We start from the raw sequence: 57487 nt of genomic DNA, 5'->3' as shown, positions 1-57487 counted from the left end.
GGCAAAGCGCTCTACACGGGCGCCGTCGACCTGCAGGAAGCGCTCGCGGCCTGCCGGCAGGCTGCGCCGGAGCCGTAGCCCCGGGCGGCCCGGCAGCAGGCCGGCAGGCCGCCGTAGACCGTGGTGGCGTCGCATCGGACCGCCCGGTGGCCGCAGCGCGCGGCAGCCCGAGGGGTCTGAGGCGGCTAAGGACGTGCTCCAGCAAGAGCGAGGAGGAGGCGAAGGCAGCGTGCCCCTGGCGAAGCGCATCATCCCCTGCCTGGACATCAGGGACGGGCGGGTGGTCAAGAACGTCCAGTTCCACCTGAACACCTGGGACGCCGGCGACCCGGTGGCGCTCGCCGCCGCGTACGACCGGCAGGGGGCGGACGAGATCGTCTTCCTCGACATCAACGCCTCCTACGAGGGGCGGGCGGCCACCCTCGACCTCCTGAGCCGCGCGGCGGAGCAGGTCTTCATCCCGCTCACCATCGGCGGGGGTGTCAGCACGGTGGAGCACGTGAAGGCCTACCTGCGGGCCGGGGCGGACAAGGTCTCGGTCAACACCGCGGCCGTCCTCCGGCCTGACCTCATCAACGAGATCGCCGACCAGTTCGGCTCCTCCACCCTGGTGGTGGCCATCGACTGCAAGCGGCGGCCCGAGGGGGGCTGGGAGGTCTGGCTGCACGGCGGCCGGACCCCCACGGGCATCGACGCGGTGGCCTGGGCCGCGGAGGCCGCCCGGCGCGGCGCGGGCGAGCTGCTGGTCACGTCCATGGACGCCGACGGCACCCGCGAGGGCTACGACATCCCGCTCCACCAGGCCCTGGCCGACGCGGTGGGGGTCCCCGTGATCGCATCCGGCGGGGCAGGGAGCCTGGCGGACATCGCCGAAGTTCTCACCGCTGGCCGGGCCGACGCCGCCCTGGCCGCCTCGATCTTCCACAGCGGCGAGCACACGGTGGGGGAGGTGAAGGCCTTCCTCCGGGAGAGAGGGGTGCTGGTGCGATCATGATGGAGACGGTCAAGCTGAAGTGGGGGCCGGACGGGCTGATTCCGGCCATCGCGCAGGACGTGCGGACCGGCCAGGTGCTGATGCAGGCATACATGAACGAGGAAGCGCTGCACCTCACGCTCGAGACCGGCACCGCCTGGTACTGGTCCCGGAGCCGGCAGTGCCTGTGGCAGAAGGGAGGCACGTCGGGCCACTACCAGCGGGTCCGGGAGGTGCGCACCGACTGCGACGGCGACTCGCTCCTGCTCCTCGTGGAACAGGAGGGGGTGGCATGTCACGAGGGCACCTACTCCTGCTTCACCCGGCGGGTGGACGGCTCTCCCCGCGCCATGATCGGCACCGCCTTCTGGCCCATCCAGCCCGACGAGACGGTGCCATACGACATCGGCACGATCCTGCGGGAGGTGACCGCCGTCCTGCTGGACCGGCGGGCCCGCCCGGATCCCGCCAGCTACACCAGCAAGCTCTTCAGCAAGGGGCCCGACGCCTACTGCAAGAAGATCGGCGAGGAGGCCACCGAGGTGGTCCTCGCCGTGAAGAACCGCGACAGGGAGAACCTGGCCTTCGAGGTGGCAGACGTCTGGTTCCACACCCTCGTCGCCCTGGTGGACAACGGCCTGGGCCCGCAGGACGTGGCGGAGCAGCTGGCCAGCCGGCGGGGGAAGCGGCGGGAGAAGAAGGAGGAGTGAGGGCCGTGGCGGGTGTGCGCGCCGCCGTGCAGGCGATGAGGCCCTACGTTCCCGGCAAGCCCGTGGAGGACGTGCAGCGGGAGCTGGGGCTCACCGACCTGGTGAAGCTGAATCAGAACGAGAACCCGCTGGGGCCGTCTCCCCGGGCGGTGGAGGCGGTCCGGGCGGCGCTGGCGAGGGCGCACACCTACCCCGAGGGGAGCGCCCGGGCGCTCCGGGAGCGGCTGGGCCGCCTGTGGGACCTGCCGGCGGACTGGTTCCTGGTGGGCAACGGATCCGACGAGGTCTTCCGGCTGCTGGCCGAGGTCTTCCTGGAGCCCGGCGACCCGATCGTGGTGCCCGGGACCTCCTTCTCGGCGTACCGCTTTGTCGGCGAGCTGATGGGCGCGGAGGTCGTCGAGGTGCCGCTGGCGGGCTGGACCATGGACCTGCCGGCGATGGCGGAGGCCGCGGCCCGGCATGGGGCACGGCTGCTCTTCCTCTGCCGGCCCAACAACCCCACCGGGGCGGTCTTTCCCGAGGCGGACCTGCGGCGGGCGATGGCGCGAATTCCGGCGTCGACCCTGGTGGTGCTGGACGAGGCCTACCGGGAGTTCGACACGACGCCGTTTGACAGCCGCTCGCTGCTGCTGGACCACCCCAACCTGGTGGTCACCCGGACGTTCAGCAAGATCTACGGCATGGCCGGCCTCCGGCTCGGGTACGGGATCATGCGGCCGGAGGTCCTGGCGCCGCTCTATACCGCCCGGGATCCCTTCAGCGTCAACGGGCTCGCGGTGGCGGCGGGGCTGGCGGCCCTGGACGACGTGGAGCACCTGCAGCGCACCCAGGCCCTCACCCGGGAGGGCAGGGCGTATCTCTACGCCGCCTTCGAGCGGCTGGGGCTGCCGTACGTGGCCAGCGAGGCCAACTTCGTCCTGTTCGACGCGGGGCGGCCGGCGGCCGAGGTGTTCGACCGGCTCCTGCGGCGCGGCGTGCTGGTGCGCCCCTGCGGCTCCTTCGGCCTGCCGACCCACCTGCGGGTGACGGTGGGGACGCCGGAGGAGAACGCCCGCTTCGTGGCGGCCCTGGAGGCGGTGCTGCGAGGCGGTTGATGCGGGCGGAACTGCGGCCGGCGACGTACCCGCACGGGGAAGGGCCAGGCTGGTGAACCCCTGAGGCGCCGGGCCGGTTGACAGGCCAGGCAGGGAAGGGTCCGATGGATCCGCCCGAGGCGGCATAGGCTGCGATGCGGGGGCGGGAGGTGCCGGCAGGCGCCTCCCGCCCCCGACGCGCGCAGCGAACCGAATGCCACAGCCGCTGGGCCCGTGCCCGCCTGTTCCCCCCCTGTTGCCCACGGCGAAACTTCGCATCCGGCAGAATCGTCGAACGCGTGAGTTAGCGGAATCCTGATGCCGGGAGTGATGCCGCATGCGCACCAGACGCACCGCGATCGCGCTGGTGGCCGCGCTTGCGCTGATTCTGACCGCGGTCATGGTCATCCGCCCCTGGGGCAGGCAAACCGCTTCACCGCCTCCGCCCCCGCCGCCCGAGGCCGGGGCGGCCGTCGAGGCCGACGTGTCGCTGGAACCGGCCGTGTTCGATCCGGCGGGGCTCGACCCCGCGGGCGAGCTGATCCTCTCCAGCAGGCGCCCGCTCGCGCTGGCCACGGTGCGGGCCGCCCTCTCGGTGGAGCCGGCAGTGGAACTGCGGGTTGAGCAGACCGACGCGGAGGGGACGCGCTTTACCATTGCCCCCGCCGCCGCCCTGCAGCCCGACCGGATCTACCGCTTCCGCCTCGCGCAGGCGGCCGGGGTCGACCGGGACTACCAGTGGTCCTTCCAGACGCGCGCCGAGTTCCGGCTGCTGGGCACCCTGCCGGCGCACCAGTCGACGGGCGTGCCCGTGAACACCGGCATCGAGTTCACCTTCACCCACGACGACTACGCCGACCCGTCCGAGTTCTTCAGCATCAGCCCGCCGGTGAAGGGCCGGTGGGAGCGGCACAGGAAGACGGCGGTCTTCGTGCCCACCGAGCCGCTGGAGCCGGGCACCATCTACACCGTCACCCTCAGGGAGGGGCTGGGCCGCACCCGGGGCGAGGGGCGGCTGGGAGCCCACACCTTCGCCTTCGAGACGGCCGATCCCTCGGCCGAGACGTCGCCGCGGTCGTTCGTCCTCCACGACGCGGCCGCGGAGTTTGCCCCGGACACGACCCCGTACTTCAGCATGTGGGGCCCCGGCGCAGGTGACACCTACTCGGTCGCGGTCTACCGGTACCCAGACGCCGCGCGCTACGCAGCTGCGCTGCAGGAGGCCGCCGCGCTTCCCGGGTGGAGCAGCCTGGCGCGCCAGCGCCACCGGGAGCCCACCGACGGGCTGTCCCCCGTCACCACGCTCGACCTGAAGCCGGTGGAGCTGGACGGCTGGCGCTACCTCGTGCTGCCCGAGCCCGTGCCGCCGGGGTACTACCTCGCGGAGGTCCGGCTGGGTGACGCGGTCCGCCAGGTGCGCTTCCAGGTGACCGACCTCTCCTACTACGTGGCCGAGAGCACGACGGGCAGCCTGGTCTGGCTGAACGACCTGGCGACGGGCCGCCCGGCCGCGGGCGCGGCGCTCTACCGGACCGACGGGGAGCAGGCGGCCACCGCCGACGCCGACGGGGTGGCCTGGGTGGAGGCCCGAAACGCCGGCGGCGAGGTGCCGCATCAGTTCTGGATCGCCCGTTCCGGGTCGAAGGAGGCCGTGGTGCACACCGCGCCGCACGACTACTGGTACCGGTACGGAAGCGGCCGGGACGAGTCGCAGGCGGAGCTCTACTGGCGCTACCTCTACCTCGACCGCACCATCTACAAGCCCGCGGACACGGTCCACGTCTGGGGCATCCTCCACCCCCGCGAGCCGGAGGCCCGGCCGGTGGAGACGGTACGGGTGGAGATCACCCGGAACGACTACTGGCGGGGGGACGGCCGGCCGGCCACCCTGGTGAGCGCCACGCTCCCGGTGGAGCGCTCCAGCTTCATCGGCAGCTTGCCGCTGCCCAACCTGACCCCCGGACACTACCAGGTGAGCCTCCTGGTGGGCGAGGAGCACTTCGCCAGCCGGTGGTTTGAGGTGGCCACCTACGCCAAGCCGGCCTATCAGATCGAGGTGACCCCGGACCGGGAGGCCCTCTTCTCCGGTGAGACGGTCAATTTCCGGGTGCGGGCCACCTTCTTTGAGGGGACGCCGGTGCCCGGCATGAAGCTGAACTACCGCATCGGCTGGGATGGACTCCAGGGCAGTGTGACCACCGACGCCAACGGCGAGGCCGTCATCTCCTACACGCCGCCCCACTCAGGCGAGACCTGGGGGTGGCGGGACACGCTCTACCTCTACGTCACCGGCGGCGAACCCGAGGTGGGCGAGGTGGTCGAAGAGCAGGCGGTCCAGCTGTTCCAGCGCGACGTGATGGCGCAGCCCGAGACGACCCGGACCGGCGACCGGGCCACCGTGACGGTGCAGCTGAACCAGGTGGTGCTGGGTCAGGCAGGCGCAGGCACCGGGCGGGACGAGCAGGGTCCCCCGGTAGCGGGCAGGCCGGTGGAGTTCACGCTGGTCGAGCAGAACTGGAACCGCATTGAGGTCGGGGAGACCTACGACTTCATTGAGAAGGTCGTGCGCAAGCAGTACCGGTACGAGCCCGCCCACCGGCAGGTCGGGAAGGCTACCGTGGAGAGCGATGCCGACGGGCGCGCGGTGTTCCAGTTCCCAATCGACCGCGAGAAGCAGTACGAGGTGCGCTACCGGGTGCAGGACTCCCGCGGCCTGTGGCTCACCGGCAGCGCCTGGGTCGCCGGCGAGTGGTTCTCGTACCCCGATTACGGGGGCTGGCCGCAGTTGGTCGCCGCAGACCCCGAGAAGTACCGGGTGTCGATTGGGGAGCCGGTGGAGTACGTGTTTCAGAAGGGTTACATCAGGCTGGATGACCGGCCCGACGGCTTCCTCTTCTTCACCGCCCGGAGGGGAATCCGGGGGTACACCGTGAAGGACTCGCCCGCGCATACCGTGGCGCTGGAGGCCGCCGACCTCCCCAACCTCACCCTTTACGGCGTCGCCTTTTACGGCAGGGGTTACCTGTCCGCGGAGCGGACCATCTGGGTCGACCCGGAGGAGCGGCGCCTCCGGGTGACCGTGACGCCCGACCAGGCCGAGTACCGCCCCGGCGACGAGGTGCGGGTGCAGGTGGCGGTGCAGGATGCGCAGGGACGGCCCGCCGCCGGGGCGGTGGTCAACCTGAACCTGGTGGACGAGGCGCTCTTCGCGCTGCGGGAGCAGTATGTCGACATCCTGGGCGACCTGTACGGCGATTGGGTCCGCTCGGGCGTTCTGCGGACCTACGGCTCACACGAGCCGCCCCCCGGCGCGGGTGCGGCGGAGAAGGGCGGCGAGGGCGGCGGTGTGCGCCGTGACTTCAAGGACGCCGTCCTCTTCACCAGCGTGACCACCGACGCCGCGGGCCGGGCCGCCGCCTCCTTCCGCGTGCCCGACAACCTCACCAGCTGGCGGCTGACCTACCAGGCCTTCCGCCCCGAGACCGTCGAGGCGGGGAACGGCGCGATCGCCATCCCCGTCAGGCTGCCCTTCTTCGCCGACCTGGTGATGGGCGAGACCTTCCTGGTGGGCGAGCGGCCCATCTTCCAGGTGCGCGCCTACGGCACCGCGCTGACAGCCGGTGAACGGGTGAGCTACCGGATCGAGGTGGAGGGGCCCTCGGGCTACCGGCAGCGCCTGGAACTGGCCGGCCGTCCCTTCGATCCCGTCTCCGTGCCGTTGGAGCCGCTGCCGGCCGCCGGCACCTACTCCGTGCGGGTCACCGCCGCGGCGGGCGGCCTGTCGGACGCACTGGAGCGCACCTTTGCGGCGCGCGAGACCCATCTCGTCGTGAACCGGGTCGACTTCCGGCTGCTGGAGCCCGGGGTCAGGTTGGCCGGAGCCGACGAGGGGCTGACCCACGTGACCTTCCTCGACTGGGAGCGGGGCCGCTACCTGGACCTGCTGCACCGCAACCGCTGGCTCTGGAGCAACCGCTTCGAGGCGAAGCTGGCGCGCACGGTCGCCGCAGAGCTGCTCAAGGAGCACTTCGGCTGGGAGGACCCCTGGCCCGAGCCTGAACTGGAGACGTTCCGCTACCAGACGTCCGACGGGTCCATCGCCATCCTGCCGTACAGCGACGGCGACCTGAAGCTCTCGGCCCTGGCGGCCGACCTGGCGCCGGAGCGGTTCGACCGGGTCGCGCTCTCCCTGTACTTCCGGCGGGTGCTGGAGGACAGCGGGGAGAGCCGCGAGCGGAAGGCCATGGCACTCTACGGCCTGGCCGGCCTGGGCGAGCCGGTGCTCCTGGCCGCCCACGAGTTGCTGGCCGAGCCGGAGCTGACCCCGTGGGAGCAGCTCTACGGCATGCTGGCCGCCGCCGAGCTGGGCGACCTGGAGGCGGTGCGGCCGGTCCACCGGCGCTTCGTGGCGGTGCACGGCGAGGAGATCGGCCGGGACCTGCGGCTGACCGCGGGTGCGAACCGGGACGAGCAGCTGGAGATGACCGCGTTGGCCGCGGTCCTCGCCGCCAAGCTGGGCGAGGCGGATGCTGCCCGGATGATCAGCTACCTCGCGGAGCACCAGCCCGAGGAGAGCCTGGTGCACCTGGAGCTGCTGCTGGCGGCGAAGAGCGGGCTGGATGCCCTGAAGGGAGAGCCGGTGGGCATCGCCTACCGCCTGAACGGCGCGGCGCATGAGAAGGAGCTCAGGCCGGGCGAGCGGCTGGCGCTGGCCCTGCGGCCGGATGAACTGGCTTCGCTGGAGATCACGAAGGTGCAGGGCAGCGTGGCCGCGGTGGTCACGTACACGACGGCGGGGCGGCCCACCGTGACGGCGGCCGGTGGCAGGGTGGTGCGCAGCTACTCCCCGGCGCCCGAGAAATGGAAGCCGGGCGACATCGTCACCGTCACGATCTCCTACACCCTGCCGGCCAATGCGCCGGAGGGGGGCTACGAGCTGACCGATACGCTGCCCTCCGGGCTCCGCTATCTGGAGCGGCCCTGGGCCTACGGTCAGCGGGTCGACTGGTCGACGTACAACAGCTGGGCCCTGCAGGTGGATGGGCAGCGGGTGACGTTCTGGGCCCAGAAAAACGGCTGGCCCATCAGGTACCGCGCCCGGGTGGTCTCGGCCGGCGAGTACCGGGCCGAGGAGGCCGTGCTGCAGCACCAGAAGAGCGGCCTGGTCTACGCCCTGAGCCCGGCGGAGGCGGTGAGCATCAAGTGGTAGGGCGGCGGCAGCTGGCGGCGGCGCTGGTCCTGGTGATTGCGACCGGCCTGCTGGGGCTCGCAGGGGGGCCGCCCGGGTCTGCCCGGGGCCCGCTCGGGCTGGCAGGGGCCGGGGACGACGGGCCTTCGCCGGTCGCGCCCGAGCCGGACGAACGGTTGCCGGCGGCGCCCGAACCGGCTCAGCCCAACGTGTTCTTCAATCCGAAGCTGTTCTACGGCGGCCTCGAGGCGGCCAGGGGGGCGGCGGCCACGGTCGCCGGCCCCCTGGCCGGGGGACTCGTGCCGCACCACGACCTGGCGGCGGAGCTCCTCTCGGGCTTCTTCCTGCAGCTGGAGGCCGAGCCGCCTGAGGTCATCTTCCTGGTGGGGCCGAACCACGACGCGGCCGGGCAACCGGTCATCACCGGCCGGCGGTCCTGGCAGACCGACTTCGGGCTCGTGGAGGCCGACCGCGCGGCGGTGGACGCCCTGGTGGCCGCCGGCCTGGCCGCCGTGGACGAGGCGGTGCTCGCGCGGGAGCACTCGATGGGCACCCTGATGCCCTACATCAAGTACCACGCGCCCGGGGCGCGCGTCGTGCCGCTGGTCCTCCACCGGAACCTCACGCTGCCGGAGCTCAAGCGGCTCGCGGACGGCCTCGCGGAGCAACTGGGTCCCGGACGGATCCTGGTGGCCTCCGTAGACTTCTCCCACTACCTCACGCGCGCCGAGGCCGAGGCCCGGGACGAGGAGACGCTGGCGGCAGTCATGGCGGGCGACCTGGACCGGCTGCTGGGCATGGGCAACGACCACCTGGACTCGCCCGGGGCGGTGGCCGTGCTCCTGATGGCCATGGAGGCCTCGGGCGCGGAGGGGCCGGCGGTGCTGGGACACACCAACTCCGGCCGGATTCTGCGCGACGACCTGGTCGAGACGACCAGCTACTTCACGTTTGTGTTCGTGAACGGCGACGGTGCCAAGGAAGTGTCAGGACCAAGCCTTCCAAGAGACGACCTTGCGGCGTCGCCGTCCTCTGCGGCTGCTCTCAGGCCCGACAAGGCCGTCAAGCCACAGGTGTCTCAATTCGTCGTGGTGACCGGCACCGACACGTAGGATGCATCCGGTACACCCCGTCGTGGTGTAGGTCCTCGCCGGCTGACGTCCGACCGTCGCGTCACTCTCCGAGCAACGGTTCAGGACGCTGACGAGGTTCGCTTTGTGGCCCGATTGCTTGGTGACAATCGATCTCCGCTCGTTCAGATCGGGACGGTGATCCCGGACACGGACCGCACTGCCGAAGTCACGTGGGACATTCCTCGACCGGGGGTGGCCTACATCGTCTGGGCGCAGGCTGTGAAACATCCGACCGTGCCCCTGCAGCAGGGAGATGAGGTTGATTCTGAAGGCAATTGGGTGAGTGCGAGCGGGGCCGTCCATCTGGTGTACTTGCCCGCCCCCGATGATTGACTGTCAGCGTGGAGAAGAACGCAACCAGTGTAGTGCTAAGGTGCGAGATGCCCTGTTACTCGAGTCAAGGAGGATCCCAAAGCAGCATCTGCGCGCAACTTGTGCAAGCAATTCCTGTTGCGTCGAGAACGTGGACATGGTATAGTAACTCATGCGCCGCGCAAAGGCGGCGGAACTGCAGCCGTGGAGAGATACCCAAGTGGCTGAAGGGGCGGCTTTGCTAAAGCTGTAGGGGGCGCAAGTCCCGCGAGGGTTCAAATCCCTCTCTCTCCGCCAGAGGCCGTGCTCGGAAGAGCACGGCTTTTTTCGTTGCGGAGGCGTGAGGCCGGATGGCGAGAGCTGCAGGCACCCGCCTTCGCGTGAGCGGCGGTCGGGCCTGCGGGCGCCCGGTGGCTGAAGCAGGCAGAAACCGGGCGGCGAGCCCGGACGGAATCGCCGCGTGCCATCCGGTTGCGCAGCGCGGGCGGAGATGCTATAGTATCAGATGCGCCGCCGAGAAGGCGGCGGAAGCGCAGCCGTGGAGAGATACCCAAGTGGCTGAAGGGGCGGCTTTGCTAAAGCTGTAGGGGGCGCAAGTCCCGCGAGGGTTCAAATCCCTCTCTCTCCGCCAGACAGGCCGACGGCGAGAGGTGCACACGCACTTCCCGCCGTCGGTTTTTCTCTGGTCATTTCGCGCACCTGACGCCGCCACCCTAAGGTGATCCGACCCGCATCCTGGCCGAGGCGGCCGTGCGGGCAGCGCGCGCCTGACTGCCGTCACTCCGCATCATTGTCCCTCTGGCGGTGAACCCTAGAGGCAAACGTATGCGATGGGCAGTTGGAGGGGGATTTGGCACGGTGCGTGTGCGGTGGGCAGCCATTCTGCTCTGCGCCCTGCTGCTTCAGGGCTGCATGGCGGCGCAGCAGCAGCCACAGCAGTCTCCGGAGCCCAGTGCGGATCAGGTGAAGAAGGCCGTCAGGGAGAGCCTGAGCGAGCCGGACATGAAGGACTTCATCCGCACGCAGGTGCGTGACCAGGCTGGCGTGGAGATGCTCGAGATGGCCCTCGACACCCAGGAGGGGAAGGACGCGCTCAGCGAGGCGGTCAAGAGCGTGCTCAGCTCGCCGCTGGGAGAGCAGGCCATCCAGAAGAAGCTGGTCGAGATGATGCAGGAGCCGATCGTGCAGCATGAGATCCAGCAGGCGATCCGCCAGACGCTGCAGGACATCCTCGCCAAGGGCATCCAGTCCGGTGGACAGGGCGGCAAAGGCGGCCAGGGCGGCCACGGCGGCCAGGGCGGCGGCCAGGGCGGCTCTGAAGGCGGCGGCGGTGGCGGCGGCGGCGGTGGCGGAAGCTAGCGCAGGAGGAGAATCCCCCGGTCCTCACGAACCCTGGCGGTGAGCCTTTCCGGTTCGAGGAGGGGATTCGCAGTGCACGCAACAGAGGCGTCCAGCCTGGTCGCCCAGGCCCTGGAAGGCCTTCTTTCTGCGGTCATCGTCACGGATGACGCGGGGGTTGTGCGCCTGGTGAACAGCCGGGCCCGGGAGTTCTTCGGCCCGGCGGCGGCCGAGGGGCGGCCGCTGGAGGAGGCGGTCTCCGACCTGCTGCAGGTTCGCGGCGCCCTCGCCGGACGGAGGATGGAGGGCGAGCAGGAGGTCGTCTGGCAGGGGCGGTGCCTGGCCGTGTGGAGCGGCCCGATCCTGGAGGAGGGCGGCCGCATCGGGGGAGCCGTCTGCCAGGCCCGGGAAGCCGGGGTATCCGCCGGCCTGGTGGCGGGCGCCGCCCACGAGATCCGCAATCCCCTGGCCGCCATCCGCGGCGGCATCCAGCTGATGCAGGCCCGCGGGGCGTCCGAGCACGCCCGCCACCTCGCGCTCGTCCTGCGCGAGATCGACCGCATGGACCGGATTCTGCGCGACCTCCTGCTGGCGGCCCGCCCTCCGCAGTTCCACCCGGAGCCGCTGGACGCGGCCGGCCTGGTGCGGGAAGTCCTGCAGCTGCAGCGTCCGGCCATGGTGCACCAGGGGGTGGTGCTGGCGGAGGAACTGGCGCCGGAGGAGCTGGCCGTCGGCGACCCCGCGCTCCTCCACATCCTGGTGCTGAACCTCGTGGTCAACGGGCTCGAGGCCATGCCCGACGGCGGGCGGCTCCGGGTCGCCCTCTTCCGCCCCGACGCCGAGCACCTGGTGCTCGAGGTGGCCGACACGGGTCAAGGGATCCCGGAGAACCTGCTGCCCCGGCTCTTTGAACCCTACTTCACGACGAAGCCCCGGGGTACCGGGTTGGGGCTGGCGATCTGCCGGCGGATCGTCCAGCTCCACGGGGGCGATATCGCGGTGGAGAGCAGCCCCGGAAGGGGCACGCGCATCACCGCCACACTGCGCGCTCCGCTGCCGCCCGACGGAACGGGTATGTAGACAGGGAGACGCCCCCGGCCGGCGCTGGCCGGCCGGGGGCGCCTTACGCGCGCGGAGCGGGCGTCACCACGCCCGCTCCACCACCGCAACCCCCTGATACGCCGTGAGCACCCGCCGGCGGTAGGCGTTGCCCTGCCAGCCCTCGGCGGCGCGCGGACCGCCGTTGTACACCGCCAGCGCCACGTCCGCCGAGCCGTACTCCCTGATGAGGGCGGCCAGGTAGAAGGTGCCCATTTCCACCGAGGTCGCCGGGTCGCTCAGCCGGTACTCGGTCAGCCCCATGACCCCGGCGAGCCACTCGCCCGTGGAGGGGAGGATCTGCATCAGGCCCTGCTCGCCGTGCGCGCCCACCGCATCCGGGTCCCAGCGGCTCTCCACCGTGATGATGGCGGCCACGAGACGCGGGTCCACGCCGTACCGCTCTGCGGTGGTGATCACCAGCAGGCGGTACTTCTCGGGGGCGAGGTCGGCGATCAGTTCGGCCTGCGACTGGAGGCGGGCGCGCTCCAGCTCGGCCGGGTCTGGCGGCGGCGCGGCCATCGGATCGAGTTCCGGCTCGGCCAGGTTCGGATCCGAGCCCTCGGCGGGGGCGGCCGCCGTGCCGGCGAACATGGTCGGGACGGCCGCCAGGCCCAGCGCCAGGGCAGCCCAGATGGAACGTCGCCGGCGGAGTAGTCGGAGCAACATGGGGGACCTCCTTTAGGGTCGAAGTGAACAGGTGTTGCTGTTAATATGTGTGAATAATGGGAAGTGACGGATGGCCGTCTATCGCAACGGAACCCACTTTACCAGGAGTGGCAGTGAGATGTCAACACTTACTGTCAACTGCTGGCAGGCGCGGTCCAATGTCGAAGATGCGCAACATGGCAGCGGGAGGAGGTAGGGAGGACCGGCGAGAAATCCACAGGACGCAAGGAAGGTGACCCGCGCTTATGCTGGATGCTGAGTCGGTACGCGAGTATCAGCGGCTGCGCGATGCGGTGCGCAGCTCGCTGCTCCAGGGTCTGAACGAGCAGCAGCGGGCCGCGGTGCTGCACGGGGAGGGACCGCTGCTCATCCTCGCCGGGGCGGGCAGCGGCAAGACCCGGGTGATCGCCCACCGCATCGCCCACCTGATCCTGTTCGGGCCCCATTATGATCCCGAAGCGCTGCCGCCCGAGGAGATGACCGAGGGCGACCTGGCGCGCCTGCGCGCCGCGGTGGAGTGCGGCGGCCGCATCGACACGGGCAGCATCGCGCACCTGCTGGGCGGGGGGGTGGATCCCTGGCGCATCCTCGCCATCACCTTCACCAACAAGGCGGCGGCGGAGATGCGCGAGCGGGTGGAGCAACTGGTGGGTACCCGGGCCCGGGAGGTGTGGGCGGCCACCTTCCACTCCACGTGCGTCCGCATGCTGCGGCGCGACATCGAGCGGCTGGGCTACGGGCGCAACTTCGTCATCCTGGACGCCGACGACCAGCAGGCGGTCATCAAGGACTGCCTGAAGCGGCTCGGCCTCTCCGACCGGCAGTTCCAGCCCGGCGCCGTGCTGGGCACCATCTCCGGCGCCAAGAACGCCATGCTGGACCCGGAGCGGTTCGCCGCGCAGGCCGCCGACTGGTGGCGCGGCCAGGTGGCCAGGGTCTACGCCCTCTACCAGGAGCGGCTGAAGGCCAGCAACGCCCTCGACTTTGACGACCTGCAGTTGAAGTCGGTGGAGCTGCTGGAGCGGTTCGAGGACGTGCGGGATTTCTACCAGCGCAAGTTCCAGTTCATCCTGGTCGACGAGTACCAGGACACGAACCACGTGCAGAACCGCTGGGTCTTCCTGCTGGCCGGCCGGCGGCAGAACCTGGCCGTGGTCGGCGACGACGACCAGGGCATCTACTCGTGGCGCGGGGCCGACATCAGCAACATCCTGGAGTTCGAGGCCCAGTTCCCGAACTGCCGTGTCATCAAGCTGGAGCAGAACTACCGGTCCACGCAGAACATCCTCTCCGCTGCATACGAGGTCGTGCGGCACAACGCCGGCCGCAAGGAGAAGCGGCTCTGGACGGCCGCCGGCGCCGGCGACCCGGTCTTCTCCTTCACCGCCGTCGACGAGCGGGACGAGGCCGCCTTCGTGGCCCGGGAGGTGGAGCGTCTGGTGGCCGAGGGGCTGCCGGACGGCACCCGCCTCACCTTCCAGGACTTCGCCGTCCTCTACCGCACCCACGCCCAGTCCCGGGCGCTCGAGGAGGCGATGGTGCGCCGTTCCATCCCCTACGGCATCTACGGCGGCCTCCGCTTCTTCGAGCGGAAGGAGATCAAGGATGTGCTGGCCTATCTGCGGCTCATCGCCAACCCGGCCGACGTCGTCTCCTTCCGCCGGGCGGTGGGCGTGCCGAAGCGGGGCATCGGGCCCGCCACGGTGGACAAGCTCGTCGACTACGCCGAGCAGTGGCAGGTGCCCGTGGCCACGGCGGCGCTCGACTGCTCCATGGTGCCCGGCCTCTCCGGCACCTACCAGCGGCGCATGGAGGAATTCGGCGCCCTGCTGGAGGAGCTGACCAACCTGAGCGCTCAGTGCACGGTGGGCGAGCTCATTGAGGCCGTCCTGGAGCGGACGGGCTACCTGGACGAGCTGCGGGCCGACACCTCGCTGGACGCGGCGGCCCGGGTGGAGAACGTGCAGGAGCTGCTCTCCATGGCGGCGGAGTTCGAGCCGCCCGAGGGCGAGGAGTTCGACGGCCTCAAGGAGCTGGACTCCTTCCTCGCCACCGTTGCCCTGCTGACGGACGCCGACCAGGTGGGCGAGGGGCAGAACAAGGTCACCCTGATGACCCTCCACTCCGCCAAGGGGCTGGAGTTTCCGGTGGTCTTCCTGGTGGGGATGGAGGAGGGGGTCTTCCCCCACAGCCGCTCGCTCGCCGACGAGGTGCAGATGGAGGAGGAGCGCCGGCTCTGCTACGTGGGCATGACCCGAGCCCGCTTCCGGCTCTACCTGACCCACGCGCTGAGCAGGAACCTGTGGGGCCAGGAGAACTACAACAGCCCCAGCCGCTTCCTCGGCGAGATCCCGGCCGAGCTGGTCCGGCAGGTGACGGCGGCCGGCAGCCCGGCCGCAGGCCGCCAGGCCGTGCCCGACGGAGGGCCGGGTGAGCCGGCCCCGAGCGGCGCGGGCATGGTCCGCCCCGGCGGCCGGTACGGCAGCGGCTACGGCGGCTACGGCCGAGGGGACGGGCGCGGCTACGGCCGCGGGCGGGGCGCGGAGGCGCCCGACGACGACTTCTCGCCGGCCATTGGCTCGGCCGGGTGGGGGAAGACGGCGCAGGCCAGGCGGATGCAGGCCGCCACGGCGCCACCGGCCGAGAAGACGCCGCAGTTCCGCCCCGGCGACCGGGTGGAGCACGACCGGTTCGGTCAGGGCGTGGTGAAGGCCGTGATGGGTGACACAGTAACGGTGCAGTTCGCCGCGGCGGGTCAGCGGGTGCTGGTGGCCTCCTACCTGCGGCCGGCCGGCGGCGGCGAGGCGTGACGCGAGGTGGTGCGAACGTGATGGACAGGGCGCAGGCAGAGCGCCGGATCGCGGAGCTGACTGCCGCCATCCGGCATCACGAGTATCTCTATTATGTAAAGAACGAGCCTGAGATCAGCGACGCCGAGTTCGACCAGCTGATGCTGGAGCTCAAGCGGCTGGAGCAGCAGTTTCCTGAGCTGCTGCGGCCCGACTCGCCCACCCAGCGCGTAGGCGGGGCCGCGGCGTCCGACTTCGCCAAGGTGCCGCACCAGCCGCCGATGTACTCGCTGGACAATGCCTTCGGCGAGGACGACCTGCGCGACTTCGACCGCAGGGTCCGGGAGGGGCTCGGCGGCGAGCCGGTGGAGTACGTGTGCGAGCTGAAGATCGACGGGCTCTCCATCTCGCTCCGGTACGAGGACGGCCTCTTCGTCCAGGGGGCGACCCGGGGAGACGGCGAGACCGGCGAGGACGTGACCGAGAACCTGCGCACGATCGGCTCGATCCCGCTCCGGCTGGAGCCGGACGGCGGGCCGGTGCCGCCCCGGCTGATCGTGCGGGGCGAGGTCTACATGGCCAAGCGGGTGCTGGAGGAGCTCAACAGGGCGCTGGCGGACGCGGGCAAGCCGCTGCTGCAGAACCCGCGCAACGCCGCGGCCGGCGGGCTCAGGCAGAAGGACCCTCGCAAGACCCGCGAGCGTCGGCTGGACGCCTTCCTCTACCAGGTGGTCGGGGCGGAGGAGCTGGGCCTTGCCGGCCACTGGTCGTGCCTGGAGCGGCTGGCCGCGTGGCGCTTCAAGGTGAACCCGCACCGGCGCCTCTGCCGCTCGATCGACGAGGTACTGGAGTGGGTCGAGAGCTGGCGGGAGCGCCGCTTCGAGCTGCCGTACGAGATCGACGGTCTGGTGATCAAGGTGAACGCGCTCGCCCAGCAGCGGCGGCTGGGGTTCACCTCGAAGTTCCCCCGCTGGGCCATTGCGTACAAGTTCCCCGCCGAGGAGCGGGAGACCACGGTGGAGGGCATCAGCCTCGAGGTGGGCCGGACGGGCGTGGTCACGCCTTCGGCCGACCTGGCCCCGGTCCGCATCGCCGGCACCACGGTCAAGCGGGCCACGCTGCACAACGAGGACTATATCCGGGAGAAGGACATCCGGGTCGGCGACACGGTGATCGTCCGCAAGGCCGGCGAGATCATCCCCGAGGTCGTGCGGGTCGTGCTGGAGAAGCGGCCGCCCGGTGCCGTGCCCTGGCAGTTCCCGGCCACATGCCCCGCCTGCGGCGCCGAGCTGGTGCGGGCCGAGGGTGAGGCGGCCACCCGCTGCCCCAACAGCCTTTGCCCCGCCCAGCAGTACCGGGCGATCCTCCACTTCGCCTCGCGGGACGCGATGAACGTCGAGGGGCTGGGCGAGGCGCTGGTGCAGACGCTGCTGGACGAGGGGCTGATCGCGGACGCGGCCGACCTGTACCGCCTGCACGAGCGGCGGGAGGAGCTCATCGCGCTGGAGCGCATGGGGGCGAAGTCGGTGGACAACCTGCTCGCCGCCATCGACGCCACGCGCCGGAACCCCCTGCACCGGCTGATCTTCGCCCTGGGCATCCGCCACGTGGGCGAGCGGGCGGCCCGGCTGCTGGCCGACCACTTCGGCTCGATGGAGGCCATCGAGCAGGCCAGCCTGGACGAACTGATGGCGATCCCCGGCCTGGGGCCGAAGATCGCCGAGTCGGTGCGGGCCTACTTCGCCTCGCCGCGGTCGCACGCGCTGCTGGCGAAGCTGCGGGCCGCCGGGGTCAACATGGTCGGCGAGCGGAAGGCCGGGCCGGCGGAGGGGCCGCTGTCCGGCATGACGGTGGTGGTGACCGGCACGCTCACCCGCTGGGGGCGCAAGGAGATCGAGGAGCTGATTCAGCAGCTGGGCGGCAAGGCCTCGGGCTCGGTGAGCCGGAAGACCAGCTTCGTCCTGGCCGGAGAGGCCGCGGGGTCGAAACTGACCAAGGCGCAGGAGCTGGGCATCCCCGTGCTGAGCGAGGAGGAGTTCTACGCCCGGTACGTCCAGCCGTAGCTGTGAAGCAGCCTGCACCTTCACCGACAACCACCGACAACCGGATCACCAAAGATACGATTTGTACGAGAAGGATTACGACTCCCTCTGAGCGAAAAAGACCAAACCGAACGGCGCGATTGCTCGTCTCATGAGCACAAGGCCGTGATCGAGGCAGTTGACCGTACGCGTACCTGTTCTACAACGCCGGAGCAGTCGTAGCACATCACGACTCGAGTGCGAGTGGCGAAGAGGAGTGAGCCTGTGAGCGAGAAGCTTGTCGAAATCCGGAACCTTCAGACCCACTATTTCACAGAGGACGGCGTGGTGAAGGCCGTCGATGGAGTAGACCTGTACATCAAGCGCGGGGAAACGCTCGGTGTAGTGGGCGAGTCCGGGTGCGGTAAGAGTGTCACCTCTCTCTCCATCATGCGGCTCATTCCCAACCCGCCGGGCAAGATCGTCGCCGGAGAGATTCTCTTCGAGGGCGAGGACCTGCTCAAGAAGTCCGAGGCCGAGATGCGGCGCATCCGCGGCAACGACATCTCGATGATCTTCCAGGAGCCGATGACCTCGCTGAACCCGGTGTACACCGTGGGCGACCAGATCGCCGAGGCCATCGAGCTGCACCAGGGGCTGTCGCACAAGGAGGCCCTCGAGAAGGCCGTCGAGATGCTCCGCCTGGTGGGCATCCCGCTGCCGGAGCAGCGGGTGAAGGAGTACCCGCACCAGCTGTCGGGCGGCATGCGGCAGCGCGTGATGATCGCCATGGCGCTCTCCTGCAACCCGAAGCTGCTGATCGCGGACGAGCCGACCACGGCGCTGGACGTGACGATCCAGGCCCAGATTCTCGAGCTGATGAAGAAGCTCAAGAAGGAGCTGGGCATGGCCATCATGCTGATCACCCACGACCTGGGCGTCGTGGCGGAGATGTGCGAGCGGGTCGTCGTCATGTACGCCGGCAAGGTGGTCGAGGAGGCCGACGCAGTCGCCCTGTTCAAGAGCCCGATTCACCCCTACACCGAGGGTCTGCTGAAGTCGGTGCCGCGGCTCGACCAGCACGTGGAGAAGCTGCACGTGATCGAGGGCGTGGTGCCCAACCCGCTCAACCTGCCCCCCGGCTGCCGGTTCGCGCCGCGCTGCCCGGTGGCGGTCGATCGCTGCCGCCAGGAGCAGCCCACCCTTCAGCAGGTGGCACCCGGGCGCTTCGTGGCCTGCTTCCTCGCTGAAGAGCGTCTCTCGAAGGGGGTTTCGGCCTGATGAGCACCGCGGTGAGCACGAAGGCCCAGCAGGGCGAGGTCCTGGTCGAAGTACGGAACCTGAAGAAGCACTTCCCCGTCACGGGCGGCGGCATCATCGCCCGCACCGTCGGCTGGGTGAAGGCGGTGGACGGCGTCTCCTTCCAGATCCGCCGGGGTGAGACCCTGGGCCTGGTGGGCGAGTCCGGCTGCGGCAAGACGACGCTGGGCAAGGTGCTCCTGCGCCTGCAGGAGCCCACCGACGGCCAGGTCCTCTTCGAGGGCAGGAACATCTACGACCTGAACCGCGAGCAGATGCGCAAGCTTCGCCGCGAGATGCAGATCATCTTCCAGGACCCCTACGCCTCGCTCAACCCGCGCATGACGGTGGGCGACATCATCGGCGAGCCGCTGGAGATCCACGGGGTCGCCCGCGGCGCGGCCAAGACCAAGAAGGTCCATGAGCTGCTGGATGTGGTCGGCCTCGCCTCCTTCCATGCCCGCCGGTACCCGCACGAGTTCTCGGGCGGCCAGCGCCAGCGCATCGGCATCGCCCGGGCCCTGGCCCTGAACCCGAAGCTGATCGTCTGCGACGAGCCGGTCTCCGCGCTCGACGTGTCGATCCAGTCGCAGGTGCTGAACCTTCTGGAGGATCTGCAGAAGGAGTTCGGGCTGACCTACCTCTTCATCGCCCACGGCCTCGCGGTGGTGAAGCACGTCTCCGACCGGGTCGGCGTGATGTACCTCGGCAAGATGATGGAGATCTCGCCGGCGGACGAGCTGTACGCGAACCCGCTCCACCCGTACACCGAGGCGCTGATGTCTGCCATCCCGATCCCTGACCCGACCCTGAAGCGGGAGCGGATCGTGCTGGAGGGCGACGTGCCCTCGCCGGTCAACCCGCCCAAGGGCTGCCGGTTCCACACCCGGTGCCGCTACCAGCCGCAGGTGGGCGACATCTGCAAGACGGAGGAGCCGCCGCTGATCAACGTGGGCGGCGACCACTGGGTCGCCTGCCACATGCGGACGTCCCGCTGAGTGCGCGAATCGGCCCCGCCCTTCCCCAGCCGGGAGGGCGGGGCCTTTGACTTCTGGTCACCGCTCCTCAACCACGCAGAGGCAGTGCCCGTACTCGTTGGAGCCGAGCGCCACGAACCGGCCCCACTGCGCCTCGGCGGCTGCGAGGCCGGCGTTCGCCTCCTGCTCCAGCGCGGTGTGCCGCTGGCCGTAGAACAGGTGGCCCCGGTAGAACCGCCCCTCACCGGTCTCCTGATACAGGATGACAATGCAGTGCCCGTACTGGTTGGAGTTCAGCGTGACGTCGATGATCGTCACGGAACCCGACACCTCGGCCAGCCACTCGTTGAGCATCTCCTCCAACGTGCGGTGCGACGAGTCGAACAGGACCTTGACGGCGGTGTGAGCCATGCGAACTCCTCCTCGTGCGTTTGCTCCCCGCTCATGAGACCGGCCGCTGGCGGCTGTTGGTTCGCTCTGCCCTGCCGCTGCCAGGAAGATTGCCGGTTTGCGCCGCTCTGTGATAAAATCAGGTAGTTACGCACGGGCGTGCCCACCGGGCTCTCCCAGACTATAGATGGTGGTGATGGACCATGGCGCTGACGCTGAAAGAGGTTGAGCACGTGGCCCGTCTGGCCCGGTTGAGCCTCTCCGAGGAGGAGAAGGCGGCCTTTACGGTGCAGCTGAGCCGCATCCTGGAGCACGTAGAGAGCATGAACCGGCTGGACGTCACCGGCGTGCCGCCCACTTACCACGCGGTATCCCTGGAGAATGTCCTGCGCGCGGACAAGCCCCAGGCGTCGCTGGACCGGCAGACCGTCCTGGAACAGGCCCCCGAGGCCGAGGCGGGCTGCTTCCGGGTACCGAAGATCACGGAGGGCTAGGGGATGGCAGCTATGACCCATAAGCTGAGCGCCGCCAGGCTGAACCGGCTCTTCCTGGCCGGCGAGCTGTCGGCGGTGGAGATCACCGAATCCGTTCTGAGCCGCATCGCCAGCGTCGACCCGGTCGTGGGCGCGTTCATCAAGGTGGCGGCGGAGCACGCGCTGGACCGGGCGCGGAAGCTGGATGCACGGCGCAAGGCCGGCGACAGGGAGTTCGGGCCGCTGGCCGGCGTCCCCGTCGCCGTCAAGGACAACATCTGCACGTGCGGCATCGAGACCACCTGCGCCTCCCGCATCCTGAAGGGCTACGTGCCGCCCTACGACGCGACCGTGGTGGAGCGGCTGCGCGCCTCGGGCGCGATCATCATCGGCAAGACCAACATGGACGAGTTCGCCATGGGCTCCTCGGGCGAGACCTCCGCCTTCGGCGTCACCCGGAACCCGTGGGACCTGGAGCGCATCCCCGGCGGCTCCTCCTCTGGTTCGGCCGCGGCTGTGGCCGCCGAGGAGGTCCCCCTGTCCCTCGGCTCCGACACCGGCGGCTCCATCCGGCAGCCGGCGGCGCTGACCGGCGTGGTGGGGCTGAAGCCCACCTACGGCTACGTCAGCCGTTACGGCCTGGTGGCCTTCGCCTCCTCCCTGGACCAGATCGGTCCCTTCGGGCACGACGTGGAGGACGTGGCCCGGCTCTTCGAGGTCATCGCCGGCCCGGACCGGCGCGACGCGACCAACGCGGGCCGCACCCCGCCTGAGGTCAAGTTCGGCGGCGAGCCGTCCCTCAAGGGCGTCCGGCTGGGCGTTCCCCGGGAGTACTTCGGATCCGGCATCGAGGCCGGCGTCCGGGCCCGGGTCGAGGAGGCCATCAAGCAGCTGGAGGAGCTCGGCGCCAGCGTGGAGGAGTGCTCGCTGCCCAGCACCGAGCACGCCCTGTCGGCCTACTACATCATCGCCCCAGCCGAGGCCTCGGCCAACCTGGCCCGCTTCGACGGCGTGCGCTACGGCTACCGCGCTGCGGGGGCCAGCGGTCTCCTGGAGATGTACGGCAGGACCCGCGCCGAGGGCTTCGGCCCCGAGGTCAAGCGCCGCATCATGATCGGGACCTACGCCCTCTCCAGCGGCTACTACGACGCCTACTACAAGAAGGCGCAGCAGGTGCGTACCCTCGTGATCCGCGACTTCGAGCGGGCCTTCGGGCGGTTCGATGCGCTGGTCACACCGACGGTGCCCACCACCGCCTGGCGGCTGGGCGAGAAGCTGGACGATCCGCTCTCCATGTACCTGGCCGACATCTGCACCATCCCCGTCAACCTGGCCGGCCTGCCCGCGATCTCGGTGCCCTGCGGCTTTGCCGACGGCCTGCCGGTCGGGCTGCAGCTCATCGGCCAGCACTTCGCCGACACCCAGCTCCTGCAGCTGGCCTGGGCGTACCAGAAGGTGACGAAGCACCACGAGGCCCGTCCGGATGTGGACCTGAAGGGGGGGCGGCAGCAGTGACCGCCAAGTGGGAAACCGTCATCGGCCTTGAAGTCCACGTGGAGCTCTCCACCGAGACCAAGGTCTGGTGCTCCTGCAAGAACGAGTTCGGCGCCGAGCCCAACACCAACGTCTGCCCGGTCTGCCTGGCGCTGCCCGGGTCGCTTCCCGTGCTGAACGCCCAGGCGCTGGAGTACGCCGTGAAGGCGGGCCTGGCCCTCAACTGCAAGATCCAGCGCTATTCCAAGTTCGACCGGAAGAACTACTTCTACCCGGACAACCCGTCGGGCTACCAGATCAGCCAGTACGACCTGCCGCTCTGCTACGACGGGTACGTGGACATCACCCGGAAGGACGGCACCAGCCGGCGCATCCGCATCAAGCGGATCCACCTGGAGAACGACGCGGGCAAGCTGGTCCACGCCGGCGACGACGTGGCCGCGGCCGACACCTCGCTGGTGGACTTCAACCGGGCCGGCGTGCCGCTGATCGAGATCGTCACCGAGCCCGACATCCGCTCGTCCGAGGAGGCCGACCTCTTCCTGAATAAGCTGCGCTCCATCCTCAAGTACTGCGGCGTCAGCGACGTGAAGATGGAGGAGGGCTCGATGCGCTGCGACGTCAACGTCTCGGTGCGGCCCGCGGGTTCCGCCGAGTTCGGCGTGCGCTCGGAGCTGAAGAACGTCAACTCCTTCTCCGCCGTGGTGCGGGGCATCGAGTACGAGCAGAAGCGGCACATCTCCATCCTGGAGGAGGGCGGCGCCGTCGAGCAGGAGACCCGCTCCTGGCGCGACGCTCAGGGCATCTCCGTCCTGCTGCGCTCCAAGGAGGACGCCGAGGACTACCGCTACTTCCCCGAGCCCGACCTGCCGCCGGTGGTGCTCACCGACGAGGACGTGGAGCGGGTGCGGGCCTCGCTGCCCGAGCTGCCCGACGCCATCATGGCCCGGCTGATGAGCGACTACGGCCTCTCCGCCTACGACGCCTCCATCATCGTGGCGGAGAAGGAGTACGCCGACTGGTTCCTCCGGGCGGTGGAGCTGGCCGGGCGGGAGAGCGCCAAGACCGTGGCCAACTGGCAGATCAACGAGCTCAACCGCGTGATGAACGAGAAGGGGCTCGGGCCCGATCAGATCCCCGTCACCCCCGAGCAGCTGGCGGGGATGCTGAAGCTGATCGAGAAGGGCACCATCACCGGCAAGATCGCCAAGACCGTCTTCGAGAAGATGGTGGAGTCCGGCAAGGACGCCGAGACCATCGTCAAGGAAGAGGGTCTGACCCAGGTGGCCGACGAGGGCGAGCTGCTGAAGATCGCCCGGGAGGTCGTCGCCGCCAACCCGAAGGTCTTCGAGGACTGGAAGTCCGGCAAGCAGTCGGCCGCCCAGTGGTTCGTGGGCCAGTTGATGAAGGCCACCCGCGGGCGTGCCAACCCGCAGCTGGCGCTGAAGCTGGTCACGCAGGCCCTGGAGGAGCAGGCCGGCCAGCAGTAGATCCGGCGACAGAGACGACGACACCCCTCGCCGAAAGGGCTGCGGCGGGGGGTGTCTGTACCTTTCTTAGGCTCAGGGATTCTCTTCCCTGTGGGGCGGGGCAGCGGTGCGCGTGCCCGGCCAGGACGCCTGCCGCGCCGGGGCGGTGTGCGCACCGGCCGGCGCAGCGGCGGTCTCCCGGGTGGGCGGGCCCACGCGCGTGTGGCTCTCGCCGACCGGCCCGGGATCGTAACCGAGACCCTCCCATCTCTGCACGTCGGATCGCCTCCTCAAGGGGTAGTCTGCCCAGTGGTCCAGTCCTGCTGGACGTGACGGTTCGCGTCAGAGCCGGGAGCGCATCGGGCAGCGCGTGGTGCTTTCCGTCGGATCCAGCCGCTAGTCCGGCAGCGCATGCAGCTTCTCCGCCAGGTCCAGCAGGACGTCGATCAGCGTGGCGTGGCTCCAGGTGAGCGGCGCCACCGAGAGCGGCCTGCCCGTGAACGGGTCCACCTGCTCCGGCAGGCCCCCGGTGGGCATGGCGTGCCGCAGCGTCCAGCGGATCAGCTCCAGCCCGGGCTGCAGATCCCGCTTCGTCCGGGCTCGGGCGATGTGCCACTTGGCCAGCCAGAGCGTGCAGATGATCCACGGGTTACCAGGTGCCACCGCCGGGTCAGCGCACACCCGGAAGTAGTAGTCGTCGTAGTACCGGGCCATCCCGCCGACCTTGGTGTTGGCCCAGAGTCCGGCCTCCAGTTTCTGCGCGGTGGTGGTCACCCGCGGGTCCCACGCCGGCAGCACCCCCAGGAGGAACACGCCCATCACGCTGGAGTCCAGCGTCGGGTCGGGCACGAGGCGGCCGTCCGGGGTCCGGTAGACACCGCGCAGGAAGCACATCTGCTCGTCCGACCAGAGGTGCTTCAGCATGGCGCCCTGGGTCTGTTCCGCCGCGTCGGTGTACTCCTGGGCCCGGCGGTAGTCGCCCAGCATCCGGGCCATGCCGGCGGCAGCCTTCAGGCCGGCGATGACGGCCGCCGTCGTGAAGGTGAAGACCCCGCGCCGCTCCTCCCACAGGTCGTAGCTCTCCTCCGGCAGCCCGGTCTCCGGGTCCCGGTAGCGGACGAGGAAGTCCGCGGCGGGGCGGGTCAGGTCCGCGAAGACCTGGCCGGCGAACTCCTGGTCCCGGTTGAGGAGGCAGTGGTTGCCCAGCGCCCAGAGGACCAGCGCCGTCTCATCCTCCTGGATCGGCAGCTGGACGCCCTTGGACCCCACCCACGGGTGCCACGACGACCCGACCGACCCGTCGGGGTTGTACTTGTGCCAGAAGAAGCCCTCCTCGGAGAGGGCCGACCGGCAGAAGCGGTAGAACCGGCGGGCGAAGCCCCGGTGCCCGGCCCGGTCCAGGGCCGCTGCGATGAAGGCCCCGTCACGGGGCCACATGTAGCCGTAGTGGTCCCGGTTCGACTCCAGGATGTCGCTGTCGCTGGCGGCGATCAGGGCGCCGCTGTCATCGGCCTGCGTCCGGATGATCAGGAGGCTCCGGTAGTAGGCCTCCCGCAGCTCCTCCGGCAGCACGCCGAGGTCGCCCCGGCCCGACCGGGCCCAGGACCACCAATAGCGCTCGGTCTGGCTGAGCAACTCCTCCGGCCCCGTCTCCAGCACCAGGCCGTGCCCCCTGAGGACCCCGGTCCGGTCCTTCCCGCAGACCAACCAGGTGTAGAGGTCCGCGGTGTCGCCGGGCTCCAGCGCGGCCTCCAGCCCGACGGTGGAGTCCACTGACCCCTGCGTGATGGAGCCTCCCTCGAGCACGCCGTCCTCCGCGTCCCGCCAGGTGCCCTCCGCCCCGTGGAAACGCTTCCGGCCGGTGGCGTACTGGGAGATCCCGCCCTCGGGCCCCTGCGCCCCGATCAGCACCCAGCAGTTGCGTTTGTAGTGGATCATCACGCCGTGCGTCGGGTCCCACATGGCCGTGTCGCCGATGTTGTGGCCCTCCAGGTCCAGGTCGTGGGTGATGAACACCCGGGCCTGACGGGGTTCGTCCCGCCGGTTGCGCAGCCGCAGGTGCTGGATCAGGATGTCCTCCAGCGGGTGCACGGCAGTCCGGATCCAGAGCTCCAGGCCCAGGCGGACGTTGACCGCGTGGGTTTCGGCGACCATGGAGCTGTTCCGGTAGCGCATCTGGGTCTCCCAGCAGTCGTCGCCCACCCACGCCAGGGTACCGTCCACCCAGATGCCCACCCGGTTGCGCCGGCCCACGATGTGGTTCACCTGGCCCACGTGGGGATAGTAGAGGTCGCGCATCGTCAGCCGGTCGTCGTAGCAGACCAGGAGCCGGCCGTTTCCGATTACCAGCGGTCTAGCCAAGGCATGCACTCCTTCCCGGAGAGTAGCGTGAGCAAAGCCCGCCTCCCGGATACGATGCAGGAGACCGTCATCAGGCAGAATAACCGCGGGCGGCTGAGCGGAAACTGGTGCTGTTGATCATTCCCCGGATCGGAGGTCTGCTGACATGGAGGAAATGGCGATACTGGGCGTGATCGGGCTCGGCTGCGTCGCGCTCGGTCTGTACCTCGCGTACAGCGCCCGCCCCCGGACCCGGCCGCGGTCCGTCCGCTCCGACCGACGGAAGTACCCCCGCCTCGGTGCGCACCCCTCCACGCTGGTGCCGCCCATGGAGGTCAGCGGCCCCCTGGATCCGGACCCCGTGCAGACGCCGGAGGCCGACAGGTGGCGGGCGCTCACCGAGGAGATCCCCTTTCCGTCCGCGTATGGCGAGGACGCGGTCGTCGCCCTGATCCGGACCCCCCGGTCGGCATACGTCTACTGGGAGCGCAGCGGTGGTGCTGAGCAGCAGCTGCGGCGCCGCCTGGGGGAGGAAGGGTATGCGGCGACCGTACCGGTTCTGCGGGTCTGGGAGGGCGGCCGGCTGGTGCGCACCATCCGGCTGCACGAGCACGATGACCACTGGTTCCTGCACGACGGGCTGGAGCCGGGACGCCACTACACCTTCACCTACGAACGCCTGGCGCCGGACGGCCGCAGCTGGCGGATCTGCCGGAGCAACCCCATCGCCATGCCGTACGACACGCCGGGGGCCCGGACGCCGGAGATGCTCTACCGGTACCTCGGCGGCGACCGGCCCGGCGCCGTGGCCGGCAGCATTCAACGGAGGTAGGAGTTACGTGCGCCGGCCCTGCTCTGGCGGCAGCCCGGCGCCGTGGCCGACATTCTGACAGAGGTAAGGAGTCACATGACACTGGGTTACGTCGCGCTGGTTCTCCATGCCCACCTGCCCTTCGTACGCCACCCGGACCGGGAGGACTACCTGGAGGAGCGGTGGCTCTTTGAAGCGATCACCGAATGCTACCTGCCCCTCCTCGAGACGCTGGAGAAGCTGGAGGCGGACCGGATCCCCTTCCGCCTCACCCTCTCCTTCAGCCCCACGCTGATGGCCATGCTGGACGACCCGCTGCTCAGGGACCGGTACGAGCAGCACCTGGAGGCCGCTGTCGAGCTGGCCGAGCGGGAGGTCCGCCTCACCGAGGGCTGGGTCGAGCACAACGTGGCCCGCTACTACCAGCACCTGATGGGCTGGCTGCACCACCTGTACGTCCACCGGTACGGCCGGGACATCCTCACAGCGTTCCGCCGCCTGGAGCAGGCCGGCTACGTGGAGCTGATCACGTGCGCCGCCACCCACGGCTTCCTGCCGCTTCTGCAGCACCAGCCGGAGCTGGTTCGTGCCCAGATTCACGTCGCGGCCGACGAATTCCGGCGCCGGTTCGGCCACTCCCCCCGGGGATTCTGGCTGCCCGAGTGCGGCTATTACCCCGGCGTGGACCGGTACCTGAAGGAGGTCGGGGTCCAGTACTGCTTCGTGGAGAGCCACGGCCTCTTCCACGCGCGCCCTGCCGCGCCCTACGGGACGCTCTGCCACGGCTGGACCCCCGGCGGCGTCGCCGTCTTCGGGCGGGACCAGCTCTCCTCCAAGCAGGTCTGGAGCGCCAAGGAAGGCTACCCCGGCGACCCGGCTTACCGGGACTTCTACCGGGACATCGGCTGGGACCGGGATCCGGAGCACCTGGGCCGGCTGGCCGGGCCGCAGGGCATCCGCACCTTCACCGGCTTCAAGTACCACCGGGTGACGGGTCCGACCGACTACAAGGAACTCTACGACCGGTGGGCCGCCGAGCAGACGGCGATCCGGCACGCGGCCCATTTCGTCCACGAGCGGAGCCGGCAGATTGCCGTCGCCCGCGGCATGCTGCCCGGCGCGCCGCCGCCGCTGCTGGTCGCACCGTACGATGCCGAGCTCTTCGGCCACTGGTGGCACGAGGGCCCCTACTGGATCGAGCAGGTCGCCCGGCATGCGGCCGGCCAGGCGGCAGTGCGGTTCATCTCGCCGGGGGAGTACCTGGACCGGTTTCCGGACGGGCAGGGGGTGCTCGAGCCCGTCTACTCCTCCTGGGGGTACCAGGGGTACGCCGAGTTCTGGTGCGACGGCTCCAACCACTGGATGTACCGCCACATCCACGGCACGGGCAGGCAGATGATCCAGCTGGCCCGGAAGTACCGCAACCCGCCGCCCGCGGTGCGGAGGGCGCTCAACCAGGCCGCCCGGGAGGTGCTCCTCGCCCAGGCCAGCGACTGGCCCTTCATCCTGCGGGCTGACACGGCCACCGGGTACGCCCGCAGGCGGTTCCAGAGCCACATCGGGCGTTTCAGCCGAATCCGGGAGACCCTGGAGGCCGGCAGGCTCCCCGACCCGGAGTGGCTGGCGCAGGTGGAGCAAGCGGACAACCTCTTCCCGCACCTGGATTACGCCATCTACGCCTGAGCGTGATCGAAGGGAGGGAGGCCGTACCTGCGCTGCCTGCGGGTTCTGGGCGCGTGGGCGGCCGCTTGCCCAGTAAACCGCGTACCGAGGTGCCCGTGTAGCCCTTCGCCCGACCGGAACTGAAAGCGTTTGAGCCACGCTGGAAGTTGGAGTGGCTCATACGCTTTCACTTTACGTTTCGAGTATCGCCGCAGGAGGGCGGGCGGCCTGTCCGAGGTCCTGTCAGGTGGGCCCAGGCCGTCCCAGTACCACCCGACACAGCGTACCGAGGTACCCGCATAGCCGTTGGCCCGGCCGGAACCGAAAGCGTATGAGCCACGCTGGAAGTCGGAGTGGCTCATACGCTTTCACTTTACGTTTCGAATATCGCCGCAGGAGGGCGGGCGGCCTGTTCGAGGTCCTGTCAGGTGGGCCCAGGCCGCCCATGCCCCTGTAGCCCTTCGCCCGACCGCAACGGTAACGCTATGAGCCACGCCCAAGCCAGGCGTGGCTCATAACGTTACCCTCCACGTCTCAACTACCGCACAGATGGGAGTCGGTTGGGCCCTTCACCATCCTGTCCCCGAGGCGTAGGCTCCCAGAACACCCCTCTGACCAGCATGAACTGCCGCATCGAGGCGGTGGTGTGCCGGCTCGCCCGACCGCAACGGTAACGCGGTGAGCCACGCCCAAATCCGGAGTGGCTCACAACGTTACCCTTCACGTTGCAACTAACGCGCCGATGGGCATCGGTCGGGCCCTTCACCATCCTGGCTCAGGCCCTGAGAACTGCTGCTCGAGCAGGCCCAGCTCCGCCCGCAAGATCAGGTACATCGCATGCGACCAGAGCAGCGGTTTGGCCACCGGCCCCCAACGGTTCACCCACGGCTGGACCATCTCGGGCACGTTGGCCCGGTCGGTCACCTGCTCCGGCATGTCGCCCCGCTCGTCGGCCTGCCGTTCCACCCAGGCGAGCAGCTCCAGCGCCCTGGCCCGGTTCCCGGCCCGCACGTAGTACCAGCCCAGCCAGGCGGAGAGGATGAGCCACTCTCCGCCGCCGTAGTAGGTGTCCTCCGGGTACCGGTGGACACCCCCGGTGACGCACCGGCGCTCCAACTCGGCCACCGTCGCCTCCATCAGCGGGTCGGACGGGGAGAGCAGCCCGAAGGGAACCGACACCCAGAGAAGGTTGGCGTCGATGGAGCGGCCATCGGCGAACTTGGTCAGCCGTCCCCCGTGCACGAAGTGGGTGAGCAGGTAGGATCGGATGGCCTCGCACACCTCCGCCGCCCCCTGACTTCCCTCCAGGGCGTCGACGGCCCGCAGCCCGCCGTAGATGCAGGCCAGCGTCGCCGGGTGGACGTGCTCGCCGTGCTCCTCCCAGCAGTCGAAGTTGGGCCGGTCCCAGAAGCGGGTCAGGTAGCGCCGCACCAGTTCCACGGACGGCCGCACCTCCTCCAGCAGGTCCCGGGCGCCGGTCATGCGCACGTGCTCGCACAGCGCCCAGAGCCAGGTGCCGTACCCGTCCAGCTGGAAGACGCCCCAGCCGGCGTCGCCCTCCTGCCCCTCCGGCGTGTACCGGCAGTGGAGCCACTCCGTCATCTCGATGGGCTCGCCGCGGTCCGCCTTCTGCTCCAGGGCCTCCACCTTGCAGGCGACGCCGCGCAAGGTTCGGTCGACCCAGCGGTGGAACGCCCGGCTGCTCCTGTGCTGGCCCGCCCGGTCCATGCCGTAGGCGATGAAGGCGCCGTCGCGCAGCCAGGCGTACCGGTACTGCGCGAAGTTCGGCGAGGCCAGGTAGGCGCCGGTGGGGGTCTGGCCGCGGGCGATCACGGCGATGCTGTGCTGCACCAGGTCTACGGTCATCTGCAGGCTGCCCCTCTCCCGAACCGGATCTCGCCCTGATAGGATGCCCCATGACCGGGCTGTGAGCCCACCCGGCCGCGCCCCGACCTGCCCCGCCGCGGTCAGCCGCCCAGATCCCTGACGCTGCGTCCCGTCTCCCCGGCCGGTCCCGCTGCAGCCAACCTTCACGATTCACCCTCGGGCTCCCGCCGGGGCGGACCGTACCCAAAGCCCCTGGTACAGTACTCCTCCGATCCCTCCCGCTGCACTGCTACACCAGGCTCCGCACGCGTTCCTCGTACCGCTTCGCCAGCCGCTCTGCCTGCGCCGGGTCGTCGGCCTCGGCGTAGACCCGGCAGAGCGGCTCGTCCGGGTCGGGCAACAGCAGGGCCCAGCCCTCCGGCTCGCGGATCCGCAGGCCGTCGATCAGCTCCACGGCGCCCTCCGGCTGCTCCTCCAGCAGGCGGCGCAGCACCCGCCCCCGGGCCTCCCAGGGGCAGGCGACCGTCCGGACTGCGGTGGAGGCCCGGGGAAGCTGTGCCAACACGTCGCGCAGCGTGAGCCGCTCCCCGGCCATCCAGCAGAGCAGCTGCCCGATGGCCAGCAGCGGGTCCTGCGGCCGCCACTCCTCCTGCCTCACCCGCACCGGCACGCGGTCCCAGCGGCGCACCATCTCCTCCAGGGCCCGGGGCGCCGTCACCGGGAGCGGAACGGGTTCCGCCCCGCCGCCCGAGTGGCGAAGCCGCAGCCACAGGTCCAGCGCCAGCATCTGCTCGGGACCCGCCCCGGCCAGCTGCCAGGTGGCTTCCAGCCGGTCGATCTCCACCCCGATGAGCAGCCGCGCGCCCGCCGGCGGGTCGGCCCCCACCCGATCTACCTCGATCCCGGGCGGCCCACCTGTCTCCAGCACCCGGCAGCCGAGCCGCTCCAGCCACCGGTGCAGCACCGGCCAGCACCCTGCCGCCAGCGCCACGCCCGGGCGGGCGGAGCGCAGGGCCTCGCCGTCCACCTGGTCGCCCAGGTGCTCGAGGTAGCGCAGCTCCGCGTCCGGCAGGCCCTCCACGTGCCCCGCCGTCTCGTGGGTCGCCCGCGGGAAGTCCTGGCGGGCGCAGGCCTGCTCCAGGCTGCGCGCCAGGTCCCGCGGCGCGGGCCGCCCCGACCCGTCGTAAAAGACCACCCGGGCCTGGGACCGCCCCCACCGCACGTGCATGCCTCCCGCCGCGCCCAGCCGGCGGATGGTGTACTCCGTCACCGGCGAGGCGGTCGCGCCGGCGTCCAGGACGTCGCACCCCGCCGCGAGCGCCCCGCAGATCAGCGCCTGCTTCAGCAGCGCCGCAGGCTGGCCCGGATCGCCGGCCACCACCAGCGGTCCCCGGTCGCCCAGGAGCGACGCGAAGGCTGTCCCGACGCGCAGGGCGTTCTCCGGGAAGAGGTCCGAGCCCAGCTGTCCGGTCATGCTGTTCCGCCGCAGCACTCGTCCCGACCAGCGGGGCGACTGCACCAGCGTGACGTCCACCCGGGCCCCCGGCGCCACCTCCGTCCGGGGCCAGAGCCTCACCCCCGGCGAGATGGCCGCCCCGGCGCCCACCGTGCAGCCGGACCCCACGACGGCGCCCTCGAACGCCCCGGCCCCGTCCGCCAGCGACACGCCGTCACAGAGCACCGCGCCCACCAGCGTCGCCTCCGCGCCCAGGCGGACCCCCGCCCAGGTGACCGAGCGGCGGAGTACGGCGTTCTCCCCGGTCACCGTGCCCGGCCCGAGCACCGCACCCGCCTCCAGCCGGGTCCCGGGGCCCAGGCGGCAGCCCTCCCCGATCAGCGCCGGACCGTCGATCAGGACGCCCTGGGGCAGGTCCCGGGCCACCCAGACCCCGGGCACCACCTGCCGGGCGGGGGGCCGGAACCGCAGCCGGCCGGAGAGCAGGTCCAGGTTCGCCCGCAGGTAGGCGGCCGGGTCGCCGATGTCGCACCAGTAGCCCTCCGCCACCGCCGCATAGAGCGGAGCCCCCTTCCTCAGGAGCGCCGGGAACAGGTGGCGGCTGAAGTCGTACATCCGGCCCGCCGGCACCCCGTCCAGCACGGAAGGCTCCAGCACGTAGATTCCCGTGTTTACCGTGTCGCTGAAGACCTCGCTCCAGGTGGGCTTCTCCAGGAACCGGCGGATGCGCCCCTCCCTGTCGGTCATGATCACGCCGTACTCCAGGGGATTCTCCACCCGGGTCATGGCCAGGGTGGCCACCGCCCCGGTCCGGAGGTGAAACGCCACCACCTCCGACAGGTCCAGGTCGGTCAGGCAGTCCCCTGAGATCACCAGGAACGTTCCGTCCAGATGGGCCTTGAGCGCGGCCACGCTTCCGGCCGTGCCCAACGGGCTCTCCTCGACCACGTGGTGCAGCCGCATGCCGCGGTACGTGTCGCCGAAGTGGTCCTGAATCGCCCCGGGCATGTACCCCAGCGTGACAAAGACCTCCTGGAAGCCGTGCTCAGCCAGGAGGTCGAGGACGTATGCCATGACAGGACGGTTGCAGACGGGAACCAGGGGTTTGGGCCGGTCGCAGGTGAGGGGCCGGAGCCGCGAGCCTTCGCCACCCGCCATGATCACCGCTTTCATCCGACGCATGCCCTCCAGCCGAATGGTCGTTCAAATGGTGTACCGATCCGGAGGAGTGGCCGAGGCCGTCGGCGGGGCCAAGAGGGCTGCGCTCTGCGTGCCCCAGTCGGTCTGGCTCCAGGCGGCCAGCACGCTGTCGTACACCTCGGCGGTGGCCTCGGCCACCTTCTCCCAGGTGTACCGCTCCCGCACCTGCCTGAGCCCTTCGGCGGCCAGCCGCGCCGCGAGGTCCCGGTCCGACAGCAGGCGGTCGATCTGCTCGGCCAGGGACTGGACGTGGCCCGGCAGCGCCTTGAGGCCGTTGACCTCGTGCTGCACCGTCTCGCCCAGGCCGCCTGTGTCCGAGACCACCACGGGCGTGCCGCGGCCCATCGCCTCCAGGGCGACGATGCCGAACGGCTCGTAGGTGGAGGGGACCACCGCGACGTCCGCGAACCGGTAGAGCGCGTGGACCGTCGCGTCGGGGAGCCAGCCGGCGAAGTAGCAGTGCTGAGCCACGCCCAGCTCGTGGGCCCGGCGCTTCAGCTCGTCCAGGTAGGGCCCCGTGCCGCCGACCACCAGCTTCACCGGGTGCCGCTTGCGCAGGATCGGCATGGCCTCGAGCAGGACGCCGGCCCCCTTCTCCGGCACCATGCGGCCGATGTGGAAGATCAGCCGCTCGTCCGGCGCGGCGTAGGTCTCACGGGAGACCTTCTCCCACCCCTTGGGGACGGTCAGATCGACCCCGTTGGGGATCACCGACACCTTGTCCTGGCTCAGGTGGAAGAGGCCCTGCACCTCCGCCCGCATGGCCCTGCTGCAGACGATCACCCGCCACGCCTCGTAGGTCAGCCACCATTCGATGTCGTTAATGTATTGCTGCCCCTGGTCCCATATGCCCCGGTGCCGGCCGTGTTCGGTGGCGTGGATCGTGGCCACCGTCGGCAGGTGGAAGAGGTGCTTGAGGCCCCGGGCGGCGAAGGCCACCAGCCAGTCGTGGGCGTGCAGGATCGCCGGGCCGCTCAGCTTCGGGATCAGGTTCACGCCCGCCTCCAGGAGGGCGAAGTTCAGGTGGGCCACCCAGAGCCGGAAGTCGGGGGGCTCCTGGAAGTACGGGTGAACCCGGATGACGTGCACGCCGTCCTCGAACGCCTCTGCCGGGTAACCCTGGGCCGCCCGGGTGATCACGTGGACGTGGTGCCCCTGCAGGACCAGCGCCTTTGAGAGGGCATGAACATGCCTGGAGAGCCCGCCGACCAGGTGGGGCGGGTACTCCCAGGTCAACATCACGATGTTGTGCACCGTGGACGCTCACCTCAGGGGGTTAGGGTGCCCCCCCGTCCGCGGAGCCATACCGGGCATCCGCCGCAGGAACCGGAGCAAGGGGCGCCGGGGGCGTAGGAACCGGGATGAGGGGCGGCCGGCCGTAGGAACTGTGACCCGGGGCGTCAAATTGTTATGACATACCATGAAGGGAGGCGTGGCCCGTGGACCTGGTAACCGGCGCCACCGGCTTCATCGGCGAGCAACTGGTGCGACATCTCGCTGCGCAGGGGCAGAAAGTACGGATTCTCGTCCGCTCCCGGGAGAAGGCAGAGACGGTGTTCGGCCCGCTCTGCCAGCAGCTGGAGGTGGCGGCGGGCGACCTCGGCGACCCGGCCTCCCTGGAGCGGGCGGTCTCGGGGGTGGAGCGCGTCTACCACTTGGCCTCGCGCATCAACTTTCAGGGGTCGCTCAAGCGCATGCGGGCGGTCAACGTGGAGGGGACCCGCCGCCTGTTGGACGCCTGCACTGCGGCCGGCGTGAAGCGGGTGGTCCACATGTCCTCGATCGCGGCCGGGGGCCCCGCCATGGCGGACGAGAACGGCCGCTACCGGCCCCGCGCGGAGGAGGACGAACCTGCGCCCCTCCCGGACGCGTACAGCATCACCAAGCTGGAGCAGGAACGGCTCGCGCTCTCCTACCGGGACCGCGGGCTGGAGGTGGTGGTGGTGCGCCCGAGTGCCGTCTTCGGCCCCGGGGACCCGGACGGGATCAACACCGTGATCTGGATGGTCAAGGAGGGCCGCCTTCCCTTCTACCTGGGGTCGGCCCAGGCGGTGGTCAACCTGGTCTTCGTGCGGGACGTGGTGCGCGGCACGGTCGCGGCCATGGAGCGCGGCCGGTCCGGAGAGGTCTACCACCTGGTGGGCCCCAACCTGACGCAGGAGCAGCTCTTCGGCCTCCTGGCCCAGGTGAGCGGCGGCCGCAGCCCCCGGTGGGCCATGCCGGTTTCGGTGCTGGTGGGCGCCGCGCGGCTGGCCACGCTGGGCGCCCGGATCGCCTTCCGCCGGCGCTCGCCGGTCCACCCCCACGAGGTGCGCAGCTGGACCGCACCGTGGATCGTCAGCGACGAGAAGGCCCGCCGGGAGCTGGGGCTCGTGCCCACCGACACGGCGGCTGCCTTCCGCGAAACGCTGCAGTGGCTCTCCGCGCAGAAGGCGGGTCGGACCGAGTCGGCGGGCGGCGCAGATGCGCGGGCCTGAGGCCGCGCCCTCGTCGCCGCTGGCCCGGGAGCGCGGCGAGTGCACCCGGCGCCCGCTCTGTGGTACACTGATCCCCATGAGCAGGCAAGAGACGGCGCAGAGCCCGGTTCGCCCCGGGCAGGAGATTTCGGTGACGGTCCACGGCCTCGGCAGCAGCGGTGAGGGCGTGGCCCGCTACGAGGGACTGACCATATTCGTGCCAGGCGGCGCCCCGGGCGACCGCCTGCTGGCGCGCGTGGCGGAAGTGAAGAAGAACTACGCCCGGGCGGCGCTGGTGGCGGTGGAGGAGCCCTCGCCGGACCGGGTGGCGCCGCCCTGTCCGGTGGTGGCGGAGTGCGGCGGCTGCCAGCTGCAGCACATCGCCTATGGGGCGCAGCTGCGGCTGAAGCGGCAGCAGGTCGTGGACGCCCTTGAGCGGCTGGGCAAGCTCAGCGGCGTGACCGTCCACCCGACCCTGGGCATGGAGGATCCCTGGCACTACCGGAACAAGGCGCAGTTTCCGGTGGGCTGGCGCTCCGGCCGGGTGATCGCGGGCTTCTTCGCCCCCGGCACCCACCGCATCGTCGACATCGAGCAGTGCGACATCCAGCACCCCCTGGGCAACCGGATCATGGCCGAGGTGAAGGCGCTGGCCGGGCGGTACGGCGTGCGCATCTACGACGAGCGCACCCACACCGGCGTGCTGCGCCACGTGCTCGCCCGGGTCGGCCGCGGCACGGGCGAGGCGATGGCGGTGCTGGTGACCAACGGCCCCGACTTCCCCCATGGCGAGGTGATCGCCCGGGAGCTGATGGCCCGCATCCCCGCGCTGGTGAGCGTGGTGCAGAACATCAACCCGGCCCGCACCAACGTGGTGCTGGGCCGGGAGAGCCGCGTGCTCGCGGGGCGGGGGCACATCACCGACTACATCGGCGACCTGAAGTTCAACATCTCGCCGGTCTCCTTCTTCCAGGTGAACCCGGCGCAGACGGAGGTGCTCTACGGCAAGGCGCTGGAGTACGCCGGCCTCACCGGCGGTGAGACCGTGGTGGACCTCTACTGCGGCATCGGCACGATCTCGCTCTTCCTGGCCCGGCAGTGCCGAGAGGTGATCGGCATCGAGTGGGTGGAGGAGGCGGTGGCCGACGCCAGGGAGAACGCCCGGCGGAACGAGGTGCACAACGCCCGCTTCATCGCCGGCGACGCGGCGGTGGAGATGCCGCGGCTGGCGGAGGAGGGGGTCCGGGCGGACGTGATCGTGCTGGACCCGCCCAGGAAGGGCTGCGACGAGCCTGTGCTGGAGGCGATCGCCGCGGTCGCGCCCCGGCGGGTGGTCTACGTCTCCTGCAACCCGGCCAGCTTGGCCCGGGACCTGGGCCGGCTGGCGGGGATGGGGTATCGCACCGTGGAGGTGCAGCCGGTGGACATGTTCCCGCACACGGCGCACGTGGAGTGCGTGGCGAGGGTGGAGCGGGTTGACGGGTAAGTAGAGTGTGATCATAGTGACCTGGCTCCGCTGCTGCAGGTTCTGGAGCGGGCCGAATGGCGTCCCGCGCCGGGGCGGCGTAGGCCCCCTCATGGTGGTCAACTGGCGCCTCCTGGTCGGCCGGTGCGACGAAGCCGAGTATGTGGCCATCCCCCTGCCCGACGCGCTGGCGACCACGATTGACCAGAAGGCTCAGGACGAACCTGAGACCCACGTTCGGGACCTGCCGCAGTTCAGCGGTAAGTGCATGGCATTCCTGCCTGTCAACTAGCGTTCCTCCGGACCGACCCCCGGCGCTCAGCCGGGGGTCGGTCAAGCGTTCGGGGAGCAAATGGTCTGTCTCGATTGTACGAAAATGTTTGCCCGCCCGTCAGGGGCGGGCGTAGATCAGCTTCACCAGGTCTCCCTTCAGCGGCTCGACCCGCTCGACCGTGAGGCCTGCCAGGCGGACGTTCTCCACCGTCCTGCGGTTGATGCGGCAGCCGACCAGCGCCGAGACCAGCGGGGCCGCCGCGTCCATCAGGGCGCCGATGACCGGTCGGTCGACGCGCATGTGCTCCAGCAGCAGGATGCGCCCGTCGGGCCGGCAGACCCGGGCGGCCTCCCGGAGCGCCGCGATCGGGTCCGGGATGGAGCAGAACACGTAGCTGGCCAGGACGGTATCGAAAGAGGCGTCGGGGAACGCCAGGCGCTGCGCGTCCATCTCCAGCAGCGTCACCGGCACCCGGCACGGCTTGAACCGGGCCCGCGCCAGCATCCCCGGGCTGAGGTCGATCCCGACCAGTTCGGTCGTGCCGGCCGGGTCGTAGAACGGCAGGTTCTTGCCCGTTCCCACGCCGATCTCCAGGACCCGGCCCCTCGCTTCCCGGATCAACCGCACGCGCCACGGGGCGTCTGCGGTTCCGCCTCCTGCATCAAACCAGCGGGCGTTGCGGTCGAACTTCCGCCGCACCGCGGCCGTCTCGCGCTCCCTGATCATCACACCTCACGCCTCCCTCCGCGGGATGAGCACGGCAATTCTGCCCGCAGGACGGCGATTCCTGCCCTTCGGTCCGGCAAGCGTTATGACAAGGTAGTATATAGGTGGAACAATAAGTTATTATGCAGAGTCACGGTTCATAGAGGACGTCGTATCCAGCGGGGGTGAAGGGTCGGTGAGGCTCCTCGAGCGAGCGTTCGCGGTATGGCGCCGGTACTGGTGGAGCCTGGTCCTCGCGCACGTGGCTGTCGACGTCGGGCCGGTGGTTCTGGCGGCGGCCATGGGCCGGGCCCTGGGGCTGTTCCCGGGCGGGATCCAGGACCCGCTCCGCACCGTCCTGTTCGAGCAGTACGACAGGGCGCAGCTGGCCTGGATGGCGATCCTGACGTCGCCGGCGGGGCTGCTGACGCTCCTGACCCTGATGCTGCTGTACCTCCTGGCTCACGCCGGGCTGATCGGGGTGCTGCGCGCGCTCGTCCGCGGCGGAAGGCGCCCGACGGCCGCCGACTTCCTGCGCGGCGTCCGCCAGGAGTGGGCCCGCCTGCTGAAGGTGAGGCTGCTGAGCCTCCTGCCGCTGGGCGTGGCCGCACTGGCGGCCGCCCTGGCGACCGTCCTGGCCGGCGTCGTCCTCGCCAGCTGGCTGGTGCCGCTGGTGCCCGCGGCGATCATGCTGGTCGGCGAGGGCGCCGTACTCTACGCGTACCCAATTCTGGTGGCGGAGGAGGACGCCACCGCCACGGAGGCGGTCCAGGACAGCGTCGCCGTGCTTCTGGAGCGGTGGAAGGAGGCGGTGGGGGCAGCCGTCGTCTTTGAGCTGATCACCGGGATGGGACCGCTCGGCGGCCGGCTGCTCGCCCGGGTGGAAGGTCCCCTGGGGGTGCTCCTGGGCGCCCTGCCGGTCGTCCTCTGCGGGAGCCTGGCGATGGTCTACCTCGTGGTGCGGTTCATTGAGAACGTGCACCGCGGCCTCTTCGAAAGGGACGGCGAGTTCGCGATCGATCACGCTGACGCCGGCTGGCGCACGCGGGGTGCCTGACAGGCGCTGGCAGCCAGTGGCACAGACGGATCGGGACGGGTGCTGCCCGAGTACCCGAGGCCACAGTCGCTGCGACAGCTCGTCCAGCTGGTATGCGAGCTTTACGCCGCGGCCCGCCTCCGGCTCGATCCAGACCTGATCGCCCGGCCCGTCCCCGGGGATGAGGCGGAGCCAGTGAGCCCGGCAGGACGGGACCTGCCGGCAGAAGCCCCAGATGTGCAGCATCCGCCTCCCGCCCGACGAACGGGTGCTGCACCTGCTCTCCGAGGATGTCTCCCACCGTCAGCATGCAGCCAGTCTCCTCACTACAGCAAGTTAAGATAAGCGTACCACAAGTGTGGCAACGGCGCGCGGCGCAGGTGTGGGGTATAGATGCACGCACGCCCGGTGCGGACTGCCCGGCACGCTCCAGCCCGCCCAGCCCGGTCGGCTGTCGCAGGGCGAGAGTCGCCGGTGGACCGGTCAACATAAAATAGCGGCAAACCGGTGAGAGGAGCTTGCGTGTGTACTACAAGGCGGCGTATGGTTACCCCTGGCGCATCCCAGCGGTGCCCCGCCGGTATGCCGGCCACTGGCGCGCTGAGTCCGGGCGGCGCGGCACCATGGATTACGGAGGCCGGCCCTATGTCGTCAACATCGCCAGGGCGGCCATGCAGAACACCAACTACCGCACCGCGCTGTGGACAGGGGAGCACTTCCAGGTGACGCTGATGAGCATCCCGGTGGGAGAGGACATCGGCCTGGAGGTTCACCCGGAGACCGACCAGTTCATCCGCATCGAGCAGGGGCAAGGCCTGGTCCAGATGGGGAACAGCCCCGACCGGCTGGACTTTGAGCGCATGGCCTACGCCGACTCCGCCGTCATGGTGCCCGCCGGCGTCTGGCACAACATCACCAACACGGGCAACACGCCCCTGAAGGTATACGTGATCTACGCCCCTCCGGAGCACCCGCGGGGCACCGTTCACCCGACCAGGCCGAGCGCTGACTGACACGAGCCGGGTCCTGAGGACAAGCTCTCCGCACAATGCCTGAGACGGCGTGCTCCCCGCTGGGGTGCACGCCGTCCTTATTCATAGGATCACCCGATGGGCGAACATCAAAGGAAGGGGAGGAAGTGACCGATGACCGATGCAGCTGTGCGCCGCCCCAGGCCCGTGCGGCCCGGAGCCACCATCGGCGTCGTTGCCCCCTCGGGGCCGGTTCCGGCGGAGCAGTTGGAGGCAGGGCTGAAGCGGCTGCACGCCTGGGGGTACAGGACGGTCGTGGGCGACGCCGTGCTGGCCCGGCGGGGCTACCTGGCCGGGACGGACGACCGGCGGGCCGAGGACTTCAACCGGGTGTGGGCGAACCCCGCGGTGGAGGCGGTGCTCTGCGCCCGGGGCGGCTACGGGGCGATGCGGATCCTGGACGGGATCGACTGGGAACGGGTTCGGAGGCAGCCCAAGTTCTTCTGCGGGTTCTCCGACATCACCGTCTTCCACCTGGCCATGGCGCGGGAGGCCGGGCTGGTCACCTTCCACGGCCCGATGGTGGCCGCCTTCGGCGGCGCGGAAGCGTACAACGCCGCCGGCCTGCGGCGGGCGCTGCAGGAGCCCGGCCCCCTGGGGGAGATCCCCTGGCCGGACCCCGGGGAGGAGGGGGCGCCCTGCCCCCTGACCATTCGGCCCGGGGTGGCCGAGGGGCGCCTGGCCGGGGGGAACCTCACCCTGATCGCCTCGCTGATGGGCACGCGCTGGGAGCCGGACTTCACCGGCTGCATCGTCCTGCTGGAGGACCTGGACGAGGCCCCCTACCGGGTCGACCGGATGCTCACGCAGCTCTTGCTGGCGGGGAAGCTGCAGCGGGCGGCGGGGATCCTCTTCGGCGACTCCCCCACCTGCCTGCAGGGCCCGCCGGACCGCCCGTCGTTGACGCTCTTCGAGGTGCTTGAGGACCTGCTCGCCCCGCTGGGGATCCCGGTGCTCTACGGCTTTCCCTGCGGGCACGGGCCGCACCGGGCCACGCTGCCGCTGGGCGTCCGGGCCCGACTCGATGCCGAGGGAGCTGTGCTGACGATCCTCGAGTCGGCCCTGACCGCCTGAGCAGCGCTGCGGCGCCGGCCGGTGCGATCCGTACGTGTATGACAACCGGGCGAACCTCCCGCGGAGGCCCGCCCGGTTTTTCGCGTGCCGACTCGCCTACCGGCTACTCATACCGCAGCGCATCCACTACGTCCAGGCGGGCGGCCCAGCGGGCGGGCAGGAGCCCCGACAGGGGTGCCAGGATCAGGGCGACCACGGCGGCGGTGCCCAGCGACCCCCAGTCCAACACCCAGTGCATGGTGGCGCCGTTGATCAGCTCGCTGGAGGCCACCATCGCCCGCTGCAGCCCGAGCCCGGCCACGGCGCCGATCAGCCCGCCGACGACGCCCATGCTGAACGCCTCGCCCAGCACCACCTGGACCACCTCGCCACGCCGGGTGCCCACGGCCCGCAGCACGCCGAACTCCCGCTTCCGCTCCAGAATAGCCGTGACCAGCGTGTTGGCGATGGCGAGGCCCGCGACCAGCACGGCGACCCAGGTCAGCGCCTCGGTAAGCCCGTAGAAGCTGTCGTACGCGACCTTCAGCTCGTTCCAGAAATCCCGGTTGAGCCGGATGTTGAGGGGCATCGTGTCGCCCCACCGGTCCAGGATGCGCTGCTTCACCTCTTCCGGGCTGACGCCCTCCTCCACCAGCACCGCCACGTTTGAGGCGGTGCTGTCGTTCCAGTACCGCAGGTAGTCCCGCCGGTCGATGTTGATCGTGCCCCCGTAGGGGGTGATGTCGGTCATGATGCCTGCGACCGTGAAGGCGACCTCACCGCTGGGCGAGGGGAGGCGCAGGGTGCCGCCCACGCCCACCCCAAGGCGGGCGGCGATGCCCGGGGAGATCACCGCGTGGCCGCCCTGCTCCATCAGGTCCGCGACCTCGGGCCAGCTGCCCTCCTCGAGCATGGTTTCGGAGTACTGCCTGAGCAGGGAGTGGTCGAAGACCTGAAGGAAGGCCTGGTCGCCGTCGCCGATGATCACCCGCATCATCTTCTGCGGGCTGACCAGCCGGACGCCCTCCACCTCGGCCAGCTGCTGCACGAAGGCGTCGTCCACCTCCACCAGCGCGCCGATGCCGGCGTACGAACTGGAGACGTTCATGTCCCAGCCGATGTTCTTCTCGAACCACTGGTTGAAGGTGGCCATCTGGCTGGCCTCCACGCCTCCCATCGCGACCATGTAGGTCAGGGTGACCATGAGCGCAGAGATGGTGGCCGCGGTGCGCCGGGGCATGCGGATCAGGTTGTCGGCGGCCAGGCGGCCCGTTACGCCCAGCGCAGCCGTGAGCAGCGGCCTGAGCAGCGCCCGGTTGGCCAGAGGCAGCAGCACCGGCAGGAGGAGGACCATGCCCAGCAGCGCCACCACCAGCATCAGCCCCCAGAGCCGCAGCACCAGCGGTGAGAGCATCTCGCTCTCGGGCCAGGTGAGCCAGACGGTCAGGAACCCCACAGCCAGAAGGGCCAGGCCCGCTGCCCCCCGGCGCCAGCCGGGCCGCGCCGGGTCGACCCCGGGGTTCTCCGCCGGGCGCATCGCCTCCACGGGACTCACCATCACGGTTTCCCGGGCGGGGCCGAACGCTGCGGCCAGCGCCGCCCCGACGCCCACGGCGAGGGCGGCGGCCACGGTGCCGAGGTCCATGGCGACGGCGGCGGCCTGCACCCCGTAGCCCGCGAGGAACTGCTGCGTCGCCTGGTCAGCCATCACCCGGGCCATGCCGTAGCCGTAGGCCAGGCCCAGCAAGGCGCCGAGGAAGCCGAGCAGCGCCGCCTCGGTCAGCACCGAGGCGATCACCTCGCCCCGCCTGAGGCCCAGCGCACGCAGGATCGAGAGTTCGCGCCGCCGCTCCGCCACGCTCATCGAGACGTTGGTGTAGATGATGAACGTGCCGGCGAAGAGCGAGATCGAGCCCGCCATGGTGAGCAGGAAGACGACGGAGTCGAGCAGCCGCTGCATGTCGCGGGACCGCTCCACGGGCGTGGTCACCCGCACCTGCGGGTCCAGCGCAACGGCCAGCCGCTCCTGCAGCGCGCCCGTCGGCTCGCCCTCGGCCGCGACGATGTCGATCACGTCGAGCTTGCCGGCCTTGCCGAATGCCTCCTGCGCCGCCCCCAGTGTGATCACGCCGAAGGGGCCCAGGGCCCCGCGCACGGTGCCTTGCGCGTCGAAGATCCCCACCACCGTGAACGCCTGCAGCCCCCGGGTGGTCAGGAGGCTGAAGCCGTCGCCCTCGGAGAGGGCGAGGTTCGCGGCCAGATCGGTGGTGACGGCGGCCTCGCCCGGGCCCTCCGGCAGCCGCCCCGCGGTCATCCGGTAGGTGCGGATCTGCTGGTCCAGGTCCCGGTCGATGCCGTAGAAGGTGGCCCCGGCCTGCCGGTCGCCGGATACGACCTGGGTGCCGGAGGCGATGACCGGCGCCGCCACGGCCACGCCCGGGGTCTGCCGGGCAACCTCCAGCAGGTCCTCGTCGAACCCGAAGCCCGTGGTCGCGGAGACCTGCAGGTCCGCCCGGCCCGCGGCCGCCGCAAGAAGGTTTTCGTAGCTGCCCAAGATCGCGCCGTTGATGAGGAGGACGGCCACCACCATCGTCACGCCCAGGGCGATCCCGGCGAGGGTCATGAAGGACCGGCCCTTCCGGCTCCACAGGTACCGGGCGGCCATGCGCAGGTACTGTGCCGTCATCCGGCTGTCCCCCCCGTCTGCTGGTCGTCGATCACCTTTCCGTCCCGCATCCGGATGAGCCGGTCCCCGTAGGCCGCCGCCTTGGGGTCGTGGGTGACCATCACGATGGTCTGCCCCCGCTCTGACTGCATCTCCTTGAGCAGCAGCAGCACCTCCTCGCCGGACTGCGAGTCGAGGTTGCCGGTGGGCTCGTCGGCGAAGAGCAGGGGCGGGTTGGTGACCAGGGCCCGGGCGATGGCCACCCGCTGCATCTGGCCGCCCGACATCTCGTCCGGTTTGTGCGCGGCCCGGGACTCCATCCCCACCGTCCGGAGCAGCTCCATCGCCCTGGCTTCGGCCTCCTTCTGCCTCACCCGCGCCAGCAGCAGGGGCAGCGCGACGTTCTCCAGGGCGCTCAGAGTGGGCAGCAGGTTGAAGAACTGGAAGACGAAGCCCACCTTTTCGCGCCGCAGCAGGGTCAGCTCGTCGTCGCGCAGCTCGGTGAGGTCGCGGCCCAGCAGGTGCACCTTGCCCGAGGTCGCCTGCTGGAGGCCGCTCATCAGGTGCAGCAGGGTCGACTTGCCGGAGCCGGACTTGCCCATGACGGCGACGAACTCGCCCGGCGAGATGCTGAGGCTCACCCCGTCAACCGCCCGCACGGTGGCGGCGCCGCGCCGGAACTCCTTCACAACCTGGTCCAGGCGGATGATCTCCTTGCTCACGATTCCTGGCCTCCCCTTGCCCGCAGCCGGGCTTCACAGTTATCCAGCCACTTGAGGTCTGCCTCGACGTGCAGGAGCGCCGCGTCGAGCATCATCTCCTGCCGGAGGCGATCCGGGCCCTGCGCCCGCGCCAGCTGAATCCGGGCGCGGGTGAGCTCCGCCATCTGGAGGTGGTACACCCGGCGCTGCGACTCCAGCAGCTCCAGTGCCCGTGCGGGATCCTTATCGACCAGCAGGCCCAGGCGCACGTAGATCTCGTCCCGCATGGGGCGGGCCTTGAGGGGCGGTCGGGCCAGCCAGCGCTCCAGCTCCTCCAGGCCAGCCTCCGTGATGCGGTAGACCTTCCGCTCCTCGCCCTGCCCTTCGGACTCCTCGAGCACCACCAGGCCGTCCTTCAGCATCCGTTCCAGGGTGGAGTAGATCTGCCCCACGTTCAGCTCCCAGAGCCCGCCCGTGAGGCGCTCGAACTGGGTCTTCAGCTCGTAGCCGTGGCGCGGTCGCCCGGCGAGAATGCCGAGGATTCCATGCTTGACTGCCAGGCTGGTTACCCCCTCTCATCGCCCCGCAATACAAGTATAGTATACGAGTATGTAGTGAGCAAACGAGGGTCTTGCGGAGAAACGATTCCATTGAAGAATGAGAAGACCGCGCCGGTGCGAATGACCGGCGCGGTCGGCGGAGGACGACAGCGGCTGCCGCAGGGTGAAGAGAACCTATTGACAATTCATCACAACTTGCCCACCATGATGCATATGCGAATGTAGACTGCTGCCGGCCCGGTTCGGGGGCCGAGACCTGGTGGGGGTGGCGCGATGGGCGCGTTCCTTGTCCTGCTGCTCTGGATTGCCTCGATTGTCCTCTTCCTGTGGATCTGGTCCGACGCCACCGACCGGCACGGCCAGAGCATCGGGTGCCTCTGGGCTCTCGCGGTACTGGCCCTCGGGCCGATCGCGATCATCGCGTACTTCATCTTCGGGCGCTCCAACGACTAGTCTAAGTGAGCCACACCGGTTACGGAGTGGCTCCTTTCCTTCGGCGGCCGCAGCCACAGCGCGCACACCGCCACGGCGGCGGTGATGCACCCGGTCACCGCCGGGTCGTAATGAGACCCGTTCACCGGGTAGAGCGTCACGCCCAGGTTGCTCGTCGCGTGGACGAGCACGGCGGCGAATACGCTCTGCCCGGCGCTCTCGTACAGCCACACGATCAGCACCCGGGCGGCCACGGTGAAGAGCGCCTGCCAGCCGATCCACTCCCACGTGCGCCCCATCTGCAGATAGGGGATGATGTGCCAGAGGGCCCACAGGGTGCCCATCAGCACGCCGGTCCGCAGGACGCCCCACCGCGGGAGCATGCGCGGGGCGAGGTATCCCATCCAGGCCACCTCCTCGCACGCTGCCGCGAGGACGTATACCAGGAACAGGACGGGGACCGCCGGCGCGGCCGCCTGTGGTGCCGGCAGGGGCTGGCCCGTGGCACGGGCGACGGCGTACGACAGCAGCAGAACGGCCGGCATGAGGAGGAGCGCGGGCGCATACCAGGCCGGGGGCCGGATGGTGCGCGGATCGACGGACCTCAGCAGCAGCCGTCGCACGCTGCCGGCTCCCTCCTCGCGGTACACCAGGATGACCGCGGCGCCCAGCGTGGCGAAGATCATGAACGAGCTGACAGGGAGGTTCATGGGCATCCCCGGGATGTCGCCCACGAAGGTGCCGGCCAGCCAGAAGGGCGCGGAGAGCGCCGCCAGCAGAACGCAGAACCGCATCTCGGCCGTCACAGGGGTCTCACTCCCTCACGATAGGCAAGTGATGCCAGTCGTCACCCGGGGGCTCACGGCTGTGCGTCAGGCAGGTCATGACGGAAACCCGCCCGAAGAAGATCGGGAGAACGAGGAAGGAGGGAACGTCGTGCCACAGACCAGAGTCATTGAAGCCCTGTCGGCCGTGGGAGGCGTCCGGGCGATCGCCCTCGGCGGCTCCCAGAGCCGGGGCGAGGCGGACCTTCACTCCGACTACGATTTCGGCATCTACTACGACGCTGATGACCTCGATCCTGCAGCGCTGGACGAGGCGCTGACGGCGCTGGACGACGACCACCGCACCGGCCTGCTCCACCCGCCGGGTGCGTGGGGGCCCTGGATCAACGGCGGGGCCTGGATCACGGTGGGCGGCGTCCCCGTCGACATCCTGCTCCGGGAGATCGGCAAGGTGGAGCGGACCCTGCGCGACTGCCTGGCCGGGCAGGTGACGATCGACTACCAGCCGGGCCACCCCTTCGGGTTCGTCAACACCATCTACGCCGCCGAGACGCACTACTGCCGGCCGCTCTGGCAGTCCGCCGCGGCCCCCCTGGACCGGCTGAAGGCCCTGCTCTACTCCGAGGGCCCATACCCGCCCCGCATGCGGGAGGCAACGGTCCTGCGGTTCCTCTGGGAGGCCTGGTTTTCCCTCCTGTGCGGCCGCAAGGCCGCACACAAGGGCGACTTCCACTACGCCGAGGGATCCCTCTTCCGGACCGTCTGCGCCTGGGTCCAGGTCCTGTACGCCCTCAACAACCGCTACCTGATGAACGAGAAGGGCGCCCTCCGCCGGGTGCGGGAGCTGGAGCGCAGGCCGGAGGGGATGGAGGCGCGGGTGCGGGAGACGTACCGGCTGTTTGCGGACGGCAAGGCGGCCGAGGCCTACGCGCTCCTCGACGCCCTCCACGGCGAGGTTCAGGCGCTCGCCGGTGCGTTCGGCCCGGTGCAGACCGAGATTCGCTAGCCCCGTACTGGCCACCCCGGGCAGGCTCTTCGTCGCCGCACCCGTGGCGGCAGCGGCGGGGGTCGCCTCCGGGGCCTGGTTATCGAGCGCGCTCCGCACATAAAATGTGGGCCAGCCTCCTGCACCGGGGGCTGGCCTCGGTTATATATCGCGGACGCGCACATCCGTGATATGATGAACGAAAAAGTTGCGCAGGGAGGGGCAGTGGTATGCGCGACGTGGGTGGGGAGTATCTGAGGGCGGTACGGCAGCGGTTCGCGGAGATGAAGCAGGTGGCCGAAAGGGCGATGGCGCAGGTGTCCGACGAGGAGCTGCACTGGTCGCCCCACGAGGAGGCCAACTCCATCGCGGTGCTCGTCAAACACCTGAGCGGCAACATGCGCTCCCGCTGGACCGACATCTTCACCACCGACGGCGAGAAGCCCGACCGGAACCGGGACGCCGAGTTCGAACCGGAGGCTCTCACCCGGGCGGACCTGATGGAAATCTGGAATCAGGGGTGGGCGCGGTTTCAGGAGACCTTGGACGCGCTGACGGAGGAGGACCTGCTGCGCACGGTCTTCATCCGGGAACAGCCTCACAGCGTCATCCAGGCCATTGAGCGCCAGATGTACCACTACAGCTACCACATCGGCCAGATTGTCTATATTGCCAAGCTCCTGCGCGGAACGGGCTGGCAGTCGCTGACCATTCCGCGCCGCCGCGCCTAGGCGGTGGCAAGGCCGCGTCGGGCCTTCGTTCTTATTCAACGTGCGTATCGGTTTGATTCGGTTTTATGCTTTGCATTCGGCGGCGGTGTCACTTATACTAACACACTAAAGGCGTAAAGTGAGCGCAGTCACGAATGGGGGGAAAAGAGATGGGCGGCGCACAGAATCCGTTTCTGATTGCTCAGCAGCAGGTCCGGAACGCGGTGGTGGCGTTGGGTGAGAGCGAGGAGCTGTATGACCTCCTCAAGGCGCCGGCCCATTTCGTCGAGGTGCAGATCCCGGTGCGCATGGACGATGGCACCCTCCGGGTGTTCACCGGCTATCGCAGCCAGCACCTCACTACCCTTGGGCCCGCGAAGGGCGGCATCCGGTTCCACCCTGCCGTCACGGCCGACGAGGTGAAGGCCCTCTCCATGTGGATGACCTTCAAGACGTCGGTGGTGGGTCTGCCTTACGGCGGCGGCAAGGGCGGCGTGATCGTCGACCCGCGCAGACTGAGCCGAGGCGAGCTCGAGCGCCTCGCCCGGGGCTACGTGCGGGAGATCTGGCCCTTCATCGGACCCGACAAGGACATCCCTGCCCCGGACGTGAACACCAACGCGCAGATCATGGCCTGGATGGTCGACGAGTACGAGAAGATCGTGGGCTGCAGCTGTCCCGCCGTGTTCACCGGCAAGCCCCTGGCCCTGGGCGGCTCGCTGGGCCGTAACGAGGCCACGGGGCGCGGCACCGTCATCGCCGTCCGCGAGGCGATGAACTACCTGGGCCTGCCGCTGAAGGGCGCCCGGGTCGCCATCCAGGGCTTCGGCAACGCCGGCCAGTTCGCCGGCCTGCTCCTGGAGGAGTACGGGGCGGTGGTGGTGGCCGTCAGCGACAGCCGGGGCGGCATCCTCTGCCCGGCCGGCGTCCCGGTGGCGGACCTGATCGCCTACAAGCAGGCGACGGGCAGCGTCGTCGGGTACCCCGGCAGCCGGGAGACCGACCAGGCCGGCGTCCTGACCGCCGATTGCGATATCCTGATTCCGGCCGCGCTGGAGAACCAGATCGACGCCGAGGTCGCCCGCCACATCCGGGCGCGGGTGGTGGCCGAGGCGGCCAACGGCCCGACGACACCCGACGGCGACCTCGTGCTCGCCCAGCGCAACATCTTCGTCATCCCCGACATCCTGGCCAACGCCGGCGGGGTGACCGTCTCCTACTTCGAGTGGGTGCAGAACCGCAACCAGCTCTACTGGACCGAGGAAGAGGTAAACGCCCGGCTGGAGCAGAAGATGGTGGAGTCTTTCCGGCAGGTGGTGGCCACGGCCGAACGCCACGGCGCCTACAGCCGGACGGCGGCTTACATGTACGCCATCCACCGCATCGCCGAGGGGCTGCGGGTCCGGGGTCTGCTGCACACGCCCGCCCGTCACCTGCGGCGCATCGCAGCGGGGCAATAGGCTCGTCGGAACCAGCGGGGGCTGTCCCGGGGCAGAGCGCATTTGCCGGGGCGGCCCCGCTTTTGTGTATGGCGACGGGAAATGCAGATTCAGTGGAGAAGAATAATCGAGGTACATGCCCGCCTGCGCCGCCGGCTGCGGGCGCAGGGGAGTGTCGCGCGGCAGGGAGCGGTGCGGGGCGCATCCCGGATCGGGAACGGCTGCGGCTCCCGGCCGACGATTGATGTGCAGGAGGGATTCGCATGACCGAGCGCGTAAGTGAACCCATGGCGGCAATACCGGAGCGCAGCGTGCGCACGTGGCCGGGCTGGCTGGGGCTCCTCACCTCACTCGCCCTGATGGCCGTCTCCGTCTGGCTCTTCGTGCTGGGGCTGCCCATGGACGTGTGGGAGGATCCGTCGCCGCTGCTGCTGGTGGTCAGCGGGCTGCTCTTCGCCGCGTCCATCGTCCTGCTCAACGGCCTCTTCGTCGTGCAGCCCAACCAGGCGGAGGTCGTGGTCCTCTTCGGCCGGTACCTGGGCTCGGTGAAGACCGACGGCTGGTACTTCGTCAACCCGCTGACGACCAAGCGGAAGATCAGCCTGCGGGTGCACAACTTCACCTCGCCGCAGCTGAAGGTCAACGACGCCAACGGCAACCCCATCGAGATCGCCGCGGTGGTGGTCTGGCGGGTGGTGGACACCGCCCGGGCGGTCTTCAGCGTGGAGGACTACAACGCCTTCGTGGGGGTGCAGTCCGAGACCGCCATCCGCCACCTGGCGAGCCAGTATCCGTACGACGACGGCCTGAACGAGGGCGAGCCCTCGCTGCGGGGCTCCGCCGAGGAGGTGGCCCGGGCCCTCCAGCGGGAGCTGCAGGAGCGGCTGGAGATGGCGGGAATCGAGGTGATCGAGGCCCGCATCTCACACCTGGCGTACAGCCCCGAGATCGCCGGGGCGATGCTGCAGCGCCAGCAGGCGGCGGCCATCATCGCGGCGCGGCAGAAGATCGTGGAGGGCGCGGTCTCCATGGTGGAGATGGCCCTCGACATGCTGGACCAGCAGCAGAAGGTGGAGCTGAGCCCCGAGCGCAAGGCCGACCTGGTCTCGAACCTCCTGGTGGTGCTCACCAGCGACCGGGCCGCCCAGCCGACGCTGCCCATGGGCAGGTAGCGGCGACAGGGGCACACAGCAGCCGCGGTTCGGGTCACACTAGGGGTGAGGTGAGCGCACGTGAACGAGCGGCCCCTGGTGGCCCTGTGCTATGACCATCTGGGCGGGCGCCTGGCCGAGCGCCTGGCCGACCGGCTCGTGGAACTGGGGTGGGTGGCGGTGGAGCCCGCCCCCGGGGTCACACCCCTGGGCTGGTCCGGATTCGCCGCGCTCGGCCTGGACCTCAGGCCGCTGATGGCGGGCTCCCGCAGGCCCGTGGCCCTCTGCGGCCGCCACATCGGGGCCCACCTGGGCTTCCTCCTGCGGCGCCACCTGCTGGAAGCCGGGTGGCTGGCGCGCGCCGGGGACCAACTGCTACTCACCCCGGCCGGCGAATCGGCCCTGCGCCGGCTGGGCGTGAACCTGGAGGCCTGATGATGAACCCCATACTGCAGGAAACCCTGGTGATCGTCTTCTGGAGCTTCCTGGGCTCGGTCGGCATCGGCGCGCTCGGGGCGCTGCTGCTGGACTGGCCCGTCTCGGTGACCTACATGCTGAGCGTGCTGACCATCGGACCGACCCTGGCCGTCCTGCGGGGCCGCGATCGCGCCCGGGACCGGCTGGAGCTGGGTGAGCGGGCCGGCGTCGAGCTGCTCGCCCTGATCATCCTCCTGGGGCTCGGCTGGCTGGGCATCCATTATCTGAACATCTAGCCAGCACTTCACACGGCAGGTCGCCTCCGCCACGGCATGCGGCTCCCGGCTTCCGGAGAGCATAAAGTGTGTGTCTTGCCGAGAGGAGGATGGCCCGAGTGCAGTTTCAGACAGGAACGATGACACCGCTTACCGAAAAGGACCTTGCCTACCTGCACGACATGATGTCGTGGGAGCTGCTGGCCGCCAAGAAGGCGTTCCGCTACGCCAATGAGACCCAGGAGCCCGAGTGCCGGCAGGCGATGTTCCAGGTCGCTGAGCAGCACCAGCGGAACCTGGAGCGGCTCGTCCTGCACCTCAAGCAGCACGTGGACCAGGCGACGCAGATCACCGTCTCCGGCGCCGACCAGCCGGCCACCGTGATGTAAGGAGGGGCAGAGAGTGCAGCAGCAACAGCAGCAGGGGGTTCAGCCCCAGTTCACCATGCAGGGCGGCCATGTCGTGATGCAGCACAAGGAGCAGACCGGCCTGCCCACGGTGAAGGACGCGTCCGTCAACGACCGCGACCGCATGCAGGACCTGCTGGCGCAGGAGAAGTACCTCACCACCGGGTACAACACGGCCATGATCGAGGCCAGCCACGACGCCCTCTGGGACGTGATCAAGCAGAACAGCGACGCCTGCCACCAGATGCAGCGGCAGATCTACAACATCATGTTCAAGAAGGGCTGGTACAAGCTGCCCGTGGCCAACGCCCAGGCGGTGACCCACACGCTCCAGCAGTTCGTGCAGTACAAGACGCAGTTCCCCTTCCCGCCCAGCCCGCAGATCGAGCAGATCGCGAGCCAGACCGGAGGGGGGCAGACAACCCAGTAGGCGACCGGAGAAGACGACGGCGGCGGAGGCATCCCTCCGCCGCCGTTCTTGAGGAGGGGTTTCCATGGACGCTCCAGTGACCCTCGGCGTCGTCGGCCTCGGGAACATCGCCCGCAAGGCGCACCTGCCGGTGCTCGCACAGCACCCCGGCGTGCAGATCGTGGGCCTCTGCAGCCGAACCGGGCGCGGCGTCGACGAGCTGGCCGCCCAGTACCGGTTCCAGCTCCGCGCCCGCACCTTCGCCGAGCTCCTGGCCCTGCGGCCCCGGGCGGCCTACCTGCTCAGCGCCACCGCCGCCCATCCCGAGCAGGCCGTCGCCCTGATGGAGGCCGGGATTGACGTCTTCATGGAGAAGCCGCTCGCCCAGACCCTGCCCGAGGCGGAGGCGATCGCGGCGGCAGCCGGCCGCACGGGCCGGCTGCTGATGGTGGGCTTCAACCGGCGCTACGCCCCGGCGTACCGCAGGGCGAAGGCGCTGTTCGCCGAGGCCGGCAAGCCCATCGAGTACGTGCTGGTCCAGAAGCACCGCACCGGCGGCGGAGCCCGCTGGCCGCTGCGCCACTACGTCACCGACGACACCATCCACATCATCGACCTGGCCCGCTTCTTCGCCGGAGACCTGCAGCTCAGGACCGCCCTCACCCGCGTCGGGCTGGTGGCCGCCCAGTTGGAGGCCGGGGGCGGGACCCTGGTCCAGCTGGCGCAGAGCTACGGCGCAGGTGCGGTCACGGAGCGGGTGGAGCTGCACGGCGGCGGGCTGACGGTGATCGTGGAGGAGCTGGAGCGGCTGGTCGTGCGCGAGGGGGGTGCAGAGCGGGTGGAGCCGTTGTTCGGGTCCTGGACGCCCACGCTGGAGAAGCGGGGCATCGGGCCCGAACTGGAGCACTTCCTCGCCTGCCTGCGGGAGGGGCGCACCCCGGAGACCTCGGCGGCCGAGGCCCTGGCCACGCAGCGGCTGGCGGAGGAGATCCTGCTCGCGGGCGGCGGCGCCTGAGGCGGGCGTGGGGGACCGGCCCCTCCGCTACGCCTGCTCGGCGGGCGGGGGCTCCTTCTCGCCCCGCCTGACCGCCATCATGCAGAGCGCCGCCAGGGCCATGAAGAGGATGGCCAGCACGAAAAAGTAGCCGTAGCCGTAGTGGTCGAAGACCCAGCCGAAAAGGGGCGGACCGGCGATGTTGGCCAGCGAGGAGAAGAGGTAGTACATGCCGGTGTAGGCGCCGATCTGCCCGGGACCGGCCATCTGGGTGATCATCGGGTAGGAGTTGATGTTCACCCAAGACCAGGCGAAGCCGACGAGCAGGAAGAGGTACCAGGCTGACTTCAGGTCGGACCGCAGGCCCAGCAGGAAGAAGGCGAGGATCATCATGATGAGGCCGCCGATGATCGTCCGCTTACGGCCCAGCCCGCCGAAGGAGAGAAACGTCCGCCCCGTCCAGCCGTTCCGGAGCGAGAAGCCGTCGGCCAGGAAGCCGGACGGGATGGCGAAGATCAGGAACGCGGCGCCGGAGAACGCGAGCAACCCGGCGACATCGGCCTCGTGCATGCCCAGGTACTCCTTGCCGTACGTGGTCACCCAGGTCTCCAGTGAGTTGTAGGCGACGAACCAGCAAAAGATGGCAAGCAGCATGAAGAGCGCGCTGGCGTCCTTGATGAAGCCGATCTGAAACCGCTCTGCCTTCTCGGTGCTCTGCTCCGGCTCGCGGATCCAGAGGTAGAAGATCGCCGTGATGAGCAGCAGGAGCAGCGCCGAGCCGACGAAGGGCAGGCCGGGATACATGCGGTAGAGGATCGCCCCGCCGAACGTGGCGACGATGTAGGCCAGGCCGCCCATGAAGTTGATGATGCCGTTGGCCTTGGAGCGGAGCGGCGGCGGGGTCACGTCTGGCATAAGCGCCACGATGGGCGAGCGCCACGAGGCCATGGCGAGGTTCATCAGGACCGATGCCCCGAGCAGGAGCCAGAGGCTGGTCTCCCAGCCCACGGGGATCAGCATGAGGAAGAGGGCGGAGAGCGGTGCGAAGACGAGCAGGTAGGGGATCCGGCGCCCGAAGCGGGTGCGTGTGCGGTCGCTCAGGAAGCCGATCAGCGGTGTGAGCGTGAGGGCGAGCCAGTTGTCGATCGTCATCAGGTAGCCGATGATGGTCTTGGACTCGATGAACTTGGAGTAGAAAATTGGCATGTACGAGTTGTATAAGGGCCATACAAGTCCCACACCGAAGAAGCCGAGGCCGATGATGAACGTGTTCTTCCAGTTCAACCTCATCCTGCTCGCCTCCCTTCGTCTGCATATTGCATCGGTTCGTGTCCCTGACAGAGAATCCCTGCCGAGAGGGAATCGGCCGTCAGAAACAGAACTGGGTTTCCATACAGGCTGATCGGAGGTGGAGCGATGCGGGAGAGAAGCGGCACCCTTCCAGGTCTCGGCGGCGTCAGGCTGTTCTACCGCATCTGGGAGCCCCAGCAGGCCGTCGGGAACCTGGTGCTGGTGCACGGGGCGGGCGAGCACATCGGGCGGTACGAGCACGTGGCCGCGTGGTTCACCCGGCGGGGGTTCGCCGTATGTGCCATGGATCACCGGGGCCACGGGCGCTCTGAAGGCGCGCGGATGCACGTGGACCGGTTCGCGGACTACCTTGCCGACCTGCGGGAGTTCGTGCGCCTGGCCACCGAGGCGCACGGCCGGCCGGTGATGATCGGCCACTCGATGGGCGGGCTCATCGCCTACCGCTACGCGGCGGCCCACCCGGAGACCATCTCGGCCCTGGTGCTCTCCTCGCCCTGGTTCCTGAGCCGGGCGAAGGTGAGCCGTGTGGAGCAGGCGCTGGCCCCCCTGCTGGCCGTCCTCGTGCCCAGGCTGCAGGTGAAGTCGGGCATCCCGCCCGAGATCTGCACCCGGAACGCGGAGCGGATCGCCCTCGACCGGCAGGACCCCCTGCGCTGCCAGACGGCCACGCCGCGCTGGTTCGTGGAGTGCACCCGGGCGGCGTCCGAGTGCCGCACCTCCGTCACGCTCCCAGCGGGGCTGCCGGCGCTCTTCCTGGTGGCCGGCGAAGACCAGCTGGTGGACCCCGGGGTCACCCGCGAGGTCTTCGACCGCATCGGCCACGGCGACAAGCGCTTCAGGCTCTACCCCGAGAAGTACCACGAGATCTTCAACGACCCCGGCCACGAGGAGGTCTTCGCCGAGATCCTGGCCTGGCTGCAGGAGCACGGGCTGGGGCCCGGGTCGACTGACCGCCCGCAGGAGCGCGAGCTGGCGCCGCAGGCCGACTGACCGGCCGCAGGAGCACGAGCTGGCGTCCCCGGCCGACTACACGGGAGGACAGCCCGGCAGATCCACCGCAGAGGAGGGCCCAGCATGTTCCCGAACGAGATGCGGACGATTCCCGACTTCCAGGCCTTCCACCGGTGGTTGGACGAGCGGAAGGGATGGAGCCAGGACCTGAAGCTGAACATGATCCTGCTGACCGGCGAGGTGGGCGAGGTCGCCAACGAGGTGCGCAAGGTCCTGTGGCGCGCCCAGCTGCTGGAGGCCGAGATGGGGGAGGAGGCCGCCTGGGAGGCGGCCCTGGCCGAATACCGGCACGACCTGGGCTTCGAGCTGGCCGACTGCCTCGCCTACATCTTTAAGCTGGCCAACAACGCGGGCATCGACCTGGAGGCGGCCTACCGGGCCAAGATGGCCAAGAACGTCCAGCGGGAGTGGACGGCTCCGCCGCCCGGAAATCACGAATAGCAGGAGCCGCTCCCTGCCTGGGGCAGTGGAGCGGCTATTTTGTGCATCTATGAAAATGTTCGGGGCAGTGAAAGAAAAGGACAGTTTCGTCGGTAGAGAGGAGGGGAAGGGGTGAAAGGCGTGACGAGGCGGGAGTGGATCGGGCGGGCGCAGGCCGGCGATGGCGGAGCTTTCGCTGCGTTGGTTCGGCTGCATCAAGCCGGCGCCTACGGTCACCCAACCACTCCGCCCCTCGGTCCTGCGCCCCTGGCTGCTGCGTATTAGCGCCAACTTCGCCCAGACCACCTTCAGGCCCGGTACAAGCATCCCGCCTCCGTTGAAGGCGCAAGTGTGTCCGCAGAGGGTGTCGTCGTTCGCACCATGAGTGCCGCAAAGTAGGGGGTGACGTCGTGCACTAAGTCCAACGAACTGAACATGGGCCGGGTGCCATTGGGCTCGACGTGAAGATTATCGCTGCACCTCGAGAGTGCCGCAACGGACCTTGATTGTCCTAGCAGGAATCCAGAACGCCCCGTAGGACCTGAGAACAACCTCAAACTCGCAGGGGCCAGTGCCTAGATGGTCCATCGTCCCTGATGGCAACGGCCGAAGGGAGACCACTCGCAGGGGGCCACCCAATAGGTGAAAGAGAGGAGGAGAGGAGAGTGACGATGCCGCGTGCGCAAGGGCCTGTTCGGCGTAGCGTCTCTCATCGCCAGAGAATCGGTACAGGCCAGTGATGCTAACCCGTGGGCCCACGATGCAAACCGTTAGAACGAGCGCAACTCCAAGCCACAACCAGCCAGAACGCGACCGCCGAACGGCTCGCACGCCTAGGAACAGTGAGCCCCCGATGAGAGCGATCGTTGCGAACGTCAGCGTCAGTAGCGGAATATCACCCATAGTCTCGCCTCCTCGTGATGAGTCTGGGGCCTTCACTAGACGTGACACCGATAAGGACGAGAATATCGCCACACTAATCGGTACATTTCGGATGTGCACAATGGTTTACTTGTGTGAGGCGTCCGGTGATAGCGACAAACCATTAGCGGCCCATAGGAGCGTTGCGCCGACTACCACGCCAGGCAAGGGTCGGGTGCCCCCTTCCTGGGGTAGACGTATCTGCAGTCGTTTGGTGGCATAGTGTACTCGTTAGGCTTTCCAGCTTGATACCAGATTAGCGTAGCGATAGCGTCGGCGAAGACGCAGTTTGCATACCCTGAGAAGCAATTCCACGAACGATACCCATGCTGTGCTTCAACTCCCGCTCGGCTACCGTCGCTGTGATGATCCCCCTGAACCCACCAGTAGTACCAAGTTGCTGGCTGAAGTTGATCAGCGAAGGCAGTGCCAACGGTAAACGGGCGGTAATCGTTGCCATCCAGCAACTGTGTGTCACGGTATGCAACCGGCTGGTTGCTATCCCAGTGACTTCCGACCGTATCCCCGAGATAGCTGTAGGACCAAGCACTCTCCGGAGCAACATTGTTGAAGACGACATCCATCTCCAGGGTTTCATTGTCATCGTCTCGAAGTAGCTCCATGTCCGCCAGAGTATTCCAGTAGAAGTAGTGGTAGATAACATGTGCGTGTGGATTATCATAGTGGCGCCAGCTTACCCGGCCTTTATCGGGAGTCCACTTGTCTAGGTTCTGATCGTGAATCGGGTCGGCATGGACCATGGCCCCCGACAACACCACTAGGACCATAGCAGCCAAAGAGACAAAGGCACGCCTTCTGTTCACTCGAGATCACCCCCAGCAAAGAAGATCGGATCGTCGTAATCAGAATTATCCGATACGAGTAGCGCCATTTCCACCGGAACCTTTTCAGCGAACCGGAGTAGGTCATGGGAAGGCCCACTCAGGGCTACCCCATATATCGGAGTACCATGCTTTCTTATGTAGTTGAGCCTCAACTCTAGATCAGAAATAAGTTTCTTGAATGCCGGATCTTTGCCGGCCTCATCTTGGGCCTTGAGGTCCAACAGTTGGTCCTCTAGGAGCCTGTCTGAGTAAGCCAGTTCTGTAGGAGCAAAAGGGTTCGGTGTCCAATGTCTTCAGCATGAGCAAGAAGACGTATCGACCGTATGA

50 protein-coding genes and 2 tRNA genes (1 of these 52 cut by a window edge) are annotated in these 57487 nt (G+C 69.3%); 37 read left to right on the top strand and 15 right to left on the bottom strand.

The window, feature by feature from the left end:
• From J2Z79_RS13140 to J2Z79_RS13095, 10 genes are all read left to right on the top strand, one after another.
• A protein-coding gene (locus tag J2Z79_RS13140) for a 1-(5-phosphoribosyl)-5-[(5-phosphoribosylamino)methylideneamino] imidazole-4-carboxamide isomerase (protein ID WP_209467346.1) crosses the window boundary here: on the top strand, positions 1-78 show its 3' portion. 702 nt of this gene lie to the left of the window's left edge; the window shows 78 of its 780 coding nt (coding positions 703-780); its start codon lies beyond the left edge, outside the window; its stop codon occupies positions 76-78.
• Positions 79-229: 151 nt separating this feature from the next.
• Positions 230-994 carry an imidazole glycerol phosphate synthase subunit HisF gene (gene hisF / locus J2Z79_RS13135; protein ID WP_209467345.1) on the top strand — a complete coding sequence of 255 codons (765 nt, stop codon included), beginning with the start codon at positions 230-232 and terminating at the stop codon, positions 992-994.
• Positions 991-1683, top strand: coding sequence for a bifunctional phosphoribosyl-AMP cyclohydrolase/phosphoribosyl-ATP diphosphatase HisIE (gene hisIE, locus J2Z79_RS13130; RefSeq protein ID WP_245302731.1), 693 nt, complete (start codon positions 991-993; stop codon positions 1681-1683). Before hisF ends, hisIE begins: the two co-directional genes overlap by 4 nt.
• A 5-nt stretch (positions 1684-1688) precedes the next feature.
• A complete protein-coding gene (gene hisC, locus J2Z79_RS13125; protein ID WP_209467344.1) occupies positions 1689-2777 on the top strand; it encodes a histidinol-phosphate transaminase in 1089 nt (362 codons plus the stop codon).
• Positions 2778-3093: 316 nt separating this feature from the next.
• A complete protein-coding gene (locus tag J2Z79_RS13120) occupies positions 3094-7965 on the top strand; it encodes an Ig-like domain-containing protein (protein WP_209467343.1) in 4872 nt (1623 codons plus the stop codon).
• Entirely contained in the window at positions 7959-9056 is a 1098-nt protein-coding gene (amrB, locus tag J2Z79_RS13115; protein WP_209467342.1) for an AmmeMemoRadiSam system protein B, read from the top strand. The genes J2Z79_RS13120 and amrB overlap by 7 nt, the downstream gene beginning before the upstream one ends.
• Positions 9057-9595: 539 nt before the next feature.
• A tRNA-Ser gene (locus tag J2Z79_RS13110) sits at positions 9596-9686 on the top strand.
• 243 nt (positions 9687-9929) lie between these two features.
• Positions 9930-10020, top strand: a tRNA-Ser gene (locus J2Z79_RS13105).
• 227 nt (positions 10021-10247) lie between these two features.
• Positions 10248-10748 (top strand): hypothetical protein, encoded by a 501-nt coding sequence (locus tag J2Z79_RS13100; protein WP_209467341.1) that lies wholly within the window; start codon positions 10248-10250, stop codon positions 10746-10748.
• A 72-nt stretch (positions 10749-10820) separates the two neighbouring features.
• Positions 10821-11807, top strand: a complete 987-nt coding sequence (locus J2Z79_RS13095) for a sensor histidine kinase (protein ID WP_209467340.1) — start codon at positions 10821-10823, stop codon at positions 11805-11807.
• A gap of 63 nt (positions 11808-11870) precedes the next feature.
• Here J2Z79_RS13095 and J2Z79_RS13090 read toward each other — a convergent pair whose 3' ends face one another.
• Positions 11871-12494, bottom strand: a complete 624-nt coding sequence (locus J2Z79_RS13090) for a lytic transglycosylase domain-containing protein (protein WP_209467339.1) — start codon at positions 12492-12494, stop codon at positions 11871-11873.
• 245 nt (positions 12495-12739) lie between these two features.
• On the opposite strand from J2Z79_RS13090, the gene J2Z79_RS13085 reads away from it, so the two are divergent.
• From J2Z79_RS13085 to J2Z79_RS13070, 4 genes are all read left to right on the top strand, one after another.
• Entirely contained in the window at positions 12740-15304 is a 2565-nt protein-coding gene (locus J2Z79_RS13085) for an ATP-dependent helicase (RefSeq protein ID WP_209467338.1), read from the top strand.
• Between the two features lie 20 nt (positions 15305-15324).
• Positions 15325-17346 (top strand): NAD-dependent DNA ligase LigA, encoded by a 2022-nt coding sequence (gene ligA, locus J2Z79_RS13080; RefSeq protein ID WP_209467337.1) that lies wholly within the window; start codon positions 15325-15327, stop codon positions 17344-17346.
• A 243-nt stretch (positions 17347-17589) separates the two neighbouring features.
• Positions 17590-18585, top strand: a complete 996-nt coding sequence (locus tag J2Z79_RS13075) for an ABC transporter ATP-binding protein (protein WP_209467336.1) — start codon at positions 17590-17592, stop codon at positions 18583-18585.
• On the top strand, positions 18585-19601 hold the full coding sequence (locus tag J2Z79_RS13070) for an ABC transporter ATP-binding protein (protein ID WP_209467335.1): 1017 nt from the start codon (positions 18585-18587) through the stop codon (positions 19599-19601). The genes J2Z79_RS13075 and J2Z79_RS13070 overlap by 1 nt, the downstream gene beginning before the upstream one ends.
• Before the next feature lie 57 nt (positions 19602-19658).
• Here the strand turns inward: J2Z79_RS13070 and J2Z79_RS13065 are convergent, their stop codons facing one another.
• A complete protein-coding gene (locus J2Z79_RS13065) occupies positions 19659-19991 on the bottom strand; it encodes a hypothetical protein (protein ID WP_209467334.1) in 333 nt (110 codons plus the stop codon).
• A gap of 182 nt (positions 19992-20173) precedes the next feature.
• Between J2Z79_RS13065 and gatC the strand changes: the two genes are divergently transcribed.
• The 3 genes from gatC to gatB are packed head-to-tail and all read left to right on the top strand — an operon-like array spanning position 20174 to position 23427.
• Positions 20174-20464, top strand: coding sequence for an Asp-tRNA(Asn)/Glu-tRNA(Gln) amidotransferase subunit GatC (gene gatC, locus J2Z79_RS13060; RefSeq protein WP_209467333.1), 291 nt, complete (start codon positions 20174-20176; stop codon positions 20462-20464).
• A 12-nt stretch (positions 20465-20476) separates the two neighbouring features.
• Entirely contained in the window at positions 20477-21958 is a 1482-nt protein-coding gene (gene gatA / locus J2Z79_RS13055; protein WP_209467357.1) for an Asp-tRNA(Asn)/Glu-tRNA(Gln) amidotransferase subunit GatA, read from the top strand.
• Positions 21955-23427 carry an Asp-tRNA(Asn)/Glu-tRNA(Gln) amidotransferase subunit GatB gene (gatB, locus tag J2Z79_RS13050; protein WP_209467332.1) on the top strand — a complete coding sequence of 491 codons (1473 nt, stop codon included), beginning with the start codon at positions 21955-21957 and terminating at the stop codon, positions 23425-23427. The genes gatA and gatB overlap by 4 nt, the downstream gene beginning before the upstream one ends.
• Positions 23428-23499: 72 nt before the next feature.
• On the opposite strand, the gene J2Z79_RS13045 is transcribed toward gatB, so the two are convergent.
• Both J2Z79_RS13045 and J2Z79_RS13040 read right to left on the bottom strand, forming a co-directional pair.
• On the bottom strand, positions 23500-23682 hold the full coding sequence (locus J2Z79_RS13045) for a hypothetical protein (protein WP_209467331.1): 183 nt from the start codon (positions 23680-23682) through the stop codon (positions 23500-23502).
• Between the two features lie 120 nt (positions 23683-23802).
• On the bottom strand, positions 23803-25767 hold the full coding sequence (locus J2Z79_RS13040) for a glycoside hydrolase family 15 protein (protein WP_209467330.1): 1965 nt from the start codon (positions 25765-25767) through the stop codon (positions 23803-23805).
• A gap of 145 nt (positions 25768-25912) precedes the next feature.
• Here J2Z79_RS13040 and J2Z79_RS13035 point away from each other — a divergent pair, with 145 nt between their 5' ends.
• The gene (locus J2Z79_RS13035) at positions 25913-26578 is read left to right on the top strand and encodes a DUF4912 domain-containing protein (protein WP_209467329.1); all 666 of its coding nucleotides are present in this window, start codon (positions 25913-25915) and stop codon (positions 26576-26578) included.
• 75 nt (positions 26579-26653) lie between these two features.
• Positions 26654-28240, top strand: coding sequence for a glycoside hydrolase family 57 protein (locus tag J2Z79_RS13030; protein ID WP_209467328.1), 1587 nt, complete (start codon positions 26654-26656; stop codon positions 28238-28240).
• Positions 28241-28981: 741 nt separating this feature from the next.
• Here the strand turns inward: J2Z79_RS13030 and J2Z79_RS13025 are convergent.
• The 3 genes from J2Z79_RS13025 to J2Z79_RS13015 all read right to left on the bottom strand — a co-directional run bounded on the left by J2Z79_RS13025 (position 28982) and on the right by J2Z79_RS13015 (position 33956).
• Positions 28982-30085, bottom strand: coding sequence for a glycoside hydrolase family 15 protein (locus J2Z79_RS13025; RefSeq protein WP_209467327.1), 1104 nt, complete (start codon positions 30083-30085; stop codon positions 28982-28984).
• A 250-nt stretch (positions 30086-30335) separates the two neighbouring features.
• Positions 30336-32684 carry a sugar phosphate nucleotidyltransferase gene (locus J2Z79_RS13020; RefSeq protein WP_209467326.1) on the bottom strand — a complete coding sequence of 783 codons (2349 nt, stop codon included), beginning with the start codon at positions 32682-32684 and terminating at the stop codon, positions 30336-30338.
• A gap of 21 nt (positions 32685-32705) precedes the next feature.
• On the bottom strand, positions 32706-33956 hold the full coding sequence (locus J2Z79_RS13015) for a glycosyltransferase family 4 protein (protein WP_342589487.1): 1251 nt from the start codon (positions 33954-33956) through the stop codon (positions 32706-32708).
• A gap of 185 nt (positions 33957-34141) precedes the next feature.
• Between J2Z79_RS13015 and J2Z79_RS13010 the strand changes: the two genes are divergently transcribed.
• Genes J2Z79_RS13010 through J2Z79_RS13000 form a run of 3 tightly spaced genes read left to right on the top strand, consistent with a single transcriptional unit; the run spans position 34142 to position 36915 of the window.
• The gene (locus J2Z79_RS13010) at positions 34142-35179 is read left to right on the top strand and encodes an SDR family oxidoreductase (protein WP_209467325.1); all 1038 of its coding nucleotides are present in this window, start codon (positions 34142-34144) and stop codon (positions 35177-35179) included.
• Positions 35166-36644 carry a 23S rRNA (uracil(1939)-C(5))-methyltransferase RlmD gene (gene rlmD / locus J2Z79_RS13005; protein WP_342589486.1) on the top strand — a complete coding sequence of 493 codons (1479 nt, stop codon included), beginning with the start codon at positions 35166-35168 and terminating at the stop codon, positions 36642-36644. Before J2Z79_RS13010 ends, rlmD begins: the two co-directional genes overlap by 14 nt.
• Before the next feature lie 7 nt (positions 36645-36651).
• A complete protein-coding gene (locus J2Z79_RS13000) occupies positions 36652-36915 on the top strand; it encodes a hypothetical protein (RefSeq protein WP_209467324.1) in 264 nt (87 codons plus the stop codon).
• 99 nt (positions 36916-37014) lie between these two features.
• Here the strand turns inward: J2Z79_RS13000 and J2Z79_RS12995 are convergent, their stop codons facing one another.
• On the bottom strand, positions 37015-37623 hold the full coding sequence (locus J2Z79_RS12995; RefSeq protein ID WP_209467323.1) for a class I SAM-dependent methyltransferase: 609 nt from the start codon (positions 37621-37623) through the stop codon (positions 37015-37017).
• A gap of 175 nt (positions 37624-37798) precedes the next feature.
• On the opposite strand from J2Z79_RS12995, the gene J2Z79_RS12990 reads away from it, so the two are divergent.
• The 3 genes from J2Z79_RS12990 to J2Z79_RS12980 all read left to right on the top strand — a co-directional run bounded on the left by J2Z79_RS12990 (position 37799) and on the right by J2Z79_RS12980 (position 40743).
• Complete coding sequence (locus J2Z79_RS12990; RefSeq protein ID WP_209467322.1) at positions 37799-38659, top strand: hypothetical protein; 861 nt, start codon at positions 37799-37801, stop codon at positions 38657-38659.
• Between the two features lie 548 nt (positions 38660-39207).
• A complete protein-coding gene (locus tag J2Z79_RS12985) occupies positions 39208-39651 on the top strand; it encodes a cupin domain-containing protein (RefSeq protein WP_342589489.1) in 444 nt (147 codons plus the stop codon).
• A 132-nt stretch (positions 39652-39783) separates the two neighbouring features.
• Positions 39784-40743, top strand: a complete 960-nt coding sequence (locus tag J2Z79_RS12980; protein WP_209467321.1) for a S66 peptidase family protein — start codon at positions 39784-39786, stop codon at positions 40741-40743.
• Between the two features lie 103 nt (positions 40744-40846).
• On the opposite strand, the gene J2Z79_RS12975 is transcribed toward J2Z79_RS12980, so the two are convergent.
• The 3 genes from J2Z79_RS12975 to J2Z79_RS12965 are packed head-to-tail and all read right to left on the bottom strand — an operon-like array spanning position 40847 to position 44621.
• Complete coding sequence (locus J2Z79_RS12975) at positions 40847-43408, bottom strand: FtsX-like permease family protein (protein WP_209467320.1); 2562 nt, start codon at positions 43406-43408, stop codon at positions 40847-40849.
• Positions 43405-44109: an ABC transporter ATP-binding protein gene (locus tag J2Z79_RS12970; protein WP_342589485.1), complete on the bottom strand. Its 705-nt coding sequence runs from the start codon at positions 44107-44109 to the stop codon at positions 43405-43407. Before J2Z79_RS12970 ends, J2Z79_RS12975 begins: the two co-directional genes overlap by 4 nt.
• Positions 44106-44621: a PadR family transcriptional regulator gene (locus tag J2Z79_RS12965; RefSeq protein WP_342589488.1), complete on the bottom strand. Its 516-nt coding sequence runs from the start codon at positions 44619-44621 to the stop codon at positions 44106-44108. Before J2Z79_RS12965 ends, J2Z79_RS12970 begins: the two co-directional genes overlap by 4 nt.
• Before the next feature lie 300 nt (positions 44622-44921).
• Between J2Z79_RS12965 and J2Z79_RS12960 the strand changes: the two genes are divergently transcribed.
• Positions 44922-45101, top strand: coding sequence for a hypothetical protein (locus tag J2Z79_RS12960; RefSeq protein WP_209467318.1), 180 nt, complete (start codon positions 44922-44924; stop codon positions 45099-45101).
• On the opposite strand, the gene J2Z79_RS18530 is transcribed toward J2Z79_RS12960, so the two are convergent.
• Complete coding sequence (locus tag J2Z79_RS18530; RefSeq protein ID WP_209467317.1) at positions 45098-45886, bottom strand: CPBP family intramembrane glutamic endopeptidase; 789 nt, start codon at positions 45884-45886, stop codon at positions 45098-45100. The genes J2Z79_RS12960 and J2Z79_RS18530 overlap by 4 nt on opposite strands.
• A gap of 130 nt (positions 45887-46016) precedes the next feature.
• On the opposite strand from J2Z79_RS18530, the gene J2Z79_RS12950 reads away from it, so the two are divergent.
• The 9 genes from J2Z79_RS12950 (at position 46017) to J2Z79_RS12910 (ending at position 52673) form a co-directional block, all read left to right on the top strand.
• On the top strand, positions 46017-46871 hold the full coding sequence (locus J2Z79_RS12950; RefSeq protein WP_209467316.1) for a nucleotidyltransferase domain-containing protein: 855 nt from the start codon (positions 46017-46019) through the stop codon (positions 46869-46871).
• Between the two features lie 209 nt (positions 46872-47080).
• A complete protein-coding gene (locus J2Z79_RS12945; RefSeq protein ID WP_209467315.1) occupies positions 47081-47581 on the top strand; it encodes a DinB family protein in 501 nt (166 codons plus the stop codon).
• Positions 47582-47730: 149 nt separating this feature from the next.
• Positions 47731-49020 (top strand): Glu/Leu/Phe/Val family dehydrogenase, encoded by a 1290-nt coding sequence (locus J2Z79_RS12940; protein WP_280953721.1) that lies wholly within the window; start codon positions 47731-47733, stop codon positions 49018-49020.
• A 242-nt stretch (positions 49021-49262) separates the two neighbouring features.
• Positions 49263-50171 carry an SPFH domain-containing protein gene (locus tag J2Z79_RS12935; protein ID WP_483439826.1) on the top strand — a complete coding sequence of 303 codons (909 nt, stop codon included), beginning with the start codon at positions 49263-49265 and terminating at the stop codon, positions 50169-50171.
• A 60-nt stretch (positions 50172-50231) separates the two neighbouring features.
• Entirely contained in the window at positions 50232-50585 is a 354-nt protein-coding gene (locus J2Z79_RS12930; RefSeq protein WP_209467313.1) for a hypothetical protein, read from the top strand.
• Between the two features lie 2 nt (positions 50586-50587).
• Positions 50588-50863 carry a hypothetical protein gene (locus J2Z79_RS12925; protein WP_209467312.1) on the top strand — a complete coding sequence of 92 codons (276 nt, stop codon included), beginning with the start codon at positions 50588-50590 and terminating at the stop codon, positions 50861-50863.
• A gap of 98 nt (positions 50864-50961) precedes the next feature.
• Positions 50962-51231 carry a hypothetical protein gene (locus tag J2Z79_RS12920; protein WP_209467311.1) on the top strand — a complete coding sequence of 90 codons (270 nt, stop codon included), beginning with the start codon at positions 50962-50964 and terminating at the stop codon, positions 51229-51231.
• Positions 51232-51244: 13 nt separating this feature from the next.
• A complete protein-coding gene (locus J2Z79_RS12915; protein WP_209467310.1) occupies positions 51245-51679 on the top strand; it encodes a spore coat protein in 435 nt (144 codons plus the stop codon).
• Positions 51680-51743: 64 nt separating this feature from the next.
• Positions 51744-52673, top strand: coding sequence for a Gfo/Idh/MocA family protein (locus tag J2Z79_RS12910; protein ID WP_209467309.1), 930 nt, complete (start codon positions 51744-51746; stop codon positions 52671-52673).
• A 27-nt stretch (positions 52674-52700) separates the two neighbouring features.
• On the opposite strand, the gene J2Z79_RS12905 is transcribed toward J2Z79_RS12910, so the two are convergent.
• On the bottom strand, positions 52701-53942 hold the full coding sequence (locus J2Z79_RS12905) for an MFS transporter (protein WP_209467308.1): 1242 nt from the start codon (positions 53940-53942) through the stop codon (positions 52701-52703).
• Positions 53943-54068: 126 nt separating this feature from the next.
• Here J2Z79_RS12905 and J2Z79_RS12900 point away from each other — a divergent pair, with 126 nt between their 5' ends.
• Both J2Z79_RS12900 and J2Z79_RS12895 read left to right on the top strand, forming a co-directional pair.
• Positions 54069-54953, top strand: a complete 885-nt coding sequence (locus J2Z79_RS12900; RefSeq protein ID WP_209467307.1) for an alpha/beta hydrolase — start codon at positions 54069-54071, stop codon at positions 54951-54953.
• A gap of 84 nt (positions 54954-55037) precedes the next feature.
• Positions 55038-55415, top strand: coding sequence for a MazG nucleotide pyrophosphohydrolase domain-containing protein (locus J2Z79_RS12895; RefSeq protein WP_209467306.1), 378 nt, complete (start codon positions 55038-55040; stop codon positions 55413-55415).
• A gap of 1052 nt (positions 55416-56467) precedes the next feature.
• Here the strand turns inward: J2Z79_RS12895 and J2Z79_RS12890 are convergent.
• Entirely contained in the window at positions 56468-57139 is a 672-nt protein-coding gene (locus J2Z79_RS12890; protein ID WP_209467305.1) for a hypothetical protein, read from the bottom strand.
• Entirely contained in the window at positions 57136-57381 is a 246-nt protein-coding gene (locus J2Z79_RS12885; protein ID WP_209467304.1) for an anti sigma factor C-terminal domain-containing protein, read from the bottom strand. The genes J2Z79_RS12890 and J2Z79_RS12885 overlap by 4 nt, the downstream gene beginning before the upstream one ends.
• Between the last annotated feature and the right edge of the window lie 106 nt (positions 57382-57487).

This window comes from Symbiobacterium terraclitae, from assembly GCF_017874315.1.
Classification (GTDB): domain Bacteria; phylum Bacillota; class Sulfobacillia; order Symbiobacteriales; family Symbiobacteriaceae; genus Symbiobacterium; species Symbiobacterium terraclitae.
The sequence above is the reverse complement of the archived record's forward strand: the minus strand, read 5'-3'. Positions and strand labels throughout refer to the sequence as shown.

Coding starts and splice junctions, on each gene's coding strand:
- hisIE (WP_245302731.1), top strand. CDS start 991: ATGATGGAGACGGTCAAGCTGAAGTGGGGGCCGGACGGGCTGATTCCG.
- J2Z79_RS13120 (WP_209467343.1), top strand. CDS start 3,094: ATGCGCACCAGACGCACCGCGATCGCGCTGGTGGCCGCGCTTGCGCTG.
- J2Z79_RS13090 (WP_209467339.1), bottom strand. CDS start 12,494: ATGTTGCTCCGACTACTCCGCCGGCGACGTTCCATCTGGGCTGCCCTG.
- J2Z79_RS13085 (WP_209467338.1), top strand. CDS start 12,740: ATGCTGGATGCTGAGTCGGTACGCGAGTATCAGCGGCTGCGCGATGCG.
- ligA (WP_209467337.1), top strand. CDS start 15,325: ATGGACAGGGCGCAGGCAGAGCGCCGGATCGCGGAGCTGACTGCCGCC.
- J2Z79_RS13070 (WP_209467335.1), top strand. CDS start 18,585: ATGAGCACCGCGGTGAGCACGAAGGCCCAGCAGGGCGAGGTCCTGGTC.
- J2Z79_RS13065 (WP_209467334.1), bottom strand. CDS start 19,991: ATGGCTCACACCGCCGTCAAGGTCCTGTTCGACTCGTCGCACCGCACG.
- gatC (WP_209467333.1), top strand. CDS start 20,174: ATGGCGCTGACGCTGAAAGAGGTTGAGCACGTGGCCCGTCTGGCCCGG.
- gatA (WP_209467357.1), top strand. CDS start 20,477: ATGACCCATAAGCTGAGCGCCGCCAGGCTGAACCGGCTCTTCCTGGCC.
- J2Z79_RS13035 (WP_209467329.1), top strand. CDS start 25,913: ATGGAGGAAATGGCGATACTGGGCGTGATCGGGCTCGGCTGCGTCGCG.
- J2Z79_RS13030 (WP_209467328.1), top strand. CDS start 26,654: ATGACACTGGGTTACGTCGCGCTGGTTCTCCATGCCCACCTGCCCTTC.
- J2Z79_RS13025 (WP_209467327.1), bottom strand. CDS start 30,085: ATGACCGTAGACCTGGTGCAGCACAGCATCGCCGTGATCGCCCGCGGC.
- J2Z79_RS13020 (WP_209467326.1), bottom strand. CDS start 32,684: ATGCGTCGGATGAAAGCGGTGATCATGGCGGGTGGCGAAGGCTCGCGG.
- rlmD (WP_342589486.1), top strand. CDS start 35,166: ATGCGCGGGCCTGAGGCCGCGCCCTCGTCGCCGCTGGCCCGGGAGCGC.
- J2Z79_RS12995 (WP_209467323.1), bottom strand. CDS start 37,623: ATGATCAGGGAGCGCGAGACGGCCGCGGTGCGGCGGAAGTTCGACCGC.
- J2Z79_RS12980 (WP_209467321.1), top strand. CDS start 39,784: ATGACCGATGCAGCTGTGCGCCGCCCCAGGCCCGTGCGGCCCGGAGCC.
- J2Z79_RS12975 (WP_209467320.1), bottom strand. CDS start 43,408: ATGACGGCACAGTACCTGCGCATGGCCGCCCGGTACCTGTGGAGCCGG.
- J2Z79_RS12960 (WP_209467318.1), top strand. CDS start 44,922: ATGGGCGCGTTCCTTGTCCTGCTGCTCTGGATTGCCTCGATTGTCCTC.
- J2Z79_RS12945 (WP_209467315.1), top strand. CDS start 47,081: ATGCGCGACGTGGGTGGGGAGTATCTGAGGGCGGTACGGCAGCGGTTC.
- J2Z79_RS12940 (WP_280953721.1), top strand. CDS start 47,731: ATGGGCGGCGCACAGAATCCGTTTCTGATTGCTCAGCAGCAGGTCCGG.
- J2Z79_RS12935 (WP_483439826.1), top strand. CDS start 49,263: ATGACCGAGCGCGTAAGTGAACCCATGGCGGCAATACCGGAGCGCAGC.
- J2Z79_RS12925 (WP_209467312.1), top strand. CDS start 50,588: ATGAACCCCATACTGCAGGAAACCCTGGTGATCGTCTTCTGGAGCTTC.
- J2Z79_RS12910 (WP_209467309.1), top strand. CDS start 51,744: ATGGACGCTCCAGTGACCCTCGGCGTCGTCGGCCTCGGGAACATCGCC.
- J2Z79_RS12905 (WP_209467308.1), bottom strand. CDS start 53,942: ATGAGGTTGAACTGGAAGAACACGTTCATCATCGGCCTCGGCTTCTTC.
- J2Z79_RS12900 (WP_209467307.1), top strand. CDS start 54,069: ATGCGGGAGAGAAGCGGCACCCTTCCAGGTCTCGGCGGCGTCAGGCTG.
- J2Z79_RS12895 (WP_209467306.1), top strand. CDS start 55,038: ATGTTCCCGAACGAGATGCGGACGATTCCCGACTTCCAGGCCTTCCAC.